Below are 53547 nucleotides of genomic sequence, written 5' to 3'. Positions count from 1 at the left end.
ATCCATGACCGCATCCACCACCCTTCGCCCCGAACACACCAGCCGCCAGGATCACCGCATCTCCGCCGTCGATGCGGCCGACATGGTGCTGCGTCATCGCGACGGGGTCCTGCCCGCACTCGCCGTGTTCGACGTGCGCGACGAGCGCAGCTTCGCCGCCGCCCACATTCCCGGCGCGGCGCGGCTGACCGAAGCCGATTTTGCGCTGCGGGTTCGCGCCCTGGCGCGCACCACCCCGGTTCTGGTCTATTGCTACCACGGCAATGCCAGCCGGACTTACACCCAGTGGTTCGCCGACTTCCGCTTCCCCGAGGTGTATAGCGTGGATGGCGGCTACGAAGTCCTGGCCATGGCACTCGACGCCGCACAGTCCGCCCGCACCGGCGGTCACCGTTGCCGACCCGCCGCCGACGATGCCTCGAGCCCGCAGCTGATCGCCTTTCTCGCCGAATACGATTTCGACCTCGACGACCTCGACACGCCCCGCCAGCACGGGCTCACCCCGCTGATGCGCGCCGCACTCGGGGGTCACACCGCGCTGATCGCCGAGTTGCTGGCGCACGGCGTCGACATCTCGCGCCGCAACATGGACGGCAACAACGCCCTGTGGCTGGCATGCGTCTCCGACGCCACCGACGCCGTGCGCCTGCTGGTGAAGGGCGGCATCGACCTCGACAACCGCAACGACATGGGCGCCACCTGCCTGATGTACACCGCGTCGGCCGGCAAGGCCGACATGGTCGCGCTGCTGCTCGAATGTGGCGCCGACCCGCTGCTGGTCAATTTCGACGACGCGCGCGCGGTCGACCTCGCCGCCAGCCGCGCCTGCCTCGCACTGCTTCGCCACACTGCCGGATGAGCCCATCATGATGACACCCACTCCGCCCAAGTACCGCAGCCTCAGCCAGTTGCTGGTCACCCTCGAGCCGATGCTCGAGGTCGGCCTCATTGCCGTGGACGAGCGCTGGCGCGACAACGAGGAAGCCCTCGGTCTGCTGCTGCCGGGCGACGAAGGGCTCGGCGCCTTCATCTTCACCTACGGCCAGCCTGCGGGGCGCTACGCAGTCGAGCTCTCCTATCCGGAGGAAGGCGATGCGCTCAGCTCCGGCGAACCGTTGATCCGCGAAGAGCTCACCCAGGCCCGTCTGCTCGGTGTGCTCAGTGCCCATTTCGGTCTGCCGGAGCCGGCGTGAGCGCCCGCAGCACCCCCTTCTGTCCGGCGCGGCAGCAGGCGCACCTCGCTGCCGCGCCCACCCATCACTGAAACAGACCAGGAGCCCACCATGGCAAGCATCGGCATCTACTTCGGCACCGACACCGGCCGCACCCGACGGATCGCGAAATCGATCGCGAAAAAACTCGGTGACGCGGCCGCCGACCCGATCAACGTCAACAAGGCCACGGTCGAGGACTTCCTGGCCCACGACGCGCTGATCATCGGCACCCCCACGCTGGGCGACGGCGAGCTGCCCGGCCTCGAAAGCGGCGCCCAGAACGAGAGCTGGGCCGAGTTCCTGCCCCAGCTCGACGGTGCCGACATGAGCGGCAAGGTGGTCGCCATCTTCGGGCTCGGCGACCAGGACAAGTACGGCAACGAGTTCTGCGACGCGATGGCCGAGCTCTACGACTGCGTCACCGCCTGCGGCGCCACCGTGGTCGGCGCCTGGCCGGTCGAGGGCTACAGCTTCAAGACCTCGCAGGCGGTGATGGACGATGCCTTCGTCGGCCTCGCGCTCGACCACGACAACCAGGCCGATCAGACCGAGGCCCGGGTCGACGCCTGGTTGGCGCAGATCACCCCGGCACTGCTCGAAGCGGCCGGCTGAACCTCCCCGCGCCGGCCCGCCCGCGACCACCGGGCGGGCCGGCTGGTACCGACATCCCCAACCGAAACGGAGTCCATCATGGCCAAACCGAAAAAACACGTCCTCGTCTGCGTCCAGGGCCGCCCGCCCGGCCACCCCCGCGGCTCGTGCCAGCAGAAGGGCTGCAACGAGGTCTATCAGGGCTTCCTCGAAGCCTTCCAGGCCCGCAACCTGTGGTCCGACTACGCACTCACCAATACCGGCTGCATCGGTCCGTGCGCGGACGGCCCGAGCGTGCTCGTCTATCCCGAAGCGGTGATGTACTCCGGGGTCAGCGCCGCCGATGTCGGCGCGATCATCGACGAGCACCTGCTCGGCGACCAGCCGGTCGAGCGCCTGCGCGCGCCGGCCAGCGTGTGGTGAGCGCCATGGCTACGCTTTCCTGTACGACCGGCGAAGTCGTCTATGCGTCCGAGGCGATCTACAACGACGGCAGCCTCCCCGATGTCGACGCCGGGGTGCTGCTCGCCGCGCCGGGCACCCGTGGCGTGGTGGTGAAAACCGGCCACGTCGAGGCCGCCCCCGAGGTCGAGATCTTCGTCGTCCGCTTCGAAGGCCCGGATGCCGTCCTCGGCCCGCCGGTGGGCTGCTTCGCCGACGAACTCACCCAGGCCATGACGGAAGTGGCAAACCACTGACCCCCCATGAACCAGGATCCGGCTCCCGAAACCGACGACTATCGTCCGCCCGAAAACCCCTGTTCGCGCTGCGTACTGCGCGACAGCCTGCTCGCCGACGGACGTTGCGCCCCCGGCGATCTGTGTCTGTTCGTGCACAGCGGGCGCCAGATCGATCGCTTCCTGCGCCGCAATCCGGAGTTTGCCGAAGTCTGTCTGGACGACGCCTTCTGGGAGCGGCGCGCGATCGCCGTGCGCTACGCCCCCATCGAGGCCGCGGCGCGCATGATCGACGACGCGGACGAAACCGTGCGCCGCGCAGTGGCCACCCGGGTGGAGGGCGACGCCCTGCTGCATCTCGCCCGCGATGCCGATCGCGAGGTGCGGGTCACCGTCGCCAGCCGCCTGCCGCCTGCCGCCCTCGGCAAGATGATGCGCGACCCGGACTACGCCGTACGCCTGCAGGTGGCGCGGCGCCTGCCCCACGGCAGTCTGCCGCAGATGACCGACGACCCCGATCCGGTGGTGCGCAAGGAGATCGCCCGCCGCCTGCCGGCCTTTGCCCTCGGTCGCCTCGCCCCCGACGCCGACCCCGAGGTCCGGGCGCTGGCCGCCGCCCGCATGCTGCCCGCCGATGCCGTCACCATGCTTGCCGATCCGCACTGGCTGGTGCGCGCCGCCGCGGTGCAGCAGGCCCCGCTCGCCGCCCTGGCTGCGGTCGCCGCCGATGACCCCGAGGAAGCGGTCCGCCAGCTCGCCAGCGAGCGTCTGGCGGCCACCGGCCCGTGAGCAGCCACCCGCCCCGACCATTTCCGAATCCCCTGCCTGCCAAGGAAGTCACCATGACCTACGTCCCGCTCGCGCCCCCGGCCGCGCCCACGGCCTCGCCGCCCACCCTCGACGACACCCTGCGCTATCTGTGCACCACGGTCACGCCGCTGCCGGGCCATGCCACCCTGCTCGATGCGCTGCGCCGCGAAGGCGGCCCCGACCTGACCCCCAGGCTGTCGCGCGGCGGCTGGTTTCGGCCCGGGCGCATCGTGAACGCGAAGGGCCACGAGGTCTCCGCCGACGCCCTTCACTGGCTGGAGCGGGCCTGGGTCGAGTGCGGCGAGGACGGCGCTGCGTTTGCCGAGGAGTACGCCGAGTCCAGCCTCACGCTGACCCTCGAGCAGGGCGTCAGCCACTATTTCGTGGCGCCCTGCGGACCCGAGCCGAGAGACTACCTGCAGCTCGAGGTCGAGGAACTGCAGGAGGTGATCAGCCATCCGCTCGGCGGCTGCCGCGAGCCGGTCGACGCCGTCGAAGCCCTGCTCGAGCGCCCCGCCGGCAGTCCCCCGCCCCAGCCTCTGGGTCTGCCGCGCTACCGCTTTCGGCGGATGTCCGACATCCGCGCGTTCGTGTCGCGGATCGAGCACCAGGCCGGCAAGCCGGCCCCGGTGCTGCGCTTCATCGACGAATGGGCGGCGAGCAGCGCCGGCCGCCAGCGCCACTTCTGCGACCACTGGGTGCTCGCCCTGTCCGAACACCTCGACCGCTACCGCCAGGCGCGCGCCGGCGCGGTCCCCGTGGCCGCCTACGCCCCCCAGTGGCACGCCGCCCCCGGCGCCCGCGGCACCGCGCTGGCACAACAGCTTCACGAATTCGACCGCGCCGCCGGCTATGGCTTCGCTTGGTACTTCCACCTGGTCAGTGCCCACCGTGTGCCGCGCAGCACCGCCCCCGAAGTCTTCGCCGACCTGCAGGACGGCATGGCCTACCTGCCCGAACGCGACGCCGCACTGGTCCACGCGTGGATGCGCGAACCCTACGGAATCTGAGCACCGCCCGGCTGCGCGCTGTCGTGTCGCGGCCGGCACATTGTCGGGTTAACGACAGCCTTCATGAAAGCCAATTCCCTTTCTTTTCCGCCACTTGCCAGCGGCCTTCGACACGGCACGGAGATTGCAGAAGTTTGAGCATCCCCGCCACGGAGCCTCACCGTGAAAGCCGCCGACATTGCCGAATTGATGAACGAACCCGCCTGTGCGCACAACAAGAAGGAGAAATCCGGCTGTGCGCGGCCCAAGCCCGGGGCCTCGGCCGGCGGTTGTGCCTTCGACGGTGCGCAGATCGCCTTGCTGCCGATCGCCGACGTCGCCCACATCGTGCATGGCCCGATCGCCTGTTCGGGGAACTCCTGGGACAACCGCGGCACCCTGTCGTCGGGCTCCACGCTGTACAAGATCGGCATGACCACCGATCTGTCGGAGCAGGACGTGATCATGGGACGCGGCGAGAAGCGCCTGTTCCACGGCATCAAGCAGGCCATCGACACCCACGCCCCGGCCGCGGTCTTCGTCTACAACACCTGTGTGCCGGCGCTGATCGGCGACGACATCGAGGCCGTGTGCCGCGCCGCGGCCGAACGCTGGGGGGTGCCGGTGGTGCCGATCGACTGCGCCGGCTTCTATGGCACCAAGAACCTCGGTAACCGCATCGCCGGCGAGGCCATGGTCAAGCACGTGATCGGCACCCGCGAGCCCGAGCCGCTGCCGGTGGACGTCGTGCCGGCCGGCATCAAGGTGCACAACATCAACCTCATCGGCGAGTACAACATCGCCGGCGAGCTGTGGTATCTGACCCCGCTGTTCGACGAACTGGGCATCCGCATCCTGTGTACCCTGTCGGGCGACGCCCGCTTCCACGAGGTGCAGACCATGCACCGCGCCGAAGTCAGCATGCTGGTGTGCGCCAAGGCCATGATCAACGTCGCGCGCAAGATGGAAGAGCGCTACGGCATCCCCTGGTTCGAGGGCAGCTTCTACGGCATCACCGACACCTCGGCGGCGCTGCGCGACATCGCCCGCATCATCGACGACCCCGACCTGAGCGCGCGCACCGAAGCGCTGATCGCCCGCGAGGAAGCCCGCGTCCGCGGCGAACTCGACGTCTGGCGCCCGCGTCTCGAAGGCAAGCGCGTGCTGCTCTTTACCGGCGGCGTGAAGTCGTGGTCGGTGGTGTCCGCACTGCAGGACCTGGGCATGAACGTGGTCGCCAGCGGCACCAAGAAATCCACCGAGGAAGACAAGGCCCGCATCCTCGAGCTGATGGGCGACAACACCATCATGCTCAACAGCGAGGGCGCGCGCGACCTGCTCAATGCGGTGTATGAACTCAAGGCCGACATCCTGATCGCCGGCGGGCGCAACCTCTACACCGCGCTCAAGGCGCGCCTGCCCTTCCTCGACATCAACCAGGAACGCGAATTCGGCTACGCCGGTTACGAGGGCATGAAGGAGCTGGTGCGCCAGCTCGCGCTGACCCTCGAATCGCCGGTGTGGGACGCGGTGCGCAAGCCCGCGCCGTGGTCGCACAAGGCGATGGTGGTGGCCGGACCGGAGATGGGCGACAGCCCGGACGCAGCCGATGATGACGACGCGCACGGCCACGGCCACGACCACGACCATGATCACCCGCACCCGGCCGCGGCCGGCGCGGCCGCCTAGGAGACCGACCATGGCCGAGATCATCCGTCACCCCAAGGCCCTCGCGGTCAATCCGCTCAAGTCCTCGGCCCCGGCCGGGGCGGCGCTGGCCTTTCTCGGGATCAACCGCGCGATGCCGATCTTCCATGGCTCGCAAGGCTGCACCGCGTTCGCCAAGGTCTTCCTGGTGCGTCACTTCCGCGAGCCGATTCCGCTGCAGACCACGGCAATGGACCAGGTCGCCACGGTGATGAACGCCGACAACAACGTCATCGAGGCACTCGCCACCGTGTGCGGCAAGAGCAAGCCGGCCCTGGTCGGGCTGGCCACCACCGCGCTGGCCGAAACCCAGGGCACCGACATCGCCCGCCTGGTGCACGACTTCCGCCTGCAGTCGCCGCAGTTCGACCACATTCCGGTAGCGGCGGTAAACACCCCGGACTTCGCCGGCTGCCTCGAAACCGGCTACGCCGCGGCGGTCAAGGGCATCCTCGACGCCACCGTGCCGCACACCGCCGGCAGCGGCCTCGCCGGCAAGCGCAAGAAGCAGGTCAACCTGCTGCTCGGCGCCCATCTCACCCCGGGCGACGTCGAGGCGATCAAGGAGTGGGTCGAGCTTTTCGGCCTGCGTCCGCTGGCCGTGCCCGATCTCGCCGACTCGCTCGACGGCCATCTGATCGCCGAGGACTTTGTCCCGGTCACCCTCGGCGGCACTCCGGTTTCCGAACTCGCCACCCTGGGCGAAGCGGCGGCGACCATCGTCGTCGGGCGTTCGCTCAAGGGCGCGGCCGACCTGCTGGCCGAGCGCAGCGGCGTGCCCGACCACCGCTTCGACGGCCTGATGGGGATCGACGCCTGCGACGCGTTCACCCAGACCCTGGCCGGGATTGCCGGCATCGCCGTGCCCGAGAAGCTCGAACGCCACCGCGCCCAGCTCCAGGACACCATGGTCGACACCCACTTCATGACCGGCCTGCGCCGGGTGGCGATTGCCGCCGACCCCGACCTGCTGCTGCAACTGGCGACCCTGCTCGCCGGCATGGGCAGCGAGATCGTCGCCGCGGTGGCGCCGGTCAAGGCCGCCAGCCTCGCCAGCCTGCCCGCGGCGCAGGCCCATATCGGCGATCTCGAAGATCTCGAAACGCTCGCCCACAGCGGCCGCGCCGAGTTGCTGATCGCCAATTCCCACGCCGCCGCCACTGCGGCGCGGCTGGGCATTCCCCTGCTGCGTGCCGGCATGCCGCAATACGATCTCGTCGGCGGTCACTGCAAGACCTGGGTGGGCTACCGGGGTACCCGGCAGGCCCTGTTCGATCTGGCCAACCTGGTGCTGCAACATCATGAAACCATCGCTCCCCACCACTCCCGCTACAAACTGCACGCCCCCTCCGCGCCGTCGGCAGTTGCGGCTGGTGGGCTCTGAGGAGGCGGGCCCGGTCATGAATGGCGTACGCATTGCCTTTGCCAGCACCGACCGCAGTTCGGTGAACCAGCACTTCGGTTCGACCGAAGCCTTCGCCATCTTCGAGATCGGTGCCGACTCCTCGCAACTGGTGGAGGTCACCGAGTTCATCGACACCAGCCAGGACGGCAACGAGAACAAGCTGCCGGCCAAGATCGCCACCCTGGGTGGATGCGCGGCGGTGTATTGCCTCGCGGTCGGCGCGTCGGCGGTCAAGCAGTTGCTCGCCGCCGGGGTCCAGCCGATCCGGGTCGAGGAAGGCACGCCGATCGAGCGCCTGATCGGCGACCTGCAGACCGAACTCGCCAGCGGCCCCGGTGGCTGGCTGGCCAAGGCGATCCGCGATCGCCAGCCCGCCGACACGCACCGCTTCGACGCCATGGAAGCCGAGGGGTGGCAGGAATGATGCGCCGCAGTGGCCGGGTTTCCGCCGCCGCTGACGGGCAGCTCGTGGTCCGCTTCGAGCGCGCCCCCGCCTGCGGCAGTTGCCATGCCGCCAAGGTGTGCGGCACCGCGAATACGACCGAACTGGTGCTCGCCGCGCACGGCTGCGGGCATCGCACGGGCGATGAAGTCCAGGTCGAGATCGACACCGCCACCGCGTTTCGCGCCCTCGCGGTCACTCACATGCTGCCGCTGCTCGGCCTGCTCGGCGGCATGGCCTTCGCCAGCCTGATCGCGCTCACCGATGCCGGCATCGCCGGCCTCAGCTTCGCCGGGCTCGGCCTCGGCTTCATCCTTTCCCGCCGCCTTGCCCGCCATCCGGCACTGCAGCCGGCCCCCCGCATCACGTCCGATCCGACCCACGCAGCAATTGCCAGCGACCACCAGGAGTCACACCGATGATCAGCATCGACACCAATACCGCCGCCGCACCCACCCTGAGCGCCGAGCTCGCCGGTACCGATTTCTTCAAGGAAATGAACCGCCAGACGCGCGCGCTCGACAATTACGGCACCTACGACGACTGGCCGATCGAGCGCGTGCTCGCGCCCTACGTGCTGACCAAGGAACAGCGCCGCCAGATCCCGGTGGTGGGCGATCCGGACGACGTTACCATCTCGCGGGTCAAGGCCTTCCACAATGCGATCGCGGCCTTGATCGAGAAGGAATGCGGGCTGATGGCGGTGCCGATCATCAACCTGTCGCACGAAGGCTTCGGCCGGGCGGTCATCACCGTCGGCAAGCTGGTGGTGGTGAGCCGCACGCTGCGCGACGTGCACCGTTTCGGCTTCGAATCCTTCTCCAAGATGAAGGACGAAGGCGACAAGCATCTGTCGGTGGCCCTGGAGCTGGTCGGCAAGTACCCCGAAGTGGCCGGCCTCTGACCGCACCCTATCCCGACCCGAGGTGGCCCGGCGCCACCACGGGCGCCCCTCAGGAGATCGAGATGACCGACGAAGAACTCAAGGCGCTGGAGAAGGAAGTCCGCAAGCTCAAGCGCATCTCACAGGAATGGGCCTCGCAGCTGCACGACCTGGTCGAAGACCGGCTGCCGGTCGGCTACCAGGAACTGCCCGCGATGTCGCAGTCTGCCTTCGACGCCTGCAAGGCGTGGGCGGACGCCAATGCACGCCTGATAGCGGCGACCGAGACCACCAGCTGACCGGCCCACCTCGACCCCGGATCAACCCCTACACCCCGCACCACGCAACAAAGGAACACGCCATGGATCCCATCACCGGCCTCACTCGCGGCGGCACGCCGTGGACCGCGCAGTTCGTGCTCGAACTGGACGGCGCGAAATGCATCGGCTGCGGCCGCTGCTACAAGGTCTGTCCGCGCAACGTGTTCGACCTCGTCGAGCGCGAGGACGACATGGACGAGGACCTCGACGACGACAACATGATGGTCATGACCCTGGCCGATGCACTCGACTGTATCGGCTGTGGCGCCTGTGGCCGGGTCTGCCCCAAGGACTGCCACACCCATGGTCCGTCGCCGGTCGCGGCCTGAACTGCACGCCGCGAGCCGCCGATGAACGACTTCGCCCTCGTCCTGTACCACAAGCAATCCACCAGCGCCCGGCTGCGCTTCGCGCGCTTCGGCGATTCGATGGTCGCCGCATGCCTCGAGGCCCCGGGCGCCGAGGGCGTTCTGACCCACCCCGGCGCCCTGACCGCCCGCGCCGCCGAGCGCCTGGGCCTGCCGGCGGGCGCGCTGCAACTCGATCCCGAGTTCGAGGCCGAGATGCTCGCCCCGGGCGGCACCCTGTCGGTGCGCCTCGCCCACTTCACCGACATCGACCCGCCTTTCGATGCCGTTGGCGGTGCCGACGGCCGTTTCGTCTCGATCACCGAGACCCGCGGCATCCCCGACACCGAGCGCGACGTGCTGCGTCTGGTGTATGAGCACGTGATCGGCTGAGCCCACCCGGGGCCGTCGTCGCCCCATACGGCGGTTGGTGACGCGGCGTGGCGGGCCGGTGGTTTCTCGTAGGGTCGCTCAGTCGGCCACAGGTGCCAATGCCTGGCTCGGGTGCCCGAGGCACCTCCTGTGGCGGACTGAAGACCGACTACGGCGGCTCTGCCTGAAAGGGGCACTTGACCCGAATAAGAGTATCTACGAGGGCTGTGCCCGGAACAGGTGCTTGACGCCGATAACAGGATCTACGTCAGCCCAGCTTTCAACCCGCCGCCTCCCCTGTAGCAAACCCGACAATGCCCTCCCCGCGTTCCCTTCGCGACACGACAAGCCTGCTACAGACCCATAACAATCAACAACTTGCAGACTATCTTCGCGTGGCACGGGGTTTGCACTAGGTCTCCCATAGCCCCTTCCCTCTGGAGACCGAACATGATCACGCTTACCCCCACCGCACAGAAAGCCGTCAGCCGTTTCATCTCCACCTCTGCCGATCCGGTTGTCGGGCTGCGCATCCACGTTCAGGGCGGCGGCTGCTCCGGCCTGCAGTACGGCATGAAGCTCGAAGCGGAGAAGGCCGAGGACGACATGGTGGTCGAGCTCGACGGCATCACCCTGCTGGTCGATCCGTACTCCGCCCCGATGCTCGCTGGGGTCACCGTCGATTTCGTCGAGTCGCTCACCGGCTCCGGCTTCAAGTTCGAAAACCCCAACGCCTCGGCCGGTTGCGCCTGTGGCCAGTCCTTCGCCGCCTGAGTCAGGGAGACCGCCATGTGGGATTACTCCGAAACCGTCAAGGAACACTTCTACAACCCGCGCAATGCCGGCGCCCTGCCGGAGGCGAACGCGATCGGCGAAGTGGGCTCGATCTCCTGTGGCGATGCGCTGCGCCTGATGCTCAAGGTCGATCCGGCCAACGAGACCATACTCGACGCGTCTTTCCAGACCTTCGGCTGCGGCTCGGCGATCGCGTCGAGCTCGGCGCTGACCGAGATCATCAAGGGCAAGACCCTGGAGCAGGCGCTCGACGTCAGCAACCAGGACATCGCCGACTTCCTCGGCGGCCTGCCGCCGGAAAAGATGCACTGCTCGGTGATGGGCCGCGAAGCGCTGCAGTCGGCGATCGCCAACTACCGCGGCGAGGAATGGAAGGACGATCACGAGGAAGGCGCGCTGATCTGCAAGTGCTTCGCCGTCGATGCGGTGATGATCGAGGACACCATCCGCGCCAACAACCTGTGCAGCGTCGAGCAGGTCACCAACTACACCAAGGCCGGGGGCGGCTGCTCGTCCTGCCATGAAGGCATCGAGGAAATCCTCGCCAAGGTGCTGGCCGAGCGCGGCGAGGACTTCAAGGCCGCGCCGCCGCCGGAGAAGAAGGTGCCGGGCAAGATGACCACGCTCGAGCGCATCCGCAAGATCGAACAGGTGATCGAGAAGGCCCGCCCCAACCTGCAGCGCGACCACGGCGACATCGAACTGGTCGACGTGGACGGCAAGACCATCTACGTGTCGATGAAGGGCGCCTGCTCCGGCTGCCAGATGGAAGCGGCCACCCTCGGCGGCGTGCAGGCGCAGATGATCGAAGCCCTCGGCGAACTGGTGAAGGTCGTGCCGGTGAAGGCCACGGTCAAGCTCGCCCCGAACACCCTGTCCGCCTGAGCGGCGATCCGGAGATCATCATGAGCATCCCCAACCTGACGCCGATCTACCTCGACAACAACGCCACCACCCGCTGCGCCCCCAAGGCGGTCGAGGCGATGCTGCCCTACTTCACCGAGCAGTTCGGCAATCCGTCCTCGATGCACAGCTTCGGCGCCAAGGTGGGGCATGCGGTCAAGGCCGCGCGCGGTTCGCTGCAGAAGCTGCTCGGCGCCGAATACGACTCCGAGATCGTATATACCGCCGGCGGCACCGAGGCCGACAACACCGCGATCCTGTCGGCGCTGAAGGCGAACCCCGAGCGCAAGGAAATCATCACCACCATGGTCGAGCATCACGCGGTGCTCCACCTGTGCGACCAGCTCGAGAAGGACGGCTACACCATCCACAAGCTCAAGGTGGACGGCAAGGGCCGGCTGGACCTCGACGAATACGCGAAGCTGCTGAGCGACAAGGTCGCGGTGGTGTCGGTGATGTGGGCCAACAACGAAACCGGCACCTTCTTCCCGGTCGAGCAGATGGCGCGCATGGCCAATGCGGCGGGCGTGCTGTTCCACACCGATGCGGTGCAGGCGGTGGGCAAGATTCCGCTCAACTTGAGCGACTCGGCGATCGACATGCTGTCGCTGTCGGGCCACAAGCTGCACGGCCCGAAGGGGATCGGCGCGCTCTACCTGCGCCGCGGTGCGCGCTTCCGCCCGCTGCTGCGCGGCGGCGGCCAGGAGCGCGGTCGTCGCGCCGGCACCGAGAACGTGCCCGCCATCATCGGCGTGGGCGTCGCGGCCGAACTCGCGCTCGAGCACATGGAGCAGGAGAACACCTACGTCCGCGCGCTGCGCGACAAGCTGCAGGCCGGCATCCTCGCCGCCGTGCCGCACGCCTTCGTCACCGGCGACCCCGACAATCGCCTGCCCAACACGCTCAACGTCGCGTTCGAATACGTCGAGGGCGAGGCCATCCTGATGCTGCTCAACAAGCAGGGGATCGCCGCATCGTCCGGCTCGGCCTGCACCTCGGGCTCGCTCGAACCCTCGCACGTGATGCGCGCGATGGGCATTCCCTACACCGCCGCCCACGGCACCATCCGCTTCTCGCTGTCGCGCGAGAACACCGAGGCCGAGATCGACCGCGTCATCGCCACAGTGCCGGCGATCATCGCCCAGCTGCGCAAGCTGTCGCCGTACTGGGGCGAGAACGGGCCGGTCACCGATCCGGCGAAGGCCTTCGCCCCGACTTACGCCTGACGAACCCGCCTGACCCCGCACTCGAGCCCCCATTCCCGGAAGCCGCCATGCCCATGCCGGTCACCATCGACGACACCACCCTGCGCGACGGCGAACAGTCCGCTGGGGTTGCCTTCACCCGTGCGGAGAAATGCGCCATCGCCGGCATCCTGGCGTCGATCGGCGTACCCGAACTGGAAATCGGCATTCCGGCGATGGGGGTCGAGGAATGCGACGACATCCGTGCGATCGCGCGCACCCTGGACGAGGCCGGACGCGACACCCGGCTGATCGTATGGGGCCGGCTCGCCGACACCGACATCGACGCCTGTCGCGGCCTGCCGGTGCACATGCTGGAGCTGTCGGTCCCGGTCTCCGAGCAGCAGATCCGCCACAAGCTCGGCTCCAACCGCGCCGAGGTACTGGCACGGATCGCGCGCTGGGTGCCGGTGGCGCGTGACGCCGGCTTCGAGGTCGGGGTCGGCGGCGAAGACGCCTCGCGCGCCGACGCCGGCTTCCTCGCCGAAGTCGTGGCCGCCGCCGAAGCCGCGGGGGCGCGCCGTTTCCGTTTCGCCGACACCCTCGGCGTGCTCGACCCCTTTGCCACCTTCGACGCCCTCGCCCGCCTGCGCGCGGCAACCACGCTCGAACTCGAGATGCACGCCCACGACGACCTCGGCCTGGCCACTGCCAACACCCTGGCCGCCGTGCGCGCCGGCGCCACCCATGTGAACACCACGGTCAACGGCCTCGGCGAACGTGCCGGCAATGCCGCGCTGGAAGAGGTCGCACTCGGCCTGCGTCAGTTCCACGAGCTCGGCGACCTGATCGACTTCCGTCGCCTGCTCGACGCTTCCGAAGCCGTCGCCCAGGCCTCCGGTCGCCCGGTGGGCTGGCACAAGAGCGTGGTCGGCGAAGGCGTGTTCACCCACGAAGCCGGCATCCATGTCGACGGACTGCTCAAGGATCCGGCCAATTACCAGAATTTCGACCCCGCGCTGCTCGGCCGTAGCCACCGCCTGCTGCTGGGCAAGCATTCCGGCAGCCGCGGGGTGGCCATGGCCTACGCCGGTCTCGGCATCGTCCCGACCGAGACCGAACTGGCCTGTCTGCTCGCCCACGTGCGCGAGTTCACCGGCCGTACCAAGCGCACGCCCGAGCGCAGCGACCTGATTTCGTTCTGGGACACGCTGCAAGCCCGCCAGGCCGAACTGCAGCCTGCGCTGAGCCTGTTCATCCCTCCTGCCCTTGCCGGAGCCTGACCCCATGGCGACCGAAACCGCAACCATGACAGCCCACCCCGACACCCCGGCTCCCGCCCTGTTCGGCCTGCTGCGCGAGGACGTGCGCTGCGTCTTCGGCCGCGACCCGGCGGCACGCAGCACCTGGGAGGTGCTCACCACCTATCCCGGCGTCCATGCGCTGATCGCCTACCGCATCGCGCACGTGCTGTGGCAGCGCAACTGGCGCTACCCGGCGCGCCTGGTGAGCTTCATCGCGCGCGTGTTCAGCAATGTCGACATCCATCCCGGCGCGCGCATCGGTCGCCGCTTCTTCATCGACCATGGGGCCGGCGTGGTTGTCGGCGAAACCGCCGAGATCGGCGACGACGTCACCCTGTACCACGGCGTCACCCTCGGCGGCACCACCTGGAACCCGGGCAAGCGCCACCCCACGCTGGGCGACCACGTGGTGGTCGGCGCCGGCGCCAAGATCCTGGGCGCGATCGTCATCGGCAGCCGGGTCCGGGTCGGCGCCAACTCGGTGGTGGTGAAGAACGTCCCATCGGACCGTACCGTGGTCGGCATCCCGGCGCGAGTGGTCAAGCGCGAAGGGCCCATTCTCAGCCCCACTGACGAGCTCAACCTCGACCATCACCTGATGCCCGATCCGGTCGGCCACACCCTGAACTGCCTGCTCGACCGGATCAAGACACTGGAGGCGGACATCGCCCGCCTGCAACCGGTCGCCGACCTCGCACCGACCAAAGTCGCGCGGATCGCGATCCCGCTCATCGCCCACGGCGCCATCGACTGCCAGGCGAACACCGACGCCGCCTGTCCGGAATGCGCCTGTCAGCCCGAAGCCGAAACCGCCGCCGGAGTACGTTGATGGACCTGCTCAATTTCGACCCCGAACCGCTCTACTTCGAGGACCCGCTCCCCGAAGGCGTGCTGGCGCTGATCGAGCGCGCGGGCGAGTACTACGGCGCGCCCGAAGCCGAAACCGCGCTGGCCGAAGCCGGTGCCCGGGCACCCGACCACCTGCTGGTGCTGGTGGCACGCTACCGTTACCACTTCTATCGCCACCAGATCGACGAAGCAGCCATCGTGGTGTGGCACGCGATCGCGGTCAGTGGCGCACGCATCGGCCTGCCCGCGGGCGGCACCGGCCTCGACGCCGAGCAGGTCGCCGCCGCGGGCCGCCGGTCGATGACGCTCACCCGCTTCTACCTTTCGGCGCTCAAGGCTGCGGCCTATATCCGCCTGCGCCAGGGCGACATCGCGGGCGCCACCGCACTGCTCGAACCCCTGGTCAGCATCGACGCCGCCGACCGCCTTGGCAGCAAGGTACTGCTCGACGTCGCCCGGGCTGCCGCAGACCCTTCCAGCACCACCACCTGACCACGGAGCACCATCATGGACGACCTCACCCTGGACGAAGCAATGGAAGAACTGGTTGCCGCCGAAGACTTCCTCGACTACTTCGGCGTCGCCTACGAACAGTCGGTGGTACATGTGAACCGGCTGCACATCCTGCAGCGCTACCACGACTACCTGGCGAACAACCCCGCCGAGGGCGACGACGACGCCCGCCGCGCGCACCACCACCGCTTCCTCGACATGGCCTATCGCGACTTCACCGTGTCCGATGCGGTCACCGAGAAGGTGTTCTCGGTGTTCAAGAAAGCCGCCGGCACCGCCTTCGTCCCCCTCGGCGCCGTCCAGCGCTGACCCTTCTCCCTAGCCGAGGCCACGCCCATGCGCCCCGAGTTCGAATATGGCGATGCCGTCCGTGTCACCCGCAACGTGCGCGATGACGGCACCTACCCCGGCATGGCCGTCGGCGACCTGCTGGTACGCCGCGGCACGATCGGCAACGTGGTCGGCATCGGCACCTTCCTGCAGGACCAGATCATCTACAGCGTCCACTTCCTCGAGGTCGACCGCGTCATCGGCTGCCGTGCCGAGGAAGTGATCCCCGCCGATGCGCCGTGGAAGCCGAGCCGCTTCGAATCGCGCGACAAGGTGCTTGCCGGGCGCAGCTTCGCGTTGCGCGGCGAGGTGGTGGCCGCCAAGGGCGCGCTGGGCGAGATCATCAAGGTGGTGCGCGACATGCCCGGCGGCGTGCATTACCACGTCAACTTCCCCGGCTACATGCTGTGCATCCCCGAAGACTCGCTCGATCCGCTGCCGCAACCGGTCGCGCGCCGCCGCCCGGAACGTGCCGCCGATGACGAGGACGACGACGAGGTTGCGGCATGAGTACCCGGCCCTATTACCAGCTCAAGGCCGCCCTTGCCCTGTTCAGCAAGGACTGCGGCACGCTGACCGTGGCCGAGCGCAGCCGCGCACAGGAGGTCGCCAGCCAGTACGCCGAGATCGAGGCGGTCGTGCTGTCCAGCGCCGAAGCCCGTGGCGTGTGTCTCGCCCCCGGTGCGGTGGATGCGGCGATCGGCGAGATCCGCGATCGCCATCCGGACGCCGACAGCTACCGCGCCAGCCTCGCCCGCGCCGGACTCACCGAAGCACAGCTCGCCGATGCCCTGCGCCGCGACCTGCTGGTCGAGGCGGTCATGGACCGCGTCGGCGCACGCAGCGGCGAAGTCGGCGACACCGAGGCCGAGATCTTCTACTACACCCACCTCGACCGCTTCCACACCCCCGAGAAGCGCAGCGCGCGCCACATCCTGATCACCGTGAACGACGACTACGCCGAGAACAGCGTCGAACGCGCCGAGCAACGCATCCGCGAGATCGCCCGCCGCCTGGGCCACAAACCCGCCCGCTTCGAGGAGCAGGCGATCAAGCACTCGGAATGCCCGACCGCGCTCAACGGCGGCTTGCTCGGCGAGGTGTTGCGCGGTCAGCTCTACCCCGCGCTCGACGAGGCCCTGTTCCAGTTGCCGGCCACGACCCTGTCCGGCGTGCTGCGCTCGGAACTCGGCTTCCACCTGCTGCGCTGCGACGCCATCCATCCCGCCCGCACGCTGAGCTATCCCGAAGTGGCCGACGCCCTGCGCCGCCGCCTCAGCGAAGACCGCGCACGGCGCGATGCCAAGCGCTGGCTCGCCCGCCTGCTGCGCCCCGCGGGCGCCACCGCGACCGGCTGACGCGCAGCGCCGGCACCCCGATGCCCGACCGCATTCCTTCCACACTGCCCGAGTGACACGACATGATCCTGCAACGCTATGAACAACAAGGACTGCTGTTCAACAGCAACTTCACCGAATCCGCCGGCGCGCCCGGCCTGTTCGCCTATCGTGGCGACCTCGTCCTGGTCGAGGGCGAGATCGGCGACGCCTCCGGCCGGCGCAAGCCGCCCACCGCCACCGTGCGCCAGTCGGTGCTGCTCGCCGATGGCGACACGCTCAAGCTGGCGGCGGGGCTGCTCGACGACATCGCCCGTCTGCCGGTGCTCATCGAACGCTACGCCGGCGATTTCGCGCCCGACGTGAAGGTGATCTTCTTCGTCTCCAATATCGGCAAGCCGATCCAGCTCAGCCTCGATGGCGTGCGCTACGCCCTGCTCCCGCTCGAAGACGGCATGGTGTGGAACGAATTGCTCGACGAACTGCATCTCGAGAAAAGCGATCTCAAGGGCCAGTCGGCCGGGGAGAAGGTCGCCACCGTGAGCGCGGCATTCAAGGACTATGCGGCCAAGGGCAGCGAGCTCACCCTCGAAGCCGCGCTTGCCGCGACCATCGAAGTCCGGCGCGGGGGGCGCGGGCCGGTCTGAAACCGACCTGATGCGTCGCGGTCCGCTTTCCCGGGCCGGGACACGAGCGCCTCAGGAGCGGGTCGACAATAGCGCCCCCAGGGCAGCCTGGCCGGTCCGGGGTGGCGGCGCCGGGGCCGCCCGGCTCGCGGCCGCTGCAAGCAGACCGCGGGGGTCGTCCGCGTCGGCGGGGAACACGGCAGCGCCGATGCTCGAGCCGACGTGGATCATGCCCTCGTCCAGTTCGACCGGATCGGCAAGCACGGTGCGCAGCGCGGCATTGCGGGACGCGATCTCGTCGCTGTCGACGATGCCTTCACAGACGGCGGCAAAGGCGTGGGGCGCCACCCGCGCCAGCATGTTCTCCATGTTGAAGTGCGACCGCAGTCGTTTTGCGACCGCACGCAGGACTTCGTCACCCACCTCGCGGCCCAGCACTTGCTCGGCGCGTTCGGCCCCGTGCAGGTCGATCCACAGTACGACCAGAACGGTGCCGGAATGCCGGGAGCGCTTCGTTCCGGTTGCGATCCTGGTCTCGAGCATGGTCCGGCTCGACAGCCCGGACAACGGATCCACCGCCGGCACGGCCGGGCGAGGTCGCGCCAGGGCGTCGAACGCGGCGCCATCGGCGCGGCCGGGGTTTGCGCCCGCGGTGCACGCCTGCGGGTCTGCGCCATCGGAGCGGCACCTGAAACGCAGGACAAAGGATCTGAAGCTGGAAAGGACCCGAAACAGTCCGGTGCTGAAAGGCATGGAGAAAAGGCTCGCTGCAATATCCACGGCGCGCGCTGACAGTCGCCGTTCGGTGCACCGAACTTTATGCCCTGGGGGCCAGGGTCGCTGTGACGTAGTGGCGCGCCCGGGGAGCGCTCAGCTCACCCGGGCGTGGAATCGGTCACGGCCGAATGCTCACTCCTCGACCCTGGCGACGACGATTCCGATCGCATCGGACAGCTCGCGGGTGAGGGTGAGACAGTGGTCGCCACTGCCCACCAGGTAGAGGTTGAAGCCGTCGGCCTCGACCGACGGCGGCAGGCGGGCGGGCATGTCGTCATCGGAACAGGCCACGAAACGCAGCCCCGGCCACTGCTTGCGCAGCATCGCGACACTCTCTTCCCCCGCCCCCGCGCGGGCCACCAGGGCCGCGGCATCGGCCAGCATCGCTGCGCTGATCATGCCTCGGACTCCTCGCTGGAGGCGTAGCGCTGCAGGCTCGCGGCCTCACAGCCGAGCACCTTGGCCAGCCATGGCGGCGGACGCTGCAGCGTGCCCTGCAACTGGGACAGCACTTCGCGTGCAGCGCCGCCCACCGGATACTTGACCGGATGGATGCCGGCACGGACCACCTTGGCCGCGGCGGGGCCGCCGATCGACTGCATATAGACCAGATGACAGTCGGCAATGAGCTCGGCACGCGCCACGTTGCGGTCCTCTGCATCGTCGGTGGCACGCGTCGACCGCACTTCGGCGAGGCTGACCGCGGTCTCGGATACGAGGTAGATCAGGAAACGGTTGCACGAGCCGAAATGACCGTCGAGCTGTTCGGCGTTGTTGGACGCCACCGCCACGCGCAACAGTCCGGCGCCCTGCGGCAGCTCTGCATCCGGGATGGGACTGCCGTCGTCGATGCCCTCACCCCACAGGTAGCGGACGGCGGATTTCAATGCGGCCGCGTCGACGCCGGGGTCGACGATCTCGTCACCCTGCAGCAGGGCCTTGATGTCGGCCACGGTCACGCGGGCGAGTTTGGCTTCGGTAACCGGGGTACCGAGGCGATCACCAAGCGCCCGGACAAACGCGGCGACCTTGATGTCGGGCAGGGCGCGGGCGGCCATGGCGATGCGCAATGCTGCCTCGCGGGTGACCGGGCTGCCACCCGGGGCGGGAGCGGAACTGGCTTGGGCGTTCATGACGGGCCTCATCAGGCAAGGAAGCTTCGGGGCGCGCCGGCGGACGCGCCCCGGTTTCAGGATCAGGCCGCGAGCGGCACGATACAGGTGTCGGTACCCGGACAGACCTCGACGCACTGGGGCACGTCGAACTCGCCCTCGCACTCGGTACAGGTATCGGCGTTGATCTTGAAGATGCCGCCCTTGTCGGTAATCGACTTGGTCGGACAAACGGGCTTGCAGTCCCCGCAGGACGTGCATTCAGCCTGGACGATCTTGAGTGCCATGATGAACTCCTTTCAATGGGAAAACGCCCTCACTCGGGCGCGTCCACACGCTTTGCGCGCACGGAAACCGGCAGTCGTGCCGGCGCTTCCTGCGGTTCGATGTAGTAGGTGCCTCCGCTCGCCAGCCTGAGCTCGCCGCCCCATTTGGCCGGGGTGTCGAACTCGATCGAGGAGATGTTGTCCTCGAGGTCGCGCTTGGGCAGATAGAACACCAGACCACCGGCGTCATTCTTGCGAATCATGATATTGGCCACAACGGGCTCCTTGATGGCGCGGGACCGGGTCGGCGGGCCCCCCGGAGACGGACAGACGTTCCGGGAGATCGCGACATGAAATCGAAGCGTGCAGGACGGCGAGGAAACTGCGGCACATCCCGTCGACCAGCCCTGGCGCCGCCGGCGTCCGAATCAGGACACCTGCGGCGCTGGGCGCGTGCGGCGGGATGAAGCTCCCGCCCTGCACGACTCCGTTCAACCCTGCCTCAGCGGATGAGGTCGTAGTTGTAGTCGGTGGTGCCCATGCCGCGGGTCTCGTCGTCGAGGCGCTCCAGGACCGCATTGACCAGGGTGGTGAGGATGTACATTGCGCCCTCGTAGCCCAGGGTGGTCATGCGATGCAGGTGGTGCCGGTCGAAGATCGGGAAGCCGAGGCGGATCAGCGGAACCTCGAACTCCTTGCCCTTATGCACGGTATCGCGCTGGATGTACTTGCCGTACGAGTTGCCGATCAGGAAGTCGGGCTTGTCGGTGAAGCACAGGCTGCGCAGGTGCCACAGATCGGCGCCCGGGTAAACCTTGCAGTTGGCGCCGACGGGGCTTTCGGCGAGCAGCTTCTCGACCGCCTTGGTCCACCGCTTGCTGGCGTTGTTGCACACGATGTGGATCGGCTCGGCGCCGAGTTCGAGCAGGAACTTGGTCATGCCGATGACGAAGTCCGGATCGCCGTACAGCGCGAAGCGCTTGCCGTGCAGCCAGGTGTGGCTGTCCTGCATCATGTCCATCAGGCGGCCGCGCTCGAGGGCGAGCGACTCGGGGATTTCCTTGCCGGTGATCTCGGAGACCTTCATCAGGAACTCGTCGGTCCACTCCATGCCCATCGGCACGTTGAGCTTGGGCACGTCGTGGTTCCAGGTGTTCTCGACGAACTTCTTGGTCTTCTCGAGTTGCCACGGCTGGACCAGGATGGTGTTGTAGGCGTTGGGGGCGTCCTTCACCTCGTCCATCGTGGTGCCGCCCGAGTACATGCGGAATTCACCGTCGGACGGGGTGTCGAGCACTTCGGTGGGGTCGGACAGCAGCGTCGAGTCGACACCCATCTCGCCCATCATGCGCTTGATCACGCGGTAGTTGCCGAGGTAGGTCTCGAAGCCGGGTACGAAGTTGAGCTTGCCGTTCTTCCCGGGCGCCTTGCCTTCCATGGTGTTGAGGGTGAAGTAGCGTGCGATGCCCTCGAACATGTTGTCCCAGCCGGTGGTGTGGCTGCCGACGAAGGACGGCGTGTGGGCGTAGGGAACCGGATAGTCCTGCTCGATATGCCCGGCCTTCTTGGTGTTGTTGATGAAGGCATTGAGGTCGTCGCCGATGACTTCGGCCATGCACGTGGTGGACACCGCGATCATGTCGGGCTTGTACAGCGCCTTGGCGTTTTCCAGGCCGTCGAACATGTTCTTCTGCCCGCCGAACACCGCCGCATCTTCGGTCATGGAGTCGGACACGCAGGAGATGGGCTCCTTGAAGTGGCGGTTGAAGTAGGTGCGGAAGTAGGCCACGCAACCCTGCGAGCCATGCACATAGGGCAGGGTCTTGTGGAAGCCGAGCGAGCACAGCACCGCGCCCAGCGGCTGGCATGCCTTGGCGGGGTTGATGGTGAGCGCTTCGCGCTTGAAGTTGAGTTCCTGGTATTCGGCGGTGGTGGTCCACTGGAACACTTCCGCGATCTTGTCGTCCGGGTGGCGTTCCTCGAACAGATCCTGTTTGTTCTTCAGCGACGCCTTGTAGTCGTCGTCGCGGAACAGCGGGTAGCAGGGCTTGATGTCGTCAACGGTCTGCATTTCTGGCTCCTTGCCTGCGCCGCCAATCTGCGGACGACAGGCACAAGGTTTTGGGTTGTGCGGGACTGAGCCCGCACATCACGCATTGCTCACCGGCGCTCGTCGCGACCCGTTACCCCCGCCCCCTGCACAGGGGCCGGGCCACAGGCGGATCGCAACGTCGGTCCGGCCGGCCTCACTGATTACGCAGCGGCCTTGACTTCTTCGGCGGGCTTGACGAGCTTCCACGGCGGGGTTTGCTTGCCCCAGCACGGGTTGTTCAGCGTCATGTCCATGTCACGGGCGAAGATGGCGAAGCCGTCGAAGCCGTGGTAGGGGCCGGAGTAGTCCCAGCTGTGCATCTGGCGGAAGGGAATGCCCATCTTCTGATAGATGTACTTTTCCTTGATGCCGGAGCCGACGAGGTCGGGCTTGATGCGCTTGACGAACTCTTCCAGCTCGAAGCCGGTGACGTCGTCATAGAGCAGCGTGGCGTTGCCCATTTCCTGGATGGTGCGGTCGTAGTCGTCGTTGTGGCCGAATTCGTAGCCGGTGCCGACCACTTCCATGCCCAGGTCTTCGTACGCGCCGATCACGTGGCGCGGACGCAGGCCACCAATGTAGAGCATGACGCGCTTGCCCTGCAGACGCGGCTTGTACTTGTCGATGACGGCTTGCATCATCGGCTTGTAGCGCGCGATCACCAGCTCGCACTTCTCCTTGATGGAGTCGTCGAAGAAGGCGGCGATGCGGCGCAGCGACTCTTCGATCTTGGTCGGGCCGAAGAAGTTGTACTCCATCCAGGGGATGCCGTACTTCTCTTCCATGTGCCGGCTGATGTAGTTCATCGAGCGGTAGCAGTGCAGCAGGTTCAGCTTCGCCTTCGGGGTGTTTTCCATTTCGGCGATGGTGCCGTCGCCGGACCACTGCGCGATCACGCGCAGACCCATCTCCTCGAGGAAGATGCGCGAGGCCCAGGCGTCGCCGCCGATGTTGTAGTCGCCGATGATGGTGACGTCGTACGGGGTCGATTCGAAGTGCTGGCCGTCGCGGTTCGACAGCACCCAGTCACGCACCGCGTCGTTGGCGATGTGGTGGCCGAGCGACTGCGACACGCCGCGGAAACCCTCGCAACGCACCGGCACCACGACCTTGTTGAGCTCCTTGGCGGCCTTCTTGGAGACGGCTTCGATGTCGTCGCCGATGAGGCCGATCGGGCACTCGGACTGCACGGTGATGCCCTTGTGCAGCGGGAACAGGCCTTCGATCTCGTTCATGATCTTGGCGAGCTTCTTGTCGCCGCCGAAAACGATGTCCTTCTCCTGGAAGTCGGAGGTGAAGTTCATCTCGGCAAAGGTGTTCACGCCGGTGGTGCCGACGTAATAGTTGCGCCGACCGGCACGCGAGTACTGGCCACAGCCGACCGGGCCGTGCGAGATGTGGATCATGTCCTTGACCGGACCCCACACCACGCCGCGCGAACCGGCGTAGGCGCAGCCGCGGATGGTCATCACGCCGGGCAGCGACTTGCGGTTGGAGGTGATGCACTTCTTCGACTGCTCGACCGACTGGTCATTGATCGCGAGGTGCTTGGCGCGATCTTTCTTGGCCTTCTCGGGATAGACCTCGAGCACTTCCTGGATCAGGCTCTCGGTTTCTTCACGGGTGAGTGTAGACATCTTGCTTCTCCTGTTCACGCTGGCACCAATCTGTGCACACCGTGTTTAGGTTTTGCGCGATACCCGGCGGCCGGGGTGGACCACCCGCCGGGCTGAGTGCGCGGACTTCACGCCCGCGCGGCAGATCAGGCAGCGGCAGCGGCGTCGGCAGCCAGTTCGGCGGCGGTCTTGCCGATGATGGCGGTGTTTTCCACTTCCATGATGCCGAACTCCATCAGCAGCTCTTCGAGCTCGTCCATGGTGATCGGGGTCGGGATCACGAACTTGGTGTTGTCGACGATCTTGCGTGCCAACGCGCGGTACTCGTCGGCCTGCTTGTGGGTCGGGTCGTACTCGATCACGGTCATGCGGCGGATTTCGGCGTGCTGCACGGCGTTGTCACGGGGCACGAAGTGGATCATCTGGGTGCCGAGCTTTTCCGCCAGGGCCATGATCAGTTCGTCTTCGCGGTCGGTGTTGCGGCTGTTGCAGATCAGGCCGGCCAGACGCACGCTACCGGAGTTGGCGTACTTCACGATGCCCTTGGCGATGTTGTTGGCCGCGTACATGGCCATCATTTCGCCGGAGCAGACGATGTAGATTTCCTGTGCCTTGTTCTCGCGGATGGGCATGGCGAAGCCGCCACAGACCACGTCACCGAGCACGTCGTAGAACACGAAGTCGAGGTCTTCGTCGTAGGCGCCTTCCTCTTCGAGGAAGTTGATCGCGGTGATCACGCCACGGCCGGCGCAGCCGACGCCGGGTTCCGGGCCACCGGACTCGACGCATTTGACATCACCGAAACCGACGGACATGACGTCCTCGAGTTCGAGATCTTCCACGCTGCCGGCTTCGGCGGCGAGTTCCATGACCGAGTTCTGAGCCTTCGAGTGCAGGATCAGGCGGGTCGAATCGGCCTTCGGATCGCAGCCGACGATCATGACCTTCTTGCCGGCTTCAGCGAGCGCGGCGACGAGGTTCTGGGTGGTGGTGGATTTGCCGATGCCACCCTTGCCATAGATGGCGGCTTGACGAAGTTTTGCCATGGTGCGTTACTCCTTGTCGGAACTGGGACTCGTGAATCGATCGTGTTGCGTTGAACCACGAGCAAGCTTTCGCAATGAGCGTGCCACTTTCGAAAATTTTCGATAAGCAATTGAAATGCAAGACGATTCAGCCCCTACATCCGAAGTCGTACCGGTCCCCGTATGCGACAAAACCCCTACAATTTGTAGGGCCGACAACATTCACGTCGGAATTCCTGCAAGCCTCGCCCGCACCACCGTTCCGCCCGCCGGGCGACGCTCGCTCAATCGCTGCAACCTGCCCGCGGAGGCGCTCGCGAGCTTCGCCTTCCAGCTCGCGCCGTGCATGCTCGAACTGGACGGCGTGCTGCCGCTGCACCGCCCGCTGTTCGAGCGCACGGCCGCCCTCGACAGCCCGGGCGCGCGCGCCCGGATGTTCCGCACCTACATGAATGCGCACTTCCTGATCGACGACCCGGTGGCCCAGGGCCTGTCGGCGCACGCCCGGATCGATCGCAGCAGACTGGATTACCTGCGCCTGCTGCGCGGCTGGCTGTTCGATGCGGAAAGCCGCGAGGGGGCGATCCTCAAGGCCTGGGTCGAGTCACGCTTCGGCCTGCTGACCCGCTTCCACCGTGGTCCGGTCGGCAACGGCGGCAGCGCGTCGCGCGTCGGTTTCGAGCGCGAGGTCGCCGCCGGGCTGTACACCACGGCCGCACTCGAGGCCCAGGTCGACCTGCTCTATGCCTGGTCGCAGGACGAGCTGGCCCGCCGCTTCCCCGGCGCGAGCCACCTGCTGCTCTACCGGGGGCTGTCCGGTACCCGCAGCCTGCCCGGCCTGCACCTTCTCGATGACGGTCGCCACCTGGTCGAGCTCAACAATCTCAGTTCCTTTTCCGCCAGCCGGGAGCGTGCCGACGAATTCGGCGACGTCGTGATCTCGTGCGCCGTGCCGCTGGCGAAGATCCTCGCGTTCACCGGCCTGCTGCCGGGGCTGTTGCAGGGCGAGGACGAATTCCTGGTGATCGGCGGGGTGGTCGCGGTCGGGCGGGAATGCTGAGCAGACGTGGCGTACGCCGCCCGCCAGTGGCGTGCGTTCGGCGCGGCGCTCCCTGTCGCAAACCCGACACGGCAGCGCCGCGCGCACGACACCCGCCGCCGCAAACTCTCGGTCGGTGTGCCGCAGACCGCGGCCCTGCACGCTTGCGCGCGGGTTTGCGCAGTGGCATCGATCTTGCGGATGACGCTGTCGACCCCGCGCACTTTGCGCCTGTCTCGACAAGGAACACTCATGACGACCATCCTCGACCAGATCCGTGCCGGCCTCGCTGCCGGTCAAGTGGTGCCCTTCATCGGCGCCGACGCGCTCGCCGATGTCACCCACACCAAGACTGGGGCCAAGATTCCCGCCACCAGTGACGAGCTGATCCTCGCCCTGAACAACGGCCAGCCGATGTCGCCGCGCTTGATGTACGAGTTCCCGCGCGCGGCGATGAACATCGAGCTCAAGCGCGGCCGGGTGGCAGTCAACCGCGCCCTCGAGGGCATCTATGCCGACCGCGACTGGTCGACGGCGGCGCTCCATGACTGGCTCAACGGGCTCGAACTGCCCTACCTCATCGACCTCAATCGCGACACCGGCCTGCAGCAGGCCTGGGCCACCCGCCCGCATACGCTGATCGTCGGCATCGCCCGCGTTGCCGGCGGGCTGCGCTACAAGCTGTTCCGTCACAACGGCACCGCCTACACCGCGGCAGCGGACGAAAGCGCGATCGATCCCGCTGCGCCCATCCTGTTCAAGCCCTGTGGCACGCCGTGGCCGGAACCGAACTGGATCGCCTCCGACGCCGACTTCGTCGACTACATCACCGAGCTGATGGGCGGCTTCGCGATCCCGCCCTACCTCAAGGAACGGCGCAAGGGGCTGCGCTACGTGGTGCTCGGTGCGCGCCTGAACCGCGACACCATCCGCATGCTGCTCGCCGACTTCATCTACGGCGCCGGCGAGCCTGCCGGCTGGGCGCTGATCCCGGATGCGAACGACAAGGAGAAGCGCTTCTGCGCGCGCATCGGGCTCGAAGTGGTCGATGCCGACTGGCGCGAGCTGGCCGGATTGCCGATCGCCGAAGCGGCCTGAGCATGCTGCAGTGGAACGAAAGCCGCCATCCGCTCGGGGTGGCGGAAATGGACGCCACCCACCGCGAGTTCGTGGCCCTGGCGGCGCGGCTGGCGGCGGCCGGCGATGACGAGTTCGGCGCACTGTTCGGCCAACTGCTCGATCACAGCCGCACGCACTTCAGCGCCGAGGATGCAAACATGCGCGCCAGCCGCTTCCCGGCGATCGGCGAGCACATCGGCGAACATCAGCGCGTGCTGGCCGAACTGCGCGCCTTCAACCGCAGCGTTCAGGGCGGGCGGCTGATCCTGGTCCGGGCCTATGTGCGCGAGCGCCTGCCCGAGTGGTTCGATCTGCACCTCGCCACGATGGACGCGGCCCTCGCCGCCCACCTGCGAAAGACGGGCACGCCCGGCTAGATGCGCCCGGCCTGTACGCCCTCATCCCCGGGAGCCGGCCAGCGCCGGCGCGAGGGCGATGAGGCCGGCCGCGGCATGGACACAGGCTTCGCGCAGCGGCGGGCAGAGGGCTTCGAGCCAGCGTCGGGGCAGGGCGCCCTCCCCGGCCACCGCCCCCATCACCATGCCGGCGATCGCCCCGGTGGTATCCGCGTCACCGCCGCGATTGACGACGTCGACCAGCACCGCCTCGAAACCCTCGTCATCGTCCATCGCCTGGAATACCGCACGCATGGTGTCGACGATGTAGCCGCTGGGATTGTCGCAGCGCGAGCCACGGAAATTGAACTCGGGGTGCGCCGCGACCAGCGCATCGGCACGCGCCAGCACGCGCCGCTGGCCATCGCCGGCGAGCGCGGCCTGGACCATGCCGACCACGCACAGCGTGGCCGCATCGGTCAGCGGGTTGTGATGGGTCACCCGGGCCTGCACCAGCGCGGCATGTTCGATCGCGTCCGGATCGCCGCCGAAGGCGGCCAGCGCCACCGGCAGGCAGCGCATGGTGGCGCCGTTGCCGGCATCCGCCGATGGCGGCGCCTCGGGGCTGCCGGTCAGACGCCAGCGTACGATGCCGCGGCGCACGGTATTGCCGATATCCACCGGCTTGCTCCGCATCCAGCCATCGAACGCCCGCGCACAGGCCTCGGCCGCGGGCGCACCCCGCGCTTCCAGCCACGCCTCGGCCAGCGCAAGCGTCATCGTGGTGTCGTCGGTCACCGCCCCGGCGGCCAGTCGCAGCCAGCCGCCGCCCCGGATGCGGTCGTGCACGCCGTACTGCGCACCGATCTCGCGCGGGGTCATGAACTCCACCGTGGCGCCGAGGGCATCGCCGATCGCGAGGCCGAGCATCGCACCGCGCGCACGCACCAGCAGCCGTTCGCGACCGGCGTCGTCGGACCTGAGCAGGTCCGCGGAACCGGCGCGCATCGGCGACACGCAGGATTTCACACCTCGGGCCCGAAGCAGTTGGCGTAGTCGGCGCATGCCTCGCACGATGGCGAGGCACAGACGAAGATGCCCTCGCGCTGGCACAGCTCGCGATAGAGGAATTTCTTCCACTTCATGTCGCGGTTGTTGGCCAGCGCCAGCTCGGGAAAGCTGAGCGCCACGAGCTGCGACAACTCCCGGCGTGACGGCAGGCCGAGGTCCTGCCACAGATGGTCGCTACCCATGCAGGCGGTGGCGAGGATCTGCGCCATGTCGGCCGCACCGGAAACGCCGGCATCGGCATGCTCACCGATGAAGCGCACCAGATCCTCGAATTCGGGATGCAGGGTCGGCTGCGGGCTCAGGTCGGCCTTCGGCTGCCACCTCAGCCCGGGAAAGTGACGGCTGATCAGTGCGGCGAAACGGACGTCGCCGAGGCCGAAATCGGCCGGCAGCATGCCATCGCCGAGCGTCCACCCGGCGATCAGATGGGCGAAGAATTCGTCATTGGGATGACCCGCCGCATGCCGCATCAGATGGTCGTGCAGCGCAGCGCGGGCGGGCGACGGGCGAGAACTCAGCGGTGCAAGCATGGCGAAAACCTCATGTCGGGTCACAAGAGCGGCACCACGGCATGCAGACGGCGCACACCGGCGTGCCGGGTCGGGCAGGTCAGTACTCGACCAGCAGATCCTCGTCACGCAGGATCATCTGGCAGGCCAGGCGCCACGGCGTGACCGAGACGTCCTCGACGCGCATGCGCTCGATGTCGTCGGCGGTGACTTTCTTGTGCTCGCGCAGCACCACCAGTTCCTTGTCGGTCAGGCGGCTGGCCATCGGGTCGAGGCGGCTGCCGTGGTTTCCCAGCGGCGTGATCTTGACCATGCAGGTGGCGCACTCGCCGTCCTCACAGGAAAAGTCGATCGGGATATGGTTGTCCTTGGCGATCTTGAGGATGGTCTGGGTGTGTGAGCCGGCGACCGCATAGACAGTCTTGTCCTTGTGGATCGGGCTCGAGAAAGTGATATTGGGCATGGTGACGCTCCACGGTGGTTGATTGAACGGCCTCTCTGCCGGTTGTTGTAAGGGTCGGCCGGGGCTTCAGCCCGGGCGCACGACGACGTGGCCACCCAGTACCTGGGCCTGGCAGGCAAGCCGGTTCTTCACGCCGGCGTAGTTTTCCTTGAGCACCTTGTCCTCGAGGACCGACGGATTGGCCAGATGCTCGGCACCGGAAACGATCTTCATCATGCAGGTACCGCATTCGCCTTCACGGCAGCCGTAGGTGAGTCCGGCGCCGATCTTTTCCGATACCTCGATGAGCCGGGTACCGGCCGGCACCGTGACGGTGATGCCGATGTCTTCGAAGGTAACCTGTGCCTTGGGCATGATGGGAGTCCTATACGGTCAGTGCGCCGGGCGCGGTGAAATCGACATGACGATGAGCGGAACGGCCGACCAGGTGCTCGGCCAGTTCGCGACCGAGCGCGGCACAGCTGGCGAGCTCCTCGTCGGTGGGAATGAGCTTGGCCTTGACCCCGGGGCGCGGCACCCGCAGCTTGAGTCCGCGCAGGCGGTCCTCGACCAGGTTGACCGCCTCGCCGCTCCAGCCATAGGAGCCGAAGGCGGCGCCGAACTTGCCCTTGACCTTGACCAGGGTCAGCGACGACAGCAGGTCCCACACCGGCTTGACCGCGTCGCCATTGATCGTCGGCGAACCGAACACGAGGCCGTCGGCCTCCTCGATCAGGTCGACGAAGGGCCCCGGGTCGCCGCCGGCGATGTCGTACAGCGACACCCGCACACCCTCGACCCCCTCGGCGCCGTCGCGCACCGCCTCCGCCATGCGCGCCGTGTTGCCGTAGGCGCTGATGTAGAACACCAGCAGGGTCTTCTCCCGTTCGCCGGCTTCGTTGGCGAGCAAGGGCGCGGCGAGCTGGCGATAGCGCCGTACATAGTTCGTCGGCAGATCGCGCAGGATCGGGCCATGGGCAGGCGCGATCAGCCGGATCGCGAGCGGCTCGATCAGGTCGAGCGCGGTCAGCACATGCTCGCGAAAGGGCCGCATGATGTGCTGGTAGTAGTAGTCGAAGGAGAAGCGGAAATCGCCGACGCGGTCGTTGAACAGCCGCGAATCGCAGAAGTGGCAACCGAACACGTCGCCGGAGAACAGCAGCCCCTCTTCCTCGACCCAGGTGCATTGGGTATCGGGCCAGTGCAGATAGGGCGTGTGAAGAAAGCGCAGCGTGCGCCCGCCGAGGTCGATCCGGGTGTCTTCGTCGACCGGCACGATGCGCGACTCGTCCACCCCGTCCTTGACCACCCCCTTGAGCATCTTCAGCGCCGGGTAGGACAGGTAGACGGTGGCCTGCGGTGCCGCTGCCAGCAGCTCGGGCAAGGCCCCGGTGTGATCCGGCTCGAGGTGATTGAGCACGATCGCGCGGATCTCGTCAGGCCGGCAACAGGACCATAGGCGGGCGAAGAAGACGTCGGCGAACTCGGCCTTGACGGTGTCGATCACCGCCACGCCCGCGCTCCCGCGCACCGCGTAGGCGTTGTAGCTGGTGCCGTTGGCGGTGCGCAGGATGATGTCGAACTGGCGCAGGTCCGGGTCGAGCGCCCCCACCCAGTGCACATCGCGGGCGATGGCAACGGGTTCGCCGGCACGGACCGCACCGCTGCGGCTCATCGTGCACCGCCTCCCGACACCGGCACCGCGCCCCAGCGCCGCTCGCCCCGGGCGCGCGCACGGACACCGGCGTGCAGCCGGGCCGCAGTCATGACAGGCTCGCGCCCGACGGCGGCGCGCAGTACGCGGCCGGGTTGCGGTAGGGCCTGGGCGCGTGACCGTCCTCGCCGTGGCTGCAGCCCTGCGGAACCGGACCGTCCGGCAGCACGATACCGCGGCGTGCCAGCCAGTCGGGGTCGAAACCACTGCACCGCAGCCCGCCCACTTCGAGCAGGGGCCGGCGGATCAGGATGGGCTCGGCGACGAGACGATCCAGCGCCGCCTCAGCGCTGAACGCGGCCGGGTTCACCGATCCGTCCTTCAGCGCCGGGGCGGCCGGATTGAACCATTCGCTGACCGGTCGCGCGCCCAGGAAGCCGGCCAGCACGGCAGGCGTCCACGCTTCGGTGAGCAGGTCGCGCACCTCGACCTCGCACCCGGCGGCCTCGAGCAGGGCGATCTGGCGGGTGTTGGTGGCGCAACCGGGCTTCCACCACAGGCTTACTGACGGCATTCCGCTTCCCTCAACTGTTCGAGCAGATGGAGCGGGATGCCGGTCAGCGAGCCGTAGGGATTGAGCGCTTCGCCGTACTCGTCGACGATCGCGCCCTCGATCGGACAGATCTCCGCGCACTGCGGCAGATCGTGATCACCGAGGCACTCGGTGCACTTGTCCGGGTTGATGAAGAACAGCGGCTCCCCCGGCTGCATCACCGCCGAGATGGCCTTGTTCGGGCACAGCGGTTCGCAGGCGTAGCAGCCCACACAGGAATCGACGATTTCGAGTGACATGAACGCGCTCCTCTCAGGCGGCCTGAACCGCTGCGCCGACCGCCGGCAAGGCCAGCTTTCCGGCCGCGGCCATTTCGTCGTACACCGCGCGGATCGCGTCCTCGATCGGCTCCATCGCGTGCTCGCCGTTGGGCTTGATGCCGGCCTTCTCGAGATCGGCCCAGGGTTCGAAGCCGATCTTGCTCGCCAGCAGCACCTCCACCCCTTCGAGCGACTTGATGATGCCGCCGAGCACGGTCTCGCCATCGCCGCAGGATTCGTCGCCCATGCAATACGCGGTGCACTTGCGATGACCGAGGAAGCGATGCTCGGTCGCGCCGACTTCGTACACCAGGAACTCGTGGGCATGACCGAAATGCTCGTTGATCACGCCGCCGCCCTTGGTCGCCACCGCGATGCGGATGCTGCGTGTGGCCGGGGCAGCCTCTTCGGCGACCGGATTGAACTTCGGTGCGGCCTTGAGTGCGCGCTTCATCTCGAGCTCGGTGGTGATCGCGTCATGGACCTTGGCGCGCTCGACCATCGCGGTGGCGTAATCGACCTCCATCGCGTCGATCTTGTCGAGGGTGAACTCCTCGCCGCGATCCTCGCCGAGCAGACCGACCGCGTCGGCGCGGCACTGGCGGCAGTGGCGCATCATCGACATGTCGCCCGAGCAGTCGTCCTGCAGTGCCTGCAGTTCGAGCGGGGTCGGTTCGGGCTGGCCCATGATGCCGTAGTAGGTGCCGTGCTCGGCCTCGGCGATCAGCGGCATCACGTTGTGCAGGAAGGCGCCCTTGCCCTTCACCACCTTCGACACCTCCTTGAGGTGCTGGTCGTTCACCCCCGGGATCATCACCGAGTTGACCTTCACCAGGATGCCGCGCGCGGTCAGCATCTCGAGCCCCTTCTGCTGCTGCTCGATCAGGATCTTCGCGCCTTCGATGCCGCGAATGCGCTTGTTCTCCCAGAAGATCCACGGGTAGATCTTGGCGCCGATCTCGGGATCGACGCAGTTGATCGTGATCGTGACGTGGTCGATGTTGTGCTTGGCGAGTTCGTCCACCGATTCCGGCAGCGACAAACCGTTGGTCGACACGCAGAGCTTGATGTCCGGCGCCTGTTCCGAGAGCTGGCGGAACGTCTCGAAGGTGCGCTCGGGGTTGGCGAGAGGATCCCCGGGGCCGGCGATGCCGAGCACCGTCATCTGCGGAATCGCCGCGGCCACCGCCAGCGTCTTCTTCACCGCCTGATCGGGGGTCATCAGTTCGGAGACCACACCGGGACGCGACTCGTTGGAGCAGTCGTACTTGCGGTTGCAGTAGTTGCACTGAATGTTGCAGGCCGGCGCCACCGCGACGTGCATGCGCGCAAAGTAGTGATGGGCCTCCTCCGAATAACAGGGGTGGTCCTGCACCTTCGAACGGATATGGTCGGGCAGATGGGAGAGACCATCCGGCGCCGTACCACACCCACTTTCGCTACAGCCGCCGCCCGAAGCTTCGGCAGGCGCCGTATTGCTGATGACCGGGAGTTCCATCGTCGATCCCCTTGTGATGTCTGACGGGGATATCTCCGCAAGGCCCGTGCCAACGACAAACGCAACGCAACATACTGTTTTTACTTAACAGTTTTCATTGGCAAGCGCTTGTTTGTCGGATACCTCACAGCCCCCCGGTGTGGCACTCGCAACAAAGCGGACATGGGCTGGCGGAGCCGGCCACGGCCGCCCCGCCCCGCCGGGCGGCCCCCTCAGCGCGGCTCGGCCGCTTCGATCGCGCGCAGCGTCGCCCGCGCGGCGTCCTGCAGCGGGCCGCCGAGTTCGACCGCCGCCTGCGCCGTCGCGCGCGCTTCATCGCGGCGACCCAGTTCGAGTTGCACGGTGGCGAGGTTATTGAGCGCCACCGCGCTCCGATGGCGCTCGGCGGCGGCGCGAAAGGCATGTTCGGCCCCGGCCTTGTCGCCGGCGGCGTAACGGACGTTGCCGAGTCCGATCGCCAGCGTGAGGTTGTCCGGCCAGCGTTCGAGCGCGCCGGCATAGGCAGCCACCGCGGCCGCAGGTGGGGCGCCGCGCTCGAAGGCGACGAGTGCGCGAGTGGCGGCCTCCTCGGTCGCGGTGACCGGCAGTTGTCCGGGCGGAACCGCGACGAAGGCCCAGAAGCCGCTCCGCTTCCAGGTGTGTTCGAAGGTCGTCAGCGCGAGCACCTCGCGCGCGGTCGTGCCCGAGCGCAACACCACCTGTCCGCGCGCCAGGTCGTAGCCCACGACAACCGCGTAATGCCAGCCCGGCGCCCACGCCAGCCCCAGGTTCTGCAGCACTATTACCGGCCGGCCGGCCGCGGTCTCGCGCAGCACCGCCTCCAGCGTACCGGGGATCTCGATCGCGACCGCGCCGTGGCGGCGGGCGCCGGCGAGCATCTCCAACTGCAGTGTCCCCTTGCGCGCCGGCAGGAAGATCTGCGCCGCGAGCGTCTCGGGCGAGACGGTCAGGCCGGCCGCGCCGAGCACCGTCGCCAGCGCCGCCGGTCCGCACAGGTAGTCCTGCTGCGGAAAGAAAGGCGTGGCGGTAAGTTCGACGCGCGGCGGCAGGCCGGCCGGGGGCGCTTCGCGCAAGCGCGGAGCCTGCACGGCGCAGCCCGCAAGGAGCGCGATAGCCAGGATGAGGGCGAACGCGCCGACGCGCCCCGGCCCCCGTCCCTCCTTGGCGCCGATGGCGCGCAAGCCGGCCTCCTCCGCTCAGCGCACTGAACGGGTGAAGGGGAAGACCTTCGTCAGGCCGAGGATGTCGGTGGCGAGCAGCACGAAGAACACCAGCAGCAGCGCGCCGACGATGCCGCTACCGGCCGGCGCGCTGTCGATCTGCACGGCGAGCCGGGCGGCTTCTTCGTCACTGAGCGCAGCAACGCGTGCCTTCGCCTCGTCCGCGCCGACACCGAGCCGCTCGAGCTGGGCCTGCACGTCGGCACGCCCGAGCGCTTGGGCGAGGCGCGCATGTCCATCGCCCTGGGGAATCGTGGCAGTCTGCGCGGCGACGGCCTGCTCGGTACCGATGAGCGCGGCCTGTGCACTATGGATCATCGTGCTGGAGGCGACGCACAGAATCATGAGAACGGATAGGAATCTATTCGGGCGCATTCTTGTTCTCCTTCTACGAGAATTGCCGCAAAGCAAGGCCGGTCACCCCCAACCGAACGCTCTGGCCATGTGGTGCACGGGAGCGGCGGTCGCGGAAGTGTCCGGTTCGGCAGCGAGGCTACCGTTCCAAATAGACTCGCACACGACCACGCTTGTTCCACTCGACTCGCGACGATCGCTCAAGTGCGACAGCCTCCTAGATCTGGCGCACCTTGATGTTGAGGGTCTGGATCCGGTAGGCGATCTGGCGCGGGGTCATGTTGAGCAGGCGCGCGGCCTTGGCCTGCACCCAGCCGGCCTGCTCGAGTGCGGCGATGACCCGCTCGCGCTCGTCGAGATCGGGGTCGTCGAGGTCCACCGCCGCGCCGCCGCGCATCGGACTGACCCGCTCCTCGACCCCCGAGACCAGGATCAGATCGCGATCGATCACGCCATCTTCGCTCATCACCGCCGCGCGCTCAATGCAGTTTTCCAGCTCGCGCACATTCCCCGGCCAGGCGTGATGCAACAGGATGCGCAAGGCACTGTCGGTGATCGACAAGGGCCGACCCTGCATCTTTGCCACCTTGTCCACCAGGAAGGCGGCAATCTCGGGGATGTCCTCGACCCGTTCGCGCAGCGGCGGCAACATGATGGGCATGACGTTGAGGCGGTAGAACAAGTCCTCGCGGAACTTGCCGGCGTCGACCTCCATCTCGAGGTCGCGGTTGGTCGCCGCAATCACCCGCACGTCGACCCGCAGCGTGCGCACCCCGCCCACCCGCTCCAGTTCGCCCTCCTGCAACACGCGCAGCAGCTTGGCCTGGAAGGACGCGGAGATCTCGCCGATCTCGTCGAGGAACAGGGTGCCGGCATCGGCGGTTTCGAAGCGCCCCTTGCGCTGGGTGAGCGCACCGGTGAAGGCACCCTTCTCGTGGCCGAAGAGTTCGGACTCGAGCAGGTTTTCCGGCAGCGCCGCACAGTTGAGCTTGACGAAAGGGCCGGCGGCACGCGGCGAATTGTAGTGGATGGCCTGGGCGATGAGCTCCTTGCCGGTGCCGGTCTCGCCGCGCACCAGCACCGTGGTGTTCCACTTCGCGACCTGGCGCACCTGGTCGAACACCTTCCGCATCACCGCGGTGTGGCCGATGATGCTGTCGAAGCCGAAGTGGTTGCGCACGGTGCGCCGCAGGCTGTCGCGCTCTTCGGACAAATCGCGGCGTTCCTGCCGCACCTGACAGGACAACCGCACCGTCTGCCCGATCAGGTTGGCCACCATCTCGGCGAAGTGGGCGTCATCGTCGAGGCGTTCGCGCAGCGCCACCGGGGGCTGCAGGGCGAGCACGCCGACGGTTTCCTGCGCCGCACGGATCGGCACCCCGATGAAGGGCGCATCACCGTCGAACACGCCGCGCTGGGGCAGGTAGTTCGGGTTGTCGGCCAGGCGCGGCAGCACCAGCGGACGCGAACGCTGCTGCACGGTACCGATCACGCCCTCGCCCGCGCGCCAGCGGATGTCCGGATCGATCACCGCATCGACGCCGTGCAGGGCAGAAATGGCCATCGTGTCGCCACCGGGCTCGCTGAGGGAGACCAGGGCGCGGTTGAAGCCGCACTCCTCGTCGAGCACCCGCAACACCTCGGACAGGGTCTCGCGCAGTTCGAGCGAACGCGACAACACCCGGCTCACCCGATACAGCGCCTCCACCGAGGACTCGAGCCAAGCGATGCGCTGGCTGCTCGGATCGGGAAATTCGGCGGCATTCATCGGTAGGCCTCCGCTTCGGTCGAAGGCACGTGGCTGAGCGCCGGAAAGCTGATCAGCACACGGCACCCGCCGGAATGCGCCGGGTCGATCTCCAGCATGCCGCGGTGACGACTGACGATCTCCTGTGCCAGCGAAAGACCGACCCCACGCCCGGCGCTGCGGGTCTGCTTGGTCGAGAAGAAGGGTTCGAAGACCTTCAGGCGCAGCGCTTCGGGTATGCCCGGGCCGGTGTCGGTAACTGCGGCGCGGACATGACCATCGCGCACCTCGGTGGTCAGACTCAGGCTGCGCTCGGCCCAGCCGCGCACATTCATCGCCTCGACCGCATTCGACACCAGCACCCGGAACAGGGTACGCAGCGCGGTCGGATTGCCCTTGACCGAAGGCAGCACGTGGGCCGGATGCCAGTCGACCGTGACCCCGGCGGAGAGGAAAGTCTCGGTTTCCAGCATCAGCACATCGCGCACCACTTCATTCAGATTGACCAGCCCGGTCGGCGCGTCGGCCTCGGGGGGCATGGCCGACTGCAGCGTGGCGATCGCCTGTTCGCCCGCACTCTGGGCGTCGGACAGGGCCTTGGCCAGGGCGTCGCCGCCGGCCGCGCCGCCGCTGCGCCGGCGCTGCAGGTTGGCCGCCGCGGTGATCAGATTGACCGGCCCCTGCAACTGGAAGATCGCCCCCGACAGCGCCTCGCGCAGGCTCTGGTTGAACTCGCCCTCGGACAACATCGCGCGCATCGCGGCGATGCGCAAAGCCTCCTGCTGGCGCTTGGATGCACTGATATCGTGCATCACCAGCAACATGTAGTCCGAGCAGCCGTCGCCATAGAAGGCATCCGGGCTGGTGTGCCGCTCCTCGAACCACGAAACCGAGCAGGAATACCAGCGCGGCTCGCCCGGGCCACGGTCGAAGCGCAGTTCGTGATTGAGCAGGGCCCGCCGATGCGCCAACGCATGGTTGAAGCCCTCACCCAGGCTCTGGCGCAGCGCATCCATCACCGCATGCGCCGGCTCGCTCACCAGCATCTCCGCCACCACCCGTCGATAGGCCGGGTTATCGAGCACCACCTTGCCGTCCACGTCGAGCAGGGCGACCGCCATCGGCGCGACCGAGATCACCGATTCGATGAGTTGCTTGTGGTTGCTCAACTGCCGCGCCAGCCGATGCTCCTCGGTGGCGTCCCAATGCATGCCGAGGTAGCGGGTGGGCTCGTCGCCCCCGGCCGACGAACGCAGCGGCGTCACCGTGAGTTCGGCCACGTAAGGCGAACCGTCGCGGCGCCGGTTGAGCAGGCGTCCGGTCCACGGCTGGCCCGACTTCAGCGCCTGCCACAAGGCCTGATACACCTCCTTGGGGGTCGACTTGTAGGACAGCAGCGACTGTCTGTGCCCCACAACTTCGGACGCCGCGTAACCGGTGATCGCGCAGAAAGCCGGATTCACGTACAGGATGCGGGCGTTTGCGTCGGTGATCGATATCGCGATTGCCGACTGCTCGACTGCATCGTGAAAGACGGCATCGGCAAAAACGGTTTGAATCGGGTCGAGGGCGGACATGGCAGTCTCTTGAAGGACGAATCACCCCGAACAAAGCAAACATTGTGCCAAACCCTACAATGCGATGCACTGCCACGGTGCATGGCACGAACCGCCGTCAAGCGGTCGCCGCGCGCCGCGCAGGCAGGTCCGGTTCCCGCCGCCACCCCCTGTCGGGTTCGCGACAAAGCAGCGGAAGCTGGCGCACTCGATACATCGCCCGCGCTCCTCATTTGCCGAACAAGCGCCGCAAATCATGAACTTGCGCCGCGCGATGCAGTGGCACGGCTCATGCAATGCAGGGATTGATAACCGGATGTGACGGAGAAGGTCGGCAATGAACGAATGGTTGATGCTGCTGCTGGGCACCGCGCTGGTCAACAACGTGGTGCTGGTGAAATTCCTGGGCCTGTGCCCCTTCATGGGGGTTTCGCGCAAGGTCGACAGTGCGCTCGGCATGGGGATGGCCACCACCTTCGTGCTGACCCTGGCCAGCGCGGTGACCTGGGTGCTCGAGTACGCGCTGCTGGCGCCCTACGACCTCGGCTACCTGCGCATTCTCGGCTTCATCCTGGTGATTGCCGCCACCGTCCAGTTCGTCGAAATGGCGGTCAAGAAGAATGCGCCCGAGCTGTACAAGGTACTGGGGATCTATCTGCCGCTGATCACGACCAACTGCGCCGTACTCGGCGTTGCCCTGCTCAATGTGCAGGAGGGTGCCGGTTTCGTCAGGAGCGTGGTGTACGGCCTGGGCTCCGCGGCGGGCTTCACCATGGTCATGGTGCTGTTTGCCGGACTGCGCGAGCGCCTGGCGCTGGCCCGGGTACCGCACGCCTTTGCCGGCGCGCCGATCGGCTTCATCACCGCCGGCCTGCTGTCGCTCGCCTTCATGGGCTTTTCCGGCCTGACCAACCACTGACCGACGGACCCACCACAAGGAGCCTGCCATGCTGATCGCCGTCGTGAGCCTTTCTGCACTGGGCATCGTTTTCGGCCTCGTCCTCGGCCTGGCCGAGCGCTTCTTCCATGTCGAGCGCGGTGGCCTCGAAACCGAGATCGAAGCCATGATGCCCGGCAGCAACTGTGGCCAGTGCGGCTTTCCGGGCTGCGCCGGGGCCGCGGCAGCACTCGTCGATGGCAGCGCCGCGGTGACCTGCTGCCCACCCGGCGGACTGGCCCTCGCCGAGGCGCTGGCCGCCCGGCTCGGCGTCGCCCTCGATGCAAGCGCGGTGCAGACCCAGGTCCCGCACATCGCCGAGGTCCGCGAGGAAATCTGCATCGGCTGTACCAAGTGCTTCAAATCCTGCCCCACCGACGCCGTGCTCGGCGCGGTCAAGCAGATCCACTCGGTGATCCGCGAAGCCTGCACCGGGTGCGCAAAATGCGAAGCAGTGTGCCCGACCGGCGCCATCGAGCTGACCCCGGTGCCGGTCACGCTGCAGACATGGGTCTGGCCCAAGCCGGCTAGCGCCTGAGGACATCATGCCGTCAACCACTTCCCCTGCACGTTCCACCCTCCGTCGCCTGCTGCAGCGCTGGGGCATCCACCCGGAAGGTCGCAAACATCCGGCGGCCGACACCGAGATCACCGCGCTCCCCTTGCCGCCGCGCCTGATCCTGCCGCTGGCACAGCATATCGGTGCCCCCGCCCGGCCGCTGGTGAGCACCGGCCAACGGGTGCTGCGCGGCGAGCTCCTGGCCGAGGCCCAGGGGGCGATCTCGGCCCCCCTGCATGCACCGACCTCAGGGCTCGTGCTCGGCATTGCCGACGTTCCGGTCCCTCACCCCTCGGGACTCAGCGGCCCGGCGATCCTGCTCGAACCCGACGGATTCGATGAAGCCGTGCCGGCCGAAAACAACGACCCGTTCGCGCTCGAACCCGCCGAAATTGCCCGCCGGGTGGCTGCGGCCGGTATCGTCGGCATGGGCGGGGCCACGTTCCCGGCAGCGGTGAAGCTCGCCCTCGGCCAGAAGACCGCCATTCCCACGTTGATCCTCAACGGCGGCGAATGCGAACCCTATCTGAGCTGCGACGACCGCCTGATGCGCGAACGTGCGCCGGAGGTCATCGACGGCGCGCGCATCATCCTGCGCGCGATCGGTGGCGAACACGCGCTGATCGGGGTCGAGAACAACAAGCCGGAGGCCATCGCGGCCCTGCGCGAAGCCGCCGTCGGGCTGCCCGACGTCGAAGTGGTGATGGTTCCGAGCCGCTACCCGATGGGTTCGGAAAAGCAGCTCATCTCGTGGCTGACCGGGCGTGAGATCCCCGCCGAAGGACGTCCCGCCGATATCGGCGTGATGGTGCAGAACGTGGGCACCGCGGCGGCCATCCATCGCGCGATCCGCTACGGCGAACCGCTCACGCGCCGGATCGTCACCGTCTCCGGCGGCGCGATCCGCACCCCGCGCAATCTCGAGGTGCGCATCGGCACGCCGCTGTCCGCCCTGGTGGCCTTCTGCGGCGGGACGACCGCGCCGGTCGCGCGCTGGGTCATGGGCGGTCCGATGATGGGGCTGTCGGTCCAGTCGCTCGATATCCCGGTGATCAAGGGCAGTGGCGGCCTGTTGGCGCTGGACGCCAGCGAACTTGCGACCCGCCCCGAGCCCGGTCCCTGCATCCGCTGCGCCTCCTGCGTCGGCGCCTGTCCGATCGGGCTGATGCCGCTGGAGATGGCGGCACTGATCCATGGCGGCGACCTCGCGGCCTCGGTCGGAATCGGCCTAAAGGACTGTATCGGCTGCGGGACCTGCTCCTATGTGTGCCCGTCGCAGATTCCGCTGGTGCAGTACTTCAACCATGCCAAGGGCGAACTCGCCGCGCAGGACCGCAGCAAGATGAAACAGGACGCGGTCCGCCAACTGGTCGAGGCGCGCGACGCGCGCATGGAGCGCGAGGCACGCGAGAAGGCGGAGGCCGCCGCGCGCCGCAAAGCCGAGCGCGAGCGCGCCAAGGCCGCAGCGACGCAGGCTGCTAAGGCGGCTCCTGCCCGCAGCGCCGACCGTCCCGCCCCGAGCACCGAGGAGACCACCGCATGAATCCGATTTCCTCGCCTCACGCCCATGGCGCGCGCCCGGTCGGACGGGTGATGATGCTGGTCATGCTGGCGCTGGCACCGGCGACGGGGGCCGGCTTCTGGCATTTCGGCTGGCCGGCGATCACCTTGTGGTGCGTGACCGTGCTCGCCGCGCTGGGGACCGAAGCATTCTGCGCACGGCTCGCCGACCGTCCCGCGGCACCGATGATTGCCGACGGCTCGGCGATGCTCACCGGCTGGCTGCTCGCGCTGTCGCTGCCGCCCTGGGCGCCGTGGTGGATCGGCGCGGTGGGCGCGGTGTTTGCCGTCGCGGTCTGCAAACACGCCTTCGGCGGGCTCGGGCAGAACCTGTTCAACCCGGCGATGGCGGCGCGCGTGATGCTGCTGATCTCGTTCCCGGTGGAAATGACCCAGTGGGTTGCGCCGCATGCGGCAAACCTCGCCAGCGGACTCGAGCCGCTGGCCGGGTTGGCGCTCACCTTCGGCAGCACAGCGCCCGATGCGATCACCAGCGCCTCGCTGCTGGGACATGTCAAGGCGGAAGCGTCACGCGGGATCACGCTGTCGCAGGCGCTCACCGGACACTGGGACCCGTTCGCCTTCGGACTCGGCGCGCGCGCAGGCAGCCTGGGCGAGACCGGCACGCTGCTGCTTGCCGGCGGCGGCCTGTTCTTGGTGCTGAAACGCGTGATCGGCATCCGCATTCCGGCGGCCTTCCTGCTCGGCGTGGTCCTGCCCGCCGCGCTGGCCCATTTCCTCGCCCCCGACCACTACCTGCCGCCACTGGCGCACGTACTGGCCGGCGGCGTGATGCTCGGCGCCTTCTTCATCGCCACCGACTATGTCACCTCGCCGAGCACACCGCTCGGGCAATGGATCTTCGGCCTCGGTTGCGGGCTGCTCACCTGGGTGATCAGGACCTGGGGCGCCTATCCCGAAGGTGTCGCCTTTGCCGTAATGCTGATGAACGCTGCCGCGCCCCTGATCGACCGCGCGACGCGACCGCGCATCTTCGGCCGCCGCCGCGACGGCCGTTCGCTGACCGCACCGTAACCGTCAGAGCCTGCCCGCCATGAGCACGAACCCGCCCCGCCGCCCGCCGCTCGACGCCCTGTGGTACCAGGGTGTTTCGCTCGGTATCGTTGCCCTTACCGCCAGCGCCGCCCTTGCCCTCGCCCACCAGAACACCAGTCCGGCGATCGCCGAGGCCGCCGCGAAGGACATGGCCATGTCGCTGGCACAGGTCCTGCCGCCGGATTTCGCCGACAACGATCTACTCGCCGACACCGTGACCCTGTCCGTCGACGGCGGGCGCTCGCTGACGGTGCATCAGGCCCGTCGCGCCGGTCAGATCCAGGGCGTGATCTTTCCGGTCGTCGCCAAGGGCTATGCCGGTCCGATCCAGATCGTGATGGGGGTCGATCGCGACGGTCGCCTGCTCGGCGTACGCGTCACCCGGCACACCGAAACCCCCGGCCTGGGCGACAAGATCGAGGTGGCCAAGCACCCGTGGGTGCATGACTTTGCGGGCAAGTCGCTGACTACCCCGCCCGCGTCGCGCTGGGCGGTAAAGAAGGATGGCGGCGACTTCGATCAGTTCGCCGGGGCGACGATCACGCCACGCGCAGTGGTCACCGCGGTGCGGGGTGGCCTCGAACTGTTCGCCGGCAACCGTGGTGCGATGCTGGGCGAGGACGCCCGGATGGCAATCCGAGAACAGGAGCAAACCCGATGAATCCCCCCGACAAAGAGACCCAGGTCCCTCCTCCGGCCACCCCGGGGACGCCATTCGCCGACATCTTCCGGGACGGCCTGTGGCGCCAGAATGTCGTGTTCACGCAGATGCTGGCGCTGTGCCCGCTGATGGCGGTGACGAGCACCGCGACCAACGGGCTGGGCATGGGCCTCGCCACCACCGCCGTCCTGGTGCTGTCGAACTGCATCGTCGCGGCAATTCGCAAGTGGGTGAGTCCCAGTGTGCGGATTCCGACCTTCATCGTGCTGATCGCAACGCTGGTGACCCTCGTGGACATGAGTCTGAACGCCTGGCTGCATGACCTGCACAAGGTCCTGGGCCTGTTCATTGCGCTGATCGTGGTCAACTGCGCGATCCTCGGCCGCGCCGAGGCCTTTGCTTCGCGTCAGCCGGTCGTCGCCGCCGCTGCCGACGGCATCGCGATGGGCCTCGGCTTCACGCTCGCCCTGGTCGTGCTGGGCGGCACGCGCGAAGTGCTCGGCAGCGGCACCCTGTTCGCCAGCGCCAGCCTGCTGCTGGGCGAGTCGTTCCGCTTCCTCGAGTTGACGGTCATTCCCGACTACAAGGGCTTTCTGATGATGATCCTGCCGCCGGGCGGTTTCCTCGCCCTCGGCTTTCTGATGGCTCTGCAGCGCCACCTGGAAGCCCGCCATGCCCGCCGTCCGGGTCCGCCCGCGACAGTTGCGGCCGACAGCGTGACCGCCTGAAGGAGAGCAAGGATGAGAGTCGGCGTAGCCTATTCCGATGGCGCCCAGCACTGCTGGCTGCGCACCGACGTCGCGGACGACGCCACCGTGCAGGATGCGATCGAACACTCCGGAGTCCTGGCGCTGTATCCCCAGATCAACCTGGCCGAACAGAAGGTGGGGGTTTTCGGCAGACTGGTGAAGCTCGACGCCCCGCTGCAGGCCGGCGACCGGGTGGAAATCTACCGTCCGATCACCTGCGACCCCACCCAGGTGCCACGCCGGGGCGGAATGGAGGATGACGACTGAGAAACAGCGCACTGGAACTCGGCGCCAGCCTGGGGGATACTGGGCTCATTGCAATGCAGCGAGCCGGCCATGCTTGTCGTCATCGTCGATGATACTCCGCTTAATCTGACGCTGATGGACATGCTGGTGGGCCGTGTGGGCGGCTGCCAGGCAATGTGTTTCGCCGATCCGGTGGCGGCGCTGGCCTGGTGCGCGGACAACGAGCCCGATCTGATCATCGTCGACTACATGATGCCGGGCGTCGACGGGCTGGAGTTCATCCGGCGGATTCGCGCCCGCCGCGACCATGACGACCTGCCCATCCTGATGGTCACCGCGAGCCATGAGCGCCGTACCCGTTACGAGGCGCTGGAGTGCGGTGCGAACGATTTTCTGACCAAGCCGATCGACCCGCACGAGTTCGAGCCACGGGTGCGCAATATGCTGAAGCTGCGTCAGGCCCACCTGGCGACCCTCGATCGGGCCGCCTCCCTGGCCGAAGCGGTACGGGTCGCCACTGCCGAGATCCAGGATCGCGAGCGCGAGACGATCACCCGTCTGGCACGCGCCGCAGAATTCCGCGACCCGGAAACCGGTGCCCACATCCAGCGCATGGCGCACTATTCGGCGCTGATCGCACGCCGCCTCGGGCAGGATGAAGGCCACGTGGCAGCGATCCTGCAAGCCGCACCGATGCACGACGTGGGCAAACTGGGGATCCCCGACTACATTCTGCTGAAGGCGGGGCGGTTGACCCACGAGGAGTTCGCGGTCATGAAGCGGCATCCCGTGATCGGCCACGACATCCTCAAGGACTCGGCATCCCGGGTGGTGCAGGTGGGTGCGGTGATCGCACTCAGCCATCACGAAAAATTCGATGGCAGCGGTTACCCGAATGGCTTGTCGGGCACCGACATCCCGCTCGAAGGGCGCATCGTCGCCGTGGCCGACGTGTTCGATGCATTAACCTCCGAGCGACCGTACAAGCGTGCATGGCCGATGGAACAGGCGATCTCCCTGCTGCGCATCGGCCGCGGCACGCATTTCGATCCGGACTGCATCGACGCCTTTCTTCGCGCCTGGAAGGACGTCGTCGAGATTCACAAGCGCTTCCAGGACCGGTGGTGATCCCCGTCCGGCGGTGACGTCCGTCGCGCCGGGCGGCGTACAGACAACACTCCGCCGTGCGGAGCGCCGACCTGCGCCGACGGACACCCCCTGCCCGAACCTCAGTGGGCCTTGCGCTCGATCAACTCGATCTTGTACCCGTCCGGGTCCTCGACGAACGCAATCACCGTGGATCCGTGCTTCATCGGCCCGGCCTCGCGCACCACCTTGCCGCCACGGGCCCGAATGTCCTCACAGGCCTTCTTCGCATCGCTCACCTCGAGTGCGATATGGCCGTAGGCGGTACCGGGTTCGTAGTGGTCCACACCCCAGTTATGGGTGAGTTCGAGCACCGCGCCTTCGCTCTCGTCCTGGTAGCCAACGAAGGCGAGGGTGAATTTTCCGTCCGGGTAGTCGTTGCGCCGCAGCAGGCGCATGCCGAGGACTTCGGTATAGAAGGCCAGCGCGCGGTCGAGATCGCCGACGCGCAACATCGTATGGAGCATTCTCATGGTTCAGTCCTCTTGTTCGATCGGTTTGCCATCATTGTCGTCGATCACCGGCAGCATCGCCCCCTGCGCGCGCAGACGCCGACGCGCCGCCTGCCAGTCCGGATAGAGCTGTCCGACCACAGACCAGAAGCGCGGCGAATGATTCATTTCACGCAGGTGCGCGACTTCGTGGGCGACGACGTAGTCGATCAACGCCGGCTCGAGATGGATCAGCCGCCAGTGCAGGCGGATCCCGCTGCGCAGGCTGCAACTCCCCCAGCGCGTGCGGGCCGACGAGAGCCTTACCTCCGGCCTCGGAGCACCCAGGTGATGGCAGTACTCCTCCACCCGCCCGCGGAACCACTCGAGCGCGCGCGCACGCAGGGCGCGCAGCAACAGCGGGGTGGCCGCCGCCGCGGGCAGCCAGAGTTCGTCCACACCGTCGACGGCGATCCGCCACTGCGGCCGGCGTCCGCCCATGCCGGTGCGCAGCCGGGCCGCCTTGCCGAACAGCGGAAATTGAGCGCCGTCGCTCGCTACCAGCCGGGCCGGTAGCGGGCGCGCCTGCTGAGCCGCAAGCCGTTCCAGCAGCCACTTTCCATGTCCGAGAACGAAACGATCGACGGCCTGGAGCGAGGTTCCGTGCGGTACCGCAACCCGAGGGCCGCGGTGATCCACCATCAGCGCGAACGAGCGCCGTGCCGACTGGCGCAGCACCAGGTCCACCATCCGGCCATCGATCGCAATCCGATGCCCGACTTCGACCGCGGCCCGCGCAGCAGGCCGCACGGCGCGTCGCACGGTGCTGCCGCTCAGACCTTGTCTTCCCACGCGAAACCCTGCGCATCCACGCCCGCCTTGAGTCGCAGCATCGCCTCGGCGACGCGGCCTTCGGCGCCCTTCATGCCCAGTTCGATCGAACGGCGCTGCCCCGCGCCGGCAATGGTCGGCAGGCTGAACAGGGTGGCATCGGGGAAGTCCGCGGTGAGTTCGCGCATCAGGCCGATCAACTGTCCCTCGTACGCGTCCCAAACAGTAATCGCGTGCTCGACGTAATCCTCGACGTGGTGCAGATGGGCGTAACGGGTGTCGAGCACCCACTCGACCATCGGCCATGCCATGACCGGAAAGCCGGGCACGAAGAAGTGCTCACGGATTGAGAACCCCGGAACGCGGTTGTACGGATTGGGGATGATCTCGCTGCCAACCGGGAACATCCCCATCTGCAGCCGTTCCGTGGTGATCTCGGCGCCGAAGCGGGCGCGGATCTCGGCTTCGGCCGCGGGATGGAGGGCGATGTCGACGCCGAGCGCCGCAGCCGCGCTCTGGCGGGTGTGATCGTCCGGAGTGGCGCCGATGCCGCCGAAGCAGAACACCACATCGCCGGTGGCGAAGGTCTGGCGCAGGGTTGCGATCAGTCCGGACGGCTCGTCACCGACATAACGCGCCCAGCCGAGCTTGAGGCCGCGCGCAGCGAGCATTTCGATGATCCTGGCCAGATGCTTGTCGCTGCGACGACCGGAGAGAATTTCGTCACCGATGATGAGGACACCGAAGCTCATTCGCTGATCCGGGGAAGATTGGAGGGCGCGGGGTCGAGCAGCATCACCCCGCGGGTGGCGCGTTCGCGACGCAGGGATTCGAGCATGAAATGGACGAAGGCCAGTCCGGCAAAGGCCGGGGCCACCAGATTCACGAACGGTATGTAGGCCAGCATCGCGGTGCTGCCGCCAAGCACCAGCATCGGCATGCGCCGTTCATCGCGCAGTCGTGCGAACTCCTCGCGATCGGCATGCAGCATCAGGGCGTCGTAGCCGAAGGCGCGCTGATTGAGCCAGCCGGTGAGCAGCACCGACACGATCAGCCCGACGCCCGGAATCAGCCAGAACGGCAGCGACAGGATCAAGCCGCCCAGGAACCACGCCGTGGCCACCAGCGCATTCCAGGCACTGCCGACGGTCGAGCCGCCGAGCCGCTGTTCGAGATCGGCGTAGTCGCGTCTGGCCACGCGCTCGAGCATCAGCGGCAGGGCCACGACGGCGACCAGGACGGCGGCGGTCACGTAGATCAGCGGGATAAAGGCGAGGAAGACCGCGATCTTGACCAGGATCAGCATCACGCCTGCCGCCACTTCCGAGCCCTCGAGCCAGCTGCCGATCCAGGTCAGCCCGCCGAGCCACCCCATGATTCCGTCGATGATCGCGGCCCACGACAACACCGCGGCAACCGTCCACAACACCGCGGCCGCCAGCCCCGGCCAGATCAGATGCCAGAAGATGTCTGCGCGCAGCAGACTGCGCAGCGAGCGACCAAAAGCAAGAACGATGTCACGCATGATGGCAGCGGGCGCTCAACGCGGCATCCCCGGCATGCCGGGCAGCATGCCTTTCATGCCGCGCATCATCTTGGCCATGCCGCCCTTGGAGAACTGCTTCATCACCTTCTGCGTCTGCTCGAACTGATTCAGCAGCCGATTGACCTCCTGCACCGTCACCCCGGCACCGGCGGCGATCCGGCGCTTGCGGCTGGCCTTGAGCAGTTCCGGTTTGGCGCGTTCGAGCGGTGTCATCGAATCGATGATGCCCTCGATACGGCCGATGGCCTTCTCTTCGACCCCGCCCTGCAACTTGCCGGCGGCCTGGGCAAACTGTGCCGGCAGCTTGTCGAGCATCGAGGACAGACCGCCCATCTTGCGCATCTGGCCGATCTGCTCCTTGAAATCGCTCAGATCGAACCCCTTTCCACTCTTGAGCTTCTGCGCAAAGGCGCGCGCCTGATCCTCGTCGACGCCGCGCCGCGCCTCCTCGACCAGACCGAGGATGTCACCCATGCCGAGAATCCGGCTGGCCATGCGATCGGGGTGAAACGGCTCGAGCCCGGAGAGCTTCTCGCCCACGCCGGCAAACTTCAGCGGCTTGCCGGTCACATGACGCACCGAAAGTGCGGCGCCCCCGCGCGAATCGCCATCGAGCTTGGTCAGCACGATACCGGTGAGCGGCAGCGCCTCGTTGAAGGCCCGCGCGGTGTTCACCGCATCCTGCCCGAGCATCGCATCGACCACGAACAGGGTCTCGATCGGGTCGAGTGCCGCATGCAGCGCCCGGATCTCGGCCATCATCGCCTCGTCGATCGCCAGCCGGCCGGCGGTGTCGACCAGCAGCACGTCGTTGTGGTGCTTGCGCGCATAGTCGAGCGCCGCGAGCGCGATGGCGACCGGCTGCTGGTCGATGGTGGACGGGAAGAAATCCACCCCGGCCTGCGCCGCCACGGTTTTCAGCTGCTCGATCGCCGCCGGGCGGTAGACGTCGGCCGACACCACCAACACTTTCTTCTTGTGCTCTTCGCGCAGATGCTTGGCAAGCTTGCCGGTGGTGGTGGTCTTGCCGGCGCCCTGCAGACCGGCCATCAGCACCACGGCCGGCGGCTGGGTGGCCAGATTGAGACCCTGATGCGCCCCGCCCATCAGCGCCTTGAGTTCATCGTGGACCACCCCGACCAGGGCCTGCCCCGGGGTCAGCGAGCCGACCACTTCCTGACCGACGGCCTTTTCCTTGACCCGACTGACGAAATCCTTGACCACCGGCAGCGCGACGTCGGCTTCGAGAAGCGCCATGCGCACCTCGCGCATCGCTTCCTGGATGTTGTCTTCGGTCAGGCGGGCCTGCCCGCGCAGGGTCTTGACGACCTTGGACAGGCGCTGGGTGAGATTGTCGAGCATGTTCTGGGGACCTTCAGCCGGGGTGACTTGGAGTAAACTGCACGTCTGTATGCAGCCAATTCTACTTCATCTCCTCCCCGCCTCGCTTTATGCCGGGCTCGGCGTGCTGTTCTGGCGCGCCTGCATCCTCGGTCCGCAGCCCGTGCAGAAGCGCCTGTGCATGTCGACGCGCGAGCGGATGCTCCTGCTCGTGGCGCTCCTGGCGCACGGCGCAGCACTGCATTTCGCCCTGTTCCCCGGCGCCGAGATGCGTTTCGGCTTCAGTGTGGCACTGTCGCTGATGGTCTGGCTGGCGATCTGTTTCTACTGGGTGGAGACCCTTTATACCCGGCTCGACGGGCTGCACGCCGCCGTGCTGCCCGCGGGCGCGATCGCCTCGATGCTGCCGGCGTTCTTTCCCGGCGAGCACGTCCTGGCCAACGCGGCCTCTCCGGCCTTTCGTGCCCATTTCATCATCGCCATGCTGGCCTATAGCCTGTTCACGCTGGCCGCCCTGCACGCCATGCTGATGGCGGTCGCCGAGCGACAGCTCCACCACGCGCGTTTCTCCCGCATCCTGTCCGGGCTCCCGCCGCTGCTCACGATGGAGGCACTGCTTTTCCGTCTGATCGGCATCGCCTTCGTGTTGCTGACCCTCACCCTCGCGTCGGGCATCGTGTTTTCGGAGAGCCTGTTCGGCAAGGCCTTCCTGATCGACCACAAGACGGTTTTTGCGATCGTGTCCTGGCTGCTGTTCGGTGCCCTGCTGGTCGGACGTCGGGCGTGGGGATGGCGCGGGCGAATCGCGCTGCGGTGGACGCTGGCCGGCTTCGTCGCCCTGATGCTGGCCTACGTGGGCAGCCGCTTCGTGATCGAAGTCCTGCTGCACCGCGCCGGCTGAGCCTCATTCCCGGATCCCCGTCGTGGTTTCCGGTTGACACCGCATCCGTGCCGCTTCGATACTCAAGGCCCGCCTCAACCTCTCCTACACGTGTCAGACATCGGTCTTGCGGTGCAATTTTGCGCCCTGGTTTTGCTCCTCGTGGTTTCGGCCCTGTTTTCCATGTCCGAGACGGTGATGATGGCGGCAAACCGCTACCGGCTACGCTCGCTGGCAGCCCAGAACCATCGTGGCGCCCGTCTGGCCGTCGACCTGCTGAACCAGACCGACCGCCTGCTCGGCGTGATCCTGCTGTTCAACAACCTGGTCAACACCGCGGCGGCGATGCTGGTCAGCATCATCACCCTCGAACTGTTCGGCGACGACCGCTGGGCGCTGGGTGCCGCAACGCTGGCCATCACCTTCATCATTCTGGTGTTTTCCGAGATCACGCCGAAGGTCATCGGCGCCCACCATGCCGACCGTCTGGCGCTGATCGTGAGCTATCCGCTGAGCGCCCTGCTACGGGTGTTCTATTCGGTGATCTGGTTCGTCAACCTGTTTTCGCGCGGACTGCTGATCCTGCTCCGGCTGCAGCCCCGACATGACAATGGGGCGACCGCCCTGTCGACCGAGGAGTTGCGCTCCATGGTGCTGGAGTCGGGCCAGTACATTCCGCAGACTCACCGCAGCATCCTGGTGAACCTGTTCGACCTGGAGAACATCACGGTCGAGGACGTGATGACCCCGCGCGGCGCGATCGAGGGAATCGATCTGTCCCATCCGATCGAGGAACTGCGCGAACGCATCGCCACCAGCTATCACACCCGCCTGCCAGTGCATGACGGCGACAGCGAGCAGGTCATCGGCGTACTCCATCTGCGCCGCCTTCTGAGCGACGCATTCGACAACGACGTCAGCACGGACAAGATCCGAAGGCTCATGGTGAAGCCCTATTTCGTGCCGGCCGACACCCCGCTCTACTCGCAGATCCAGTTCTTTCAGGAGAATCGGCAGCGGCTGGCCCTGGTGGTGGACGAGTACGGCGAGATGCTCGGGCTGGTCACGCTCGAAGACATCATCGAGGAGCTGATCGGCAAGTTCACCACCAGCACCCCGGAGTCTGCGCGCCGTCTGCACTGGGGCGACGACGAGTCGGTGATCGTCGATGGCAGCACCAATCTGCGCGACCTCAACCGTCAGCTCGAACTCGAGTTGCCGATCGACGGGCCGAAAACCCTCAACGGACTGCTGCTCGAGTACCTCCAGGACATTCCCGAAACCGGGCTGTCGGTGCGCATCTCAGGGACGCCGATCGAAGTCATCCAGACCCAGGATCGCAAGGTCAAGACCGCGCGGATATTCCGTACCACCAGCCGGGCCGCGGCTGCTTGAGCCCGTTCAGCGCGACCCCACTCGGCGCGGGGCTTTACAAGCAGAGACTCAGCGTGCACCATCGAATGTCACTTAATTAGGATCTCCGGCAAATACGCGCCGGTGTTTCGAGAGCCGGAATGGCAGCAAATCCACAGACCGCCCTGAGCGGACTCGCCCGCGCACTGATACAGAACGGTCGGCTGACCGAAGCCGACGTGGTGTCCTGTTCGCCAAGCGCAAATGGCTCGACCAACGCCTTCCTGCTCGAGTTGTCCCAGCGCGGTCTGCTGAGTCCGCGCGAAATCGCGAAGTTCGCGGCCGAAACTTTCGGCTACCCGCTGTTCGACGTCGGCACGATCGACCGCAGCATCATCCCGAGGGACGCCATCGACCGCAAGTTGATGAGCAAACATCAGGTGGTGGCACTCGGTAAACGCCAGAACCGCCTTACCCTGGCGGTGGCGGATCCATCGAACATGCGGGTGCTCGACGAAATCCGTTTCCAGACCGGGCTGCAGGTCGACCTGGTCATCGTCGAAGTCGACAAACTCGGCAAGCTGGCCGAGGCCCTCAGCGAATCGGCCCAGCAGACGCTGAAGGACCTGACCGGCGACGAGTTCGACATGGACTTGCTGCAACAGGATGGTCCCTCCGAACCGGTTGCCGATGACAGCTCCGAGGTCGACGACGCCCCGGTAGTGAAGTTCATCCAGAAGGTCCTGATCGATGCGATCAACGAAGGGGCCTCCGACGTTCATTTCGAACCCTACGAAAAGTACTACCGGATCCGGGTGCGAACCGACGGCGTACTGCGCGAGATCGCCCAGCCGCCGCTGGTGCTGAAAGAGAAGATCGCGGCGCGGATCAAGGTCATCTCGCGCCTCGACATCTCCGAGAAACGGGTGCCGCAGGACGGCCGCATGAAGCTGGTGCTGTCCAAGAACAAGGCGATCGATTTCCGGGTCTCGTCGCTGCCGACGCTGCACGGCGAAAAGATCGTGATGCGGATTCTGGATCCGAGTTCCGCGATGCTGGGCGTCGACGCGCTCGGCTATGAACCCGAACAGAAGAAGGCGCTGCTCGACGCGATCGACCGCCCCTACGGCATGATCCTGGTGACCGGGCCGACCGGTTCGGGCAAGACGGTGTCGCTCTACACCTGCCTCAACATGCTCAACAAGGCCGGGGTGAATATCTCCACGGCCGAAGACCCCGCCGAAATCAACCTGCCCGGCATCAACCAGGTCAACGTAAACGAAAAGGCGGGCCTGACCTTCGCCGCAGCGCTGCGCGCCTTCTTGCGCCAGGATCCGGACGTGATCATGGTCGGCGAGATCCGCGATCTGGAAACCGCCGAAATCTCGGTCAAGGCCGCACAGACCGGCCACCTGGTGCTGTCCACGCTGCATACCAACGACGCCCCGTCCACCCTCGAGCGGCTCAAGAACATGGGCGTGGCCCCGTTCAATATTGCCTCGTCGGTGATCATGATCACCGCGCAACGCCTTGCCCGCAGGCTGTGCACCTGCAAGAAACCGGCGGACATTCCGATCGAGGCCCTGCTCGATGCCGGCTTCGGCGAGGAAGAGCTCGATGGCAGCTGGGAGCCCTACGGGCCGGTCGGCTGCGATCGCTGCAAGGGCAGTGGCTACAAGGGACGGGTCGGCATCTATCAGGTCATGCCGGTCAGCGAAGAGATTGCGCATATCATCATGACCAACGGCAACTCGATGGATATCGCTGCCCAGGCAGAACGGGAAGGCGTCAGCGATCTGCGCAAGTCGGGCCTGCTCAAGGTTCGCCAGGGCGTCACTTCGCTCGAAGAAGTGCTGGCAACCACCAACGAATAAGACAGATACACGGGGAAATCCACTTATGGCGACAGCATCCCGAACGGCCGTCCGTCGCGCACCGGCCGGACCAAAAGAAGATCTCTACAACTGGGAAGGCAAGGACAAGACCGGAAAGCTCATTCGGGGTGAGGTACGCGCCTCGGGCGAGGCCGTCGTCCAGGCCACCCTGCGCCGCCAGGGCGTGCTGGTCACCAAAGTCAAGAAGCAGAAGATGTCCCGCGGTCACAAGATCAGCGAAAAGGACATCGCGCTGTTCACCCGGCAACTGGCGACGATGATGAAATCCGGGGTCCCGCTGCTGCAGGCCTTCGACATCGGCATCAAGGGCTCGGGCAATCCCAGCCTGGCGCGGCTGCTGAACGAGGTACGCAACGACGTCGAAACGGGCTCAAACCTGTCGCAGGCCTTTGCCAGGCATCCGGTCCATTTCGACAAGCTGTTCTGCAACCTGGTGGCGGCAGGCGAGCAGGC

At 67.0% G+C, this 53547-nt stretch carries 66 protein-coding genes (2 of these 66 cut by a window edge); 41 read left to right on the top strand and 25 right to left on the bottom strand.

Annotation, left to right across the window (positions count from 1 at the left end):
* The 26 genes from AC3A35_RS17305 to AC3A35_RS17180 all read left to right on the top strand — a co-directional run.
* A protein-coding gene (locus AC3A35_RS17305; RefSeq protein ID WP_487437439.1) for a nitroreductase family protein crosses the window boundary here: on the top strand, nucleotides 1-8 show its 3' portion. Its footprint begins 1717 nt before the window's first position; only the last 8 of its 1725 coding nucleotides appear in the window; its start codon lies off the left edge, out of view; it ends in the stop codon at nucleotides 6-8.
* Entirely contained in the window at nucleotides 5-859 is an 855-nt protein-coding gene (locus AC3A35_RS17300; protein WP_487437438.1) for an ankyrin repeat domain-containing protein, read from the top strand. Before AC3A35_RS17305 ends, AC3A35_RS17300 begins: the two co-directional genes overlap by 4 nt.
* 7 nt (nucleotides 860-866) lie before the next feature.
* On the top strand, nucleotides 867-1193 hold the full coding sequence (locus tag AC3A35_RS17295; RefSeq protein ID WP_487437437.1) for a hypothetical protein: 327 nt from the start codon (nucleotides 867-869) through the stop codon (nucleotides 1191-1193).
* Nucleotides 1194-1283: 90 nt separating this feature from the next.
* The gene (locus tag AC3A35_RS17290) at nucleotides 1284-1826 is read left to right on the top strand and encodes a flavodoxin (RefSeq protein ID WP_487437436.1); all 543 of its coding nucleotides are present in this window, start codon (nucleotides 1284-1286) and stop codon (nucleotides 1824-1826) included.
* Nucleotides 1827-1904: 78 nt separating this feature from the next.
* A complete protein-coding gene (locus AC3A35_RS17285) occupies nucleotides 1905-2228 on the top strand; it encodes a (2Fe-2S) ferredoxin domain-containing protein (RefSeq protein WP_487437435.1) in 324 nt (107 codons plus the stop codon).
* Between the two features lie 5 nt (nucleotides 2229-2233).
* Nucleotides 2234-2503, top strand: coding sequence for a nitrogen fixation protein NifZ (locus AC3A35_RS17280; RefSeq protein WP_487437434.1), 270 nt, complete (start codon nucleotides 2234-2236; stop codon nucleotides 2501-2503).
* Nucleotides 2504-2509: 6 nt separating this feature from the next.
* Complete coding sequence (locus AC3A35_RS17275; protein WP_487437433.1) at nucleotides 2510-3271, top strand: 4Fe4S-binding leucine-rich repeat protein; 762 nt, start codon at nucleotides 2510-2512, stop codon at nucleotides 3269-3271.
* A gap of 53 nt (nucleotides 3272-3324) precedes the next feature.
* Nucleotides 3325-4302, top strand: a complete 978-nt coding sequence (locus AC3A35_RS17270; protein WP_487437432.1) for a hypothetical protein — start codon at nucleotides 3325-3327, stop codon at nucleotides 4300-4302.
* A 162-nt stretch (nucleotides 4303-4464) separates the two neighbouring features.
* Complete coding sequence (gene nifE / locus AC3A35_RS17265) at nucleotides 4465-5970, top strand: nitrogenase iron-molybdenum cofactor biosynthesis protein NifE (protein ID WP_487437431.1); 1506 nt, start codon at nucleotides 4465-4467, stop codon at nucleotides 5968-5970.
* 10 nt (nucleotides 5971-5980) lie between these two features.
* A complete protein-coding gene (gene nifN / locus AC3A35_RS17260) occupies nucleotides 5981-7372 on the top strand; it encodes a nitrogenase iron-molybdenum cofactor biosynthesis protein NifN (RefSeq protein ID WP_487437430.1) in 1392 nt (463 codons plus the stop codon).
* 16 nt (nucleotides 7373-7388) lie between these two features.
* The gene (locus AC3A35_RS17255) at nucleotides 7389-7817 is read left to right on the top strand and encodes a NifB/NifX family molybdenum-iron cluster-binding protein (RefSeq protein WP_487437429.1); all 429 of its coding nucleotides are present in this window, start codon (nucleotides 7389-7391) and stop codon (nucleotides 7815-7817) included.
* A complete protein-coding gene (locus tag AC3A35_RS17250) occupies nucleotides 7814-8257 on the top strand; it encodes a SoxR reducing system RseC family protein (protein ID WP_487437428.1) in 444 nt (147 codons plus the stop codon). Before AC3A35_RS17255 ends, AC3A35_RS17250 begins: the two co-directional genes overlap by 4 nt.
* On the top strand, nucleotides 8254-8739 hold the full coding sequence (locus AC3A35_RS17245; RefSeq protein ID WP_487437427.1) for a NifX-associated nitrogen fixation protein: 486 nt from the start codon (nucleotides 8254-8256) through the stop codon (nucleotides 8737-8739). The genes AC3A35_RS17250 and AC3A35_RS17245 overlap by 4 nt, the downstream gene beginning before the upstream one ends.
* A gap of 62 nt (nucleotides 8740-8801) precedes the next feature.
* Entirely contained in the window at nucleotides 8802-9017 is a 216-nt protein-coding gene (locus tag AC3A35_RS17240) for a CCE_0567 family metalloprotein (protein WP_487437426.1), read from the top strand.
* A gap of 62 nt (nucleotides 9018-9079) precedes the next feature.
* Complete coding sequence (gene fdxB, locus AC3A35_RS17235; RefSeq protein WP_487437425.1) at nucleotides 9080-9367, top strand: ferredoxin III, nif-specific; 288 nt, start codon at nucleotides 9080-9082, stop codon at nucleotides 9365-9367.
* A 21-nt stretch (nucleotides 9368-9388) separates the two neighbouring features.
* A complete protein-coding gene (locus tag AC3A35_RS17230; RefSeq protein WP_487437424.1) occupies nucleotides 9389-9778 on the top strand; it encodes a hypothetical protein in 390 nt (129 codons plus the stop codon).
* 429 nt (nucleotides 9779-10207) lie between these two features.
* Nucleotides 10208-10531 carry a HesB/IscA family protein gene (locus tag AC3A35_RS17225; protein WP_487437423.1) on the top strand — a complete coding sequence of 108 codons (324 nt, stop codon included), beginning with the start codon at nucleotides 10208-10210 and terminating at the stop codon, nucleotides 10529-10531.
* A 15-nt stretch (nucleotides 10532-10546) separates the two neighbouring features.
* Entirely contained in the window at nucleotides 10547-11437 is an 891-nt protein-coding gene (gene nifU / locus AC3A35_RS17220) for a Fe-S cluster assembly protein NifU (RefSeq protein WP_487437422.1), read from the top strand.
* Nucleotides 11438-11457: 20 nt separating this feature from the next.
* The gene (gene nifS / locus AC3A35_RS17215; RefSeq protein ID WP_487437421.1) at nucleotides 11458-12681 is read left to right on the top strand and encodes a cysteine desulfurase NifS; all 1224 of its coding nucleotides are present in this window, start codon (nucleotides 11458-11460) and stop codon (nucleotides 12679-12681) included.
* A 47-nt stretch (nucleotides 12682-12728) separates the two neighbouring features.
* The gene (nifV, locus tag AC3A35_RS17210; RefSeq protein ID WP_487437420.1) at nucleotides 12729-13922 is read left to right on the top strand and encodes a homocitrate synthase; all 1194 of its coding nucleotides are present in this window, start codon (nucleotides 12729-12731) and stop codon (nucleotides 13920-13922) included.
* 4 nt (nucleotides 13923-13926) lie between these two features.
* Nucleotides 13927-14772, top strand: a complete 846-nt coding sequence (gene cysE, locus AC3A35_RS17205) for a serine O-acetyltransferase (RefSeq protein WP_487437419.1) — start codon at nucleotides 13927-13929, stop codon at nucleotides 14770-14772.
* The gene (locus AC3A35_RS17200) at nucleotides 14772-15284 is read left to right on the top strand and encodes a hypothetical protein (RefSeq protein WP_487437418.1); all 513 of its coding nucleotides are present in this window, start codon (nucleotides 14772-14774) and stop codon (nucleotides 15282-15284) included. The genes cysE and AC3A35_RS17200 overlap by 1 nt, the downstream gene beginning before the upstream one ends.
* A 15-nt stretch (nucleotides 15285-15299) precedes the next feature.
* Nucleotides 15300-15614: a nitrogenase-stabilizing/protective protein NifW gene (gene nifW / locus AC3A35_RS17195; RefSeq protein WP_487437417.1), complete on the top strand. Its 315-nt coding sequence runs from the start codon at nucleotides 15300-15302 to the stop codon at nucleotides 15612-15614.
* A gap of 27 nt (nucleotides 15615-15641) precedes the next feature.
* On the top strand, nucleotides 15642-16145 hold the full coding sequence (locus tag AC3A35_RS17190; protein ID WP_487437416.1) for a nitrogen fixation protein NifZ: 504 nt from the start codon (nucleotides 15642-15644) through the stop codon (nucleotides 16143-16145).
* On the top strand, nucleotides 16142-16993 hold the full coding sequence (gene nifM / locus AC3A35_RS17185; protein ID WP_487437415.1) for a nitrogen fixation protein NifM: 852 nt from the start codon (nucleotides 16142-16144) through the stop codon (nucleotides 16991-16993). The genes AC3A35_RS17190 and nifM overlap by 4 nt, the downstream gene beginning before the upstream one ends.
* Before the next feature lie 62 nt (nucleotides 16994-17055).
* Nucleotides 17056-17619: a hypothetical protein gene (locus tag AC3A35_RS17180; protein WP_487437414.1), complete on the top strand. Its 564-nt coding sequence runs from the start codon at nucleotides 17056-17058 to the stop codon at nucleotides 17617-17619.
* Nucleotides 17620-17670: 51 nt separating this feature from the next.
* Here AC3A35_RS17180 and AC3A35_RS17175 read toward each other — a convergent pair whose 3' ends face one another.
* From AC3A35_RS17175 to nifH, 8 genes are all read right to left on the bottom strand, one after another.
* A complete protein-coding gene (locus tag AC3A35_RS17175; protein WP_487437413.1) occupies nucleotides 17671-18351 on the bottom strand; it encodes a diguanylate cyclase domain-containing protein in 681 nt (226 codons plus the stop codon).
* A 156-nt stretch (nucleotides 18352-18507) separates the two neighbouring features.
* Nucleotides 18508-18774: a DUF6129 family protein gene (locus AC3A35_RS17170; RefSeq protein ID WP_487437412.1), complete on the bottom strand. Its 267-nt coding sequence runs from the start codon at nucleotides 18772-18774 to the stop codon at nucleotides 18508-18510.
* Nucleotides 18771-19508: a dinitrogenase iron-molybdenum cofactor biosynthesis protein gene (locus AC3A35_RS17165; protein WP_487437411.1), complete on the bottom strand. Its 738-nt coding sequence runs from the start codon at nucleotides 19506-19508 to the stop codon at nucleotides 18771-18773. The genes AC3A35_RS17170 and AC3A35_RS17165 overlap by 4 nt, the downstream gene beginning before the upstream one ends.
* A 62-nt stretch (nucleotides 19509-19570) precedes the next feature.
* Complete coding sequence (locus AC3A35_RS17160) at nucleotides 19571-19774, bottom strand: 4Fe-4S dicluster domain-containing protein (RefSeq protein WP_487437410.1); 204 nt, start codon at nucleotides 19772-19774, stop codon at nucleotides 19571-19573.
* Nucleotides 19775-19803: 29 nt separating this feature from the next.
* Entirely contained in the window at nucleotides 19804-20028 is a 225-nt protein-coding gene (gene nifT / locus AC3A35_RS17155; protein WP_487437409.1) for a putative nitrogen fixation protein NifT, read from the bottom strand.
* Nucleotides 20029-20255: 227 nt separating this feature from the next.
* Nucleotides 20256-21824 carry a nitrogenase molybdenum-iron protein subunit beta gene (gene nifK, locus AC3A35_RS17150; protein ID WP_487437408.1) on the bottom strand — a complete coding sequence of 523 codons (1569 nt, stop codon included), beginning with the start codon at nucleotides 21822-21824 and terminating at the stop codon, nucleotides 20256-20258.
* Between the two features lie 182 nt (nucleotides 21825-22006).
* Entirely contained in the window at nucleotides 22007-23482 is a 1476-nt protein-coding gene (nifD, locus tag AC3A35_RS17145) for a nitrogenase molybdenum-iron protein alpha chain (protein ID WP_487437407.1), read from the bottom strand.
* 125 nt (nucleotides 23483-23607) lie between these two features.
* Complete coding sequence (gene nifH / locus AC3A35_RS17140) at nucleotides 23608-24507, bottom strand: nitrogenase iron protein (RefSeq protein ID WP_487437406.1); 900 nt, start codon at nucleotides 24505-24507, stop codon at nucleotides 23608-23610.
* Between the two features lie 115 nt (nucleotides 24508-24622).
* Between nifH and AC3A35_RS17135 the strand changes: the two genes are divergently transcribed.
* The 3 genes from AC3A35_RS17135 (at nucleotide 24623) to AC3A35_RS17125 (ending at nucleotide 27021) form a co-directional block, all read left to right on the top strand.
* Nucleotides 24623-25546, top strand: a complete 924-nt coding sequence (locus tag AC3A35_RS17135) for an NAD(+)--dinitrogen-reductase ADP-D-ribosyltransferase (RefSeq protein WP_487437405.1) — start codon at nucleotides 24623-24625, stop codon at nucleotides 25544-25546.
* Nucleotides 25547-25777: 231 nt separating this feature from the next.
* Entirely contained in the window at nucleotides 25778-26623 is an 846-nt protein-coding gene (locus AC3A35_RS17130) for an SIR2 family protein (RefSeq protein WP_487437404.1), read from the top strand.
* Nucleotides 26624-26625: 2 nt separating this feature from the next.
* Entirely contained in the window at nucleotides 26626-27021 is a 396-nt protein-coding gene (locus tag AC3A35_RS17125; RefSeq protein WP_487437403.1) for a bacteriohemerythrin, read from the top strand.
* Nucleotides 27022-27042: 21 nt separating this feature from the next.
* Here AC3A35_RS17125 and draG read toward each other — a convergent pair whose 3' ends face one another.
* The 12 genes from draG to nifL form a co-directional block, all read right to left on the bottom strand.
* Nucleotides 27043-27987 (bottom strand): ADP-ribosyl-[dinitrogen reductase] hydrolase, encoded by a 945-nt coding sequence (gene draG, locus AC3A35_RS17120; RefSeq protein ID WP_487437402.1) that lies wholly within the window; start codon nucleotides 27985-27987, stop codon nucleotides 27043-27045.
* A 17-nt stretch (nucleotides 27988-28004) separates the two neighbouring features.
* Nucleotides 28005-28580 carry a nitrogen fixation protein NifQ gene (locus AC3A35_RS17115; RefSeq protein WP_487437401.1) on the bottom strand — a complete coding sequence of 192 codons (576 nt, stop codon included), beginning with the start codon at nucleotides 28578-28580 and terminating at the stop codon, nucleotides 28005-28007.
* Nucleotides 28581-28659: 79 nt separating this feature from the next.
* A complete protein-coding gene (locus AC3A35_RS17110) occupies nucleotides 28660-29022 on the bottom strand; it encodes a 2Fe-2S iron-sulfur cluster-binding protein (RefSeq protein ID WP_487437400.1) in 363 nt (120 codons plus the stop codon).
* Between the two features lie 66 nt (nucleotides 29023-29088).
* Nucleotides 29089-29376 carry a 2Fe-2S iron-sulfur cluster-binding protein gene (locus AC3A35_RS17105; RefSeq protein WP_487437399.1) on the bottom strand — a complete coding sequence of 96 codons (288 nt, stop codon included), beginning with the start codon at nucleotides 29374-29376 and terminating at the stop codon, nucleotides 29089-29091.
* 10 nt (nucleotides 29377-29386) lie between these two features.
* A complete protein-coding gene (locus tag AC3A35_RS17100; RefSeq protein ID WP_487437398.1) occupies nucleotides 29387-30676 on the bottom strand; it encodes an FprA family A-type flavoprotein in 1290 nt (429 codons plus the stop codon).
* Nucleotides 30677-30764: 88 nt separating this feature from the next.
* Nucleotides 30765-31229, bottom strand: a complete 465-nt coding sequence (locus tag AC3A35_RS17095; protein WP_487437397.1) for a thioredoxin domain-containing protein — start codon at nucleotides 31227-31229, stop codon at nucleotides 30765-30767.
* The gene (locus AC3A35_RS17090) at nucleotides 31217-31507 is read right to left on the bottom strand and encodes a 4Fe-4S binding protein (protein ID WP_487437396.1); all 291 of its coding nucleotides are present in this window, start codon (nucleotides 31505-31507) and stop codon (nucleotides 31217-31219) included. The genes AC3A35_RS17095 and AC3A35_RS17090 overlap by 13 nt, the downstream gene beginning before the upstream one ends.
* Before the next feature lie 13 nt (nucleotides 31508-31520).
* On the bottom strand, nucleotides 31521-33026 hold the full coding sequence (gene nifB / locus AC3A35_RS17085; RefSeq protein ID WP_487437395.1) for a nitrogenase cofactor biosynthesis protein NifB: 1506 nt from the start codon (nucleotides 33024-33026) through the stop codon (nucleotides 31521-31523).
* A gap of 212 nt (nucleotides 33027-33238) precedes the next feature.
* Nucleotides 33239-34207, bottom strand: a complete 969-nt coding sequence (locus AC3A35_RS17080; RefSeq protein WP_487437394.1) for a PA2778 family cysteine peptidase — start codon at nucleotides 34205-34207, stop codon at nucleotides 33239-33241.
* Nucleotides 34208-34222: 15 nt separating this feature from the next.
* The gene (locus AC3A35_RS17075) at nucleotides 34223-34621 is read right to left on the bottom strand and encodes a PA2779 family protein (RefSeq protein ID WP_487437393.1); all 399 of its coding nucleotides are present in this window, start codon (nucleotides 34619-34621) and stop codon (nucleotides 34223-34225) included.
* A gap of 196 nt (nucleotides 34622-34817) precedes the next feature.
* Nucleotides 34818-36368, bottom strand: coding sequence for a nif-specific transcriptional activator NifA (gene nifA / locus AC3A35_RS17070; protein WP_487437392.1), 1551 nt, complete (start codon nucleotides 36366-36368; stop codon nucleotides 34818-34820).
* Nucleotides 36365-37924: a nitrogen fixation negative regulator NifL gene (nifL, locus tag AC3A35_RS17065; protein WP_487437391.1), complete on the bottom strand. Its 1560-nt coding sequence runs from the start codon at nucleotides 37922-37924 to the stop codon at nucleotides 36365-36367. Before nifL ends, nifA begins: the two co-directional genes overlap by 4 nt.
* A 316-nt stretch (nucleotides 37925-38240) precedes the next feature.
* Here nifL and rsxA point away from each other — a divergent pair, with 316 nt between their 5' ends.
* From rsxA to AC3A35_RS17025, 8 genes are all read left to right on the top strand, one after another.
* On the top strand, nucleotides 38241-38822 hold the full coding sequence (gene rsxA, locus AC3A35_RS17060) for an electron transport complex subunit RsxA (protein ID WP_487437390.1): 582 nt from the start codon (nucleotides 38241-38243) through the stop codon (nucleotides 38820-38822).
* 28 nt (nucleotides 38823-38850) lie between these two features.
* Nucleotides 38851-39378, top strand: a complete 528-nt coding sequence (locus AC3A35_RS17055) for an RnfABCDGE type electron transport complex subunit B (protein WP_487437389.1) — start codon at nucleotides 38851-38853, stop codon at nucleotides 39376-39378.
* Between the two features lie 7 nt (nucleotides 39379-39385).
* Nucleotides 39386-40942, top strand: coding sequence for an electron transport complex subunit RsxC (gene rsxC / locus AC3A35_RS17050; RefSeq protein ID WP_487437388.1), 1557 nt, complete (start codon nucleotides 39386-39388; stop codon nucleotides 40940-40942).
* Complete coding sequence (locus tag AC3A35_RS17045; protein WP_487437387.1) at nucleotides 40939-41994, top strand: RnfABCDGE type electron transport complex subunit D; 1056 nt, start codon at nucleotides 40939-40941, stop codon at nucleotides 41992-41994. The genes rsxC and AC3A35_RS17045 overlap by 4 nt, the downstream gene beginning before the upstream one ends.
* Before the next feature lie 19 nt (nucleotides 41995-42013).
* Complete coding sequence (rsxG, locus tag AC3A35_RS17040) at nucleotides 42014-42676, top strand: electron transport complex subunit RsxG (protein ID WP_487437386.1); 663 nt, start codon at nucleotides 42014-42016, stop codon at nucleotides 42674-42676.
* Entirely contained in the window at nucleotides 42673-43404 is a 732-nt protein-coding gene (locus AC3A35_RS17035) for an electron transport complex subunit E (protein ID WP_487437385.1), read from the top strand. The genes rsxG and AC3A35_RS17035 overlap by 4 nt, the downstream gene beginning before the upstream one ends.
* Nucleotides 43405-43416: 12 nt before the next feature.
* Complete coding sequence (locus AC3A35_RS17030) at nucleotides 43417-43692, top strand: RnfH family protein (protein ID WP_487437384.1); 276 nt, start codon at nucleotides 43417-43419, stop codon at nucleotides 43690-43692.
* Nucleotides 43693-43761: 69 nt separating this feature from the next.
* Nucleotides 43762-44799 (top strand): HD domain-containing phosphohydrolase, encoded by a 1038-nt coding sequence (locus AC3A35_RS17025; RefSeq protein WP_487437383.1) that lies wholly within the window; start codon nucleotides 43762-43764, stop codon nucleotides 44797-44799.
* A gap of 101 nt (nucleotides 44800-44900) precedes the next feature.
* Here the strand turns inward: AC3A35_RS17025 and gloA are convergent, their stop codons facing one another.
* From gloA to ffh, 5 genes are all read right to left on the bottom strand, one after another.
* Nucleotides 44901-45290: a lactoylglutathione lyase gene (gloA, locus tag AC3A35_RS17020; protein ID WP_487437382.1), complete on the bottom strand. Its 390-nt coding sequence runs from the start codon at nucleotides 45288-45290 to the stop codon at nucleotides 44901-44903.
* Between the two features lie 3 nt (nucleotides 45291-45293).
* Nucleotides 45294-45998, bottom strand: a complete 705-nt coding sequence (locus tag AC3A35_RS17015) for a M48 family metallopeptidase (protein WP_487437491.1) — start codon at nucleotides 45996-45998, stop codon at nucleotides 45294-45296.
* Nucleotides 45999-46081: 83 nt separating this feature from the next.
* Nucleotides 46082-46831, bottom strand: a complete 750-nt coding sequence (locus AC3A35_RS17010) for a competence/damage-inducible protein A (RefSeq protein WP_487437381.1) — start codon at nucleotides 46829-46831, stop codon at nucleotides 46082-46084.
* Nucleotides 46828-47604 carry an EI24 domain-containing protein gene (locus tag AC3A35_RS17005; protein ID WP_487437380.1) on the bottom strand — a complete coding sequence of 259 codons (777 nt, stop codon included), beginning with the start codon at nucleotides 47602-47604 and terminating at the stop codon, nucleotides 46828-46830. The genes AC3A35_RS17010 and AC3A35_RS17005 overlap by 4 nt, the downstream gene beginning before the upstream one ends.
* Nucleotides 47605-47619: 15 nt before the next feature.
* The gene (ffh, locus tag AC3A35_RS17000; protein WP_487437379.1) at nucleotides 47620-48987 is read right to left on the bottom strand and encodes a signal recognition particle protein; all 1368 of its coding nucleotides are present in this window, start codon (nucleotides 48985-48987) and stop codon (nucleotides 47620-47622) included.
* Nucleotides 48988-49036: 49 nt separating this feature from the next.
* Here ffh and AC3A35_RS16995 point away from each other — a divergent pair, with 49 nt between their 5' ends.
* The 4 genes from AC3A35_RS16995 to AC3A35_RS16980 all read left to right on the top strand — a co-directional run.
* Nucleotides 49037-49867 carry a cytochrome C assembly family protein gene (locus tag AC3A35_RS16995; protein WP_487437378.1) on the top strand — a complete coding sequence of 277 codons (831 nt, stop codon included), beginning with the start codon at nucleotides 49037-49039 and terminating at the stop codon, nucleotides 49865-49867.
* Between the two features lie 90 nt (nucleotides 49868-49957).
* On the top strand, nucleotides 49958-51241 hold the full coding sequence (locus AC3A35_RS16990) for an HlyC/CorC family transporter (protein WP_487437377.1): 1284 nt from the start codon (nucleotides 49958-49960) through the stop codon (nucleotides 51239-51241).
* 119 nt (nucleotides 51242-51360) lie between these two features.
* Nucleotides 51361-53073, top strand: a complete 1713-nt coding sequence (pilB, locus tag AC3A35_RS16985; protein ID WP_487437376.1) for a type IV-A pilus assembly ATPase PilB — start codon at nucleotides 51361-51363, stop codon at nucleotides 53071-53073.
* A gap of 25 nt (nucleotides 53074-53098) precedes the next feature.
* Nucleotides 53099-53547, top strand: the beginning of a protein-coding gene (locus AC3A35_RS16980; RefSeq protein ID WP_487437375.1) for a type II secretion system F family protein. Its footprint extends 790 nt past the window's final position; 449 of the gene's 1239 nt are visible here — the first part of the coding sequence; it begins with the start codon at nucleotides 53099-53101; its stop codon lies beyond the right edge, outside the window.

It is taken from the genome of Azoarcus sp. Soil_N_20, from assembly GCF_057656155.1.
This window is presented reverse-complemented; position numbering and strand designations above follow the sequence as displayed.

What these genes read in the sequence shown, in the direction of transcription:
- AC3A35_RS17300 (WP_487437438.1), top strand. Translation starts at nt 5, where the DNA reads ATGACCGCATCCACCACCCTTCGCCCCGAACACACCAGCCGCCAGGAT.
- AC3A35_RS17295 (WP_487437437.1), top strand. Translation starts at nt 867, where the DNA reads ATGATGACACCCACTCCGCCCAAGTACCGCAGCCTCAGCCAGTTGCTG.
- AC3A35_RS17290 (WP_487437436.1), top strand. Translation starts at nt 1,284, where the DNA reads ATGGCAAGCATCGGCATCTACTTCGGCACCGACACCGGCCGCACCCGA.
- AC3A35_RS17285 (WP_487437435.1), top strand. Translation starts at nt 1,905, where the DNA reads ATGGCCAAACCGAAAAAACACGTCCTCGTCTGCGTCCAGGGCCGCCCG.
- AC3A35_RS17280 (WP_487437434.1), top strand. Translation starts at nt 2,234, where the DNA reads ATGGCTACGCTTTCCTGTACGACCGGCGAAGTCGTCTATGCGTCCGAG.
- AC3A35_RS17275 (WP_487437433.1), top strand. Translation starts at nt 2,510, where the DNA reads ATGAACCAGGATCCGGCTCCCGAAACCGACGACTATCGTCCGCCCGAA.
- AC3A35_RS17270 (WP_487437432.1), top strand. Translation starts at nt 3,325, where the DNA reads ATGACCTACGTCCCGCTCGCGCCCCCGGCCGCGCCCACGGCCTCGCCG.
- nifN (WP_487437430.1), top strand. Translation starts at nt 5,981, where the DNA reads ATGGCCGAGATCATCCGTCACCCCAAGGCCCTCGCGGTCAATCCGCTC.
- AC3A35_RS17255 (WP_487437429.1), top strand. Translation starts at nt 7,389, where the DNA reads ATGAATGGCGTACGCATTGCCTTTGCCAGCACCGACCGCAGTTCGGTG.
- AC3A35_RS17250 (WP_487437428.1), top strand. Translation starts at nt 7,814, where the DNA reads ATGATGCGCCGCAGTGGCCGGGTTTCCGCCGCCGCTGACGGGCAGCTC.
- AC3A35_RS17245 (WP_487437427.1), top strand. Translation starts at nt 8,254, where the DNA reads ATGATCAGCATCGACACCAATACCGCCGCCGCACCCACCCTGAGCGCC.
- AC3A35_RS17240 (WP_487437426.1), top strand. Translation starts at nt 8,802, where the DNA reads ATGACCGACGAAGAACTCAAGGCGCTGGAGAAGGAAGTCCGCAAGCTC.
- fdxB (WP_487437425.1), top strand. Translation starts at nt 9,080, where the DNA reads ATGGATCCCATCACCGGCCTCACTCGCGGCGGCACGCCGTGGACCGCG.
- AC3A35_RS17230 (WP_487437424.1), top strand. Translation starts at nt 9,389, where the DNA reads ATGAACGACTTCGCCCTCGTCCTGTACCACAAGCAATCCACCAGCGCC.
- AC3A35_RS17225 (WP_487437423.1), top strand. Translation starts at nt 10,208, where the DNA reads ATGATCACGCTTACCCCCACCGCACAGAAAGCCGTCAGCCGTTTCATC.
- nifU (WP_487437422.1), top strand. Translation starts at nt 10,547, where the DNA reads ATGTGGGATTACTCCGAAACCGTCAAGGAACACTTCTACAACCCGCGC.
- nifS (WP_487437421.1), top strand. Translation starts at nt 11,458, where the DNA reads ATGAGCATCCCCAACCTGACGCCGATCTACCTCGACAACAACGCCACC.
- nifV (WP_487437420.1), top strand. Translation starts at nt 12,729, where the DNA reads ATGCCCATGCCGGTCACCATCGACGACACCACCCTGCGCGACGGCGAA.
- cysE (WP_487437419.1), top strand. Translation starts at nt 13,927, where the DNA reads ATGGCGACCGAAACCGCAACCATGACAGCCCACCCCGACACCCCGGCT.
- AC3A35_RS17200 (WP_487437418.1), top strand. Translation starts at nt 14,772, where the DNA reads ATGGACCTGCTCAATTTCGACCCCGAACCGCTCTACTTCGAGGACCCG.
- nifW (WP_487437417.1), top strand. Translation starts at nt 15,300, where the DNA reads ATGGACGACCTCACCCTGGACGAAGCAATGGAAGAACTGGTTGCCGCC.
- AC3A35_RS17190 (WP_487437416.1), top strand. Translation starts at nt 15,642, where the DNA reads ATGCGCCCCGAGTTCGAATATGGCGATGCCGTCCGTGTCACCCGCAAC.
- nifM (WP_487437415.1), top strand. Translation starts at nt 16,142, where the DNA reads ATGAGTACCCGGCCCTATTACCAGCTCAAGGCCGCCCTTGCCCTGTTC.
- AC3A35_RS17180 (WP_487437414.1), top strand. Translation starts at nt 17,056, where the DNA reads ATGATCCTGCAACGCTATGAACAACAAGGACTGCTGTTCAACAGCAAC.
- AC3A35_RS17175 (WP_487437413.1), bottom strand. Translation starts at nt 18,351, where the DNA reads ATGCCTTTCAGCACCGGACTGTTTCGGGTCCTTTCCAGCTTCAGATCC.
- AC3A35_RS17170 (WP_487437412.1), bottom strand. Translation starts at nt 18,774, where the DNA reads ATGATCAGCGCAGCGATGCTGGCCGATGCCGCGGCCCTGGTGGCCCGC.
- AC3A35_RS17165 (WP_487437411.1), bottom strand. Translation starts at nt 19,508, where the DNA reads ATGAACGCCCAAGCCAGTTCCGCTCCCGCCCCGGGTGGCAGCCCGGTC.
- AC3A35_RS17160 (WP_487437410.1), bottom strand. Translation starts at nt 19,774, where the DNA reads ATGGCACTCAAGATCGTCCAGGCTGAATGCACGTCCTGCGGGGACTGC.
- nifK (WP_487437408.1), bottom strand. Translation starts at nt 21,824, where the DNA reads ATGCAGACCGTTGACGACATCAAGCCCTGCTACCCGCTGTTCCGCGAC.
- nifD (WP_487437407.1), bottom strand. Translation starts at nt 23,482, where the DNA reads ATGTCTACACTCACCCGTGAAGAAACCGAGAGCCTGATCCAGGAAGTG.
- nifH (WP_487437406.1), bottom strand. Translation starts at nt 24,507, where the DNA reads ATGGCAAAACTTCGTCAAGCCGCCATCTATGGCAAGGGTGGCATCGGC.
- AC3A35_RS17135 (WP_487437405.1), top strand. Translation starts at nt 24,623, where the DNA reads ATGCAAGACGATTCAGCCCCTACATCCGAAGTCGTACCGGTCCCCGTA.
- AC3A35_RS17130 (WP_487437404.1), top strand. Translation starts at nt 25,778, where the DNA reads ATGACGACCATCCTCGACCAGATCCGTGCCGGCCTCGCTGCCGGTCAA.
- AC3A35_RS17125 (WP_487437403.1), top strand. Translation starts at nt 26,626, where the DNA reads ATGCTGCAGTGGAACGAAAGCCGCCATCCGCTCGGGGTGGCGGAAATG.
- draG (WP_487437402.1), bottom strand. Translation starts at nt 27,987, where the DNA reads ATGCGCGCCGGTTCCGCGGACCTGCTCAGGTCCGACGACGCCGGTCGC.
- AC3A35_RS17115 (WP_487437401.1), bottom strand. Translation starts at nt 28,580, where the DNA reads ATGCTTGCACCGCTGAGTTCTCGCCCGTCGCCCGCCCGCGCTGCGCTG.
- AC3A35_RS17110 (WP_487437400.1), bottom strand. Translation starts at nt 29,022, where the DNA reads ATGCCCAATATCACTTTCTCGAGCCCGATCCACAAGGACAAGACTGTC.
- AC3A35_RS17105 (WP_487437399.1), bottom strand. Translation starts at nt 29,376, where the DNA reads ATGCCCAAGGCACAGGTTACCTTCGAAGACATCGGCATCACCGTCACG.
- AC3A35_RS17100 (WP_487437398.1), bottom strand. Translation starts at nt 30,676, where the DNA reads ATGAGCCGCAGCGGTGCGGTCCGTGCCGGCGAACCCGTTGCCATCGCC.
- AC3A35_RS17095 (WP_487437397.1), bottom strand. Translation starts at nt 31,229, where the DNA reads ATGCCGTCAGTAAGCCTGTGGTGGAAGCCCGGTTGCGCCACCAACACC.
- AC3A35_RS17090 (WP_487437396.1), bottom strand. Translation starts at nt 31,507, where the DNA reads ATGTCACTCGAAATCGTCGATTCCTGTGTGGGCTGCTACGCCTGCGAA.
- nifB (WP_487437395.1), bottom strand. Translation starts at nt 33,026, where the DNA reads ATGGAACTCCCGGTCATCAGCAATACGGCGCCTGCCGAAGCTTCGGGC.
- AC3A35_RS17075 (WP_487437393.1), bottom strand. Translation starts at nt 34,621, where the DNA reads ATGCGCCCGAATAGATTCCTATCCGTTCTCATGATTCTGTGCGTCGCC.
- nifA (WP_487437392.1), bottom strand. Translation starts at nt 36,368, where the DNA reads ATGAATGCCGCCGAATTTCCCGATCCGAGCAGCCAGCGCATCGCTTGG.
- nifL (WP_487437391.1), bottom strand. Translation starts at nt 37,924, where the DNA reads ATGTCCGCCCTCGACCCGATTCAAACCGTTTTTGCCGATGCCGTCTTT.
- rsxA (WP_487437390.1), top strand. Translation starts at nt 38,241, where the DNA reads ATGAACGAATGGTTGATGCTGCTGCTGGGCACCGCGCTGGTCAACAAC.
- AC3A35_RS17055 (WP_487437389.1), top strand. Translation starts at nt 38,851, where the DNA reads ATGCTGATCGCCGTCGTGAGCCTTTCTGCACTGGGCATCGTTTTCGGC.
- rsxC (WP_487437388.1), top strand. Translation starts at nt 39,386, where the DNA reads ATGCCGTCAACCACTTCCCCTGCACGTTCCACCCTCCGTCGCCTGCTG.
- AC3A35_RS17045 (WP_487437387.1), top strand. Translation starts at nt 40,939, where the DNA reads ATGAATCCGATTTCCTCGCCTCACGCCCATGGCGCGCGCCCGGTCGGA.
- rsxG (WP_487437386.1), top strand. Translation starts at nt 42,014, where the DNA reads ATGAGCACGAACCCGCCCCGCCGCCCGCCGCTCGACGCCCTGTGGTAC.
- AC3A35_RS17035 (WP_487437385.1), top strand. Translation starts at nt 42,673, where the DNA reads ATGAATCCCCCCGACAAAGAGACCCAGGTCCCTCCTCCGGCCACCCCG.
- AC3A35_RS17030 (WP_487437384.1), top strand. Translation starts at nt 43,417, where the DNA reads ATGAGAGTCGGCGTAGCCTATTCCGATGGCGCCCAGCACTGCTGGCTG.
- AC3A35_RS17025 (WP_487437383.1), top strand. Translation starts at nt 43,762, where the DNA reads ATGCTTGTCGTCATCGTCGATGATACTCCGCTTAATCTGACGCTGATG.
- gloA (WP_487437382.1), bottom strand. Translation starts at nt 45,290, where the DNA reads ATGAGAATGCTCCATACGATGTTGCGCGTCGGCGATCTCGACCGCGCG.
- AC3A35_RS17015 (WP_487437491.1), bottom strand. Translation starts at nt 45,998, where the DNA reads ATGGTGGACCTGGTGCTGCGCCAGTCGGCACGGCGCTCGTTCGCGCTG.
- AC3A35_RS17010 (WP_487437381.1), bottom strand. Translation starts at nt 46,831, where the DNA reads ATGAGCTTCGGTGTCCTCATCATCGGTGACGAAATTCTCTCCGGTCGT.
- AC3A35_RS17005 (WP_487437380.1), bottom strand. Translation starts at nt 47,604, where the DNA reads ATGCGTGACATCGTTCTTGCTTTTGGTCGCTCGCTGCGCAGTCTGCTG.
- ffh (WP_487437379.1), bottom strand. Translation starts at nt 48,987, where the DNA reads ATGCTCGACAATCTCACCCAGCGCCTGTCCAAGGTCGTCAAGACCCTG.
- AC3A35_RS16995 (WP_487437378.1), top strand. Translation starts at nt 49,037, where the DNA reads ATGCAGCCAATTCTACTTCATCTCCTCCCCGCCTCGCTTTATGCCGGG.
- pilB (WP_487437376.1), top strand. Translation starts at nt 51,361, where the DNA reads ATGGCAGCAAATCCACAGACCGCCCTGAGCGGACTCGCCCGCGCACTG.